Source organism: Sphingomonas sp. SORGH_AS_0870 (genome assembly GCF_031453175.1).
Classification (GTDB): Bacteria; Pseudomonadota; Alphaproteobacteria; order Sphingomonadales; family Sphingomonadaceae; genus Sphingomonas.
In genome coordinates, this window is sequence record NZ_JAVIYW010000002.1 from 1760001 (window position 1) to 1817671 (window position 57671).

Consider the following 57671-nt stretch of genomic DNA (forward strand, 5'->3'; position numbering starts at 1 on the left):
TGGACAAGAACTGTGTAGCATAGGTGGGAGGCTTTGAAGCATTGGCGCCAGCCGATGTGGAGCCATAGGTGAAATACCACCCTGTTGTTGTTTAATGTCTAACCTCGTACCGTGAAACCGGTACAGGGACCCTCTGTGGCGGGTAGTTTGACTGGGGCGGTCGCCTCCTAAAGAGTAACGGAGGCGCGCGAAGGTTGGCTCAGGCCGGTTGGAAACCGGCTGTTAGAGTGCAATGGCATAAGCCAGCCTGACTGCGAGACTGACAAGTCGAGCAGAGACGAAAGTCGGTCATAGTGATCCGGTGGTCCCTCGTGGAAGGGCCATCGCTCAACGGATAAAAGGTACGCCGGGGATAACAGGCTGATAACCCCCAAGAGCTCATATCGACGGGGTTGTTTGGCACCTCGATGTCGGCTCATCACATCCTGGGGCTGGAGCAGGTCCCAAGGGTTTGGCTGTTCGCCAATTAAAGTGGTACGTGAGCTGGGTTCAGAACGTCGCGAGACAGTTTGGTCCCTATCTGCCGTGGGCGTCGAAATTTGAGAGGAGTTGACCCTAGTACGAGAGGACCGGGTTGAACGTACCTCTGGTGTACCTGTCGTCGTGCCAACGGCGCAGCAGGGTAGCTATGTACGGACGGGATAACCGCTGAAAGCATCTAAGCGGGAAGCCTCCCTCAAGATAAGATTTCTCAGGACGGTCGAAGACCACGACCTCGATAGATCGGATGTGGAAGTGCGGTAACGCATGGAGCTAACCGATACTAATTGTCCTATTCGCGCTTGAGAGCTCCACACCCCCACCATCAGCCCTGGGCTAGATGGCAGGGTGCGGTCATTACCAAGCCAGGTGCATCGATTTTATACCCATCACCCCGCCCACAAAGCGGGGTCAGTATTCGCGGACTCTATTGCCTGGTGGCCATAGCGTCGGTGTCCCACCCGATCCCATCCCGAACTCGGCCGTGAAACCCGACTGCGCCAATGGTACTACTGCTCAAGCAGTGGAAGAGTAGGGCGTCGCCAGGCATTATAGTCCGCGTATACACAAAACCCATTCACATTCGTCCCTGCAAAACACCTCCGCGGGGTGGAGCAGCCCGGTAGCTCGTCAGGCTCATAACCTGAAGGCCGCAGGTTCAAATCCTGCCCCCGCAACCATACTTCCCCAACACATCATCCCATACGAAACCGCCACGGCATCGCCGGTGGCGGATTGGCGCGTTCGCGTGTCAGCGACGGCGCGCGCCGCCCCTCGGCGGTAGCACCGCTGGCGGATCCTGGCTCTCCACCAATTCCACCACCTCGAATCTGTGGCTCACCCAGCCCCGCTTGCGTGCCGCTTCCGCCAGCGACGCGTCGTGCGCCATGGCTTCTTTGTGAACCGCGCCGGGTTTGCCGGAGGCCGTTGGATGTGAGTCACGCTGACATATCGACGATGTTCGCGGCAGCATAGTATTGCTCTTCGGCCTCGGCGGGCGGAATGTTGCCGATAGGCTCGAGCAGCCGGCGATGATTGAACCAGTCCACCCATTCCAGCGTGGCGTACTCGACCGCCTCGAAGCTTCGCCACGGCCCGCGGCGGTAGATCACCTCGGCCTTGTAGAGGCCGTTGATGGTTTCCGCCAAAGCGTTGTCATAGCTGTCGCCGACGCTGCCGACTGACGGCTCGATGCCCGCTTCGGCCAGGCGCTCGGTGTACTTGATGGACACGTACTGGCTGCCGCGGTCGGAATGGTGGACGAGGCCGCCACCCCGCATCGGCCGTCGGTCATGTAGCGCCTGCTCGAGCGCATCCAAGACGAAGCCGGCATGTGCGCTCCGACTGGCGCGCCAGCCAACGATCCGGCGGGCGTAGGTGTCGATGACGAACGCCACGTAGACGAACCCCGCCCAGGTCGCGACGTAGGTGAAGTCCGATACCCACAGCATGTTCGGTGCTGGCGCGCGGAACTGCCGGTTCACCCGGTCGAGCGGGCATAGGGCCGTCCTGTCGCCGACAGTGGTGCGCACCGGCTTGCCGCGCATCACGCCGGCCAGACCCATCGCCCGCATCAGGCGGGCAACAGTGCAGCGAGCGACGTCGAACCCTTCGCGTCGCAGTTGCCGCCAGACCTTGCGCACGCCGTAGACGCGGAAGTTCTCCTCGAACACGCGGCGCACCTCCGGTCCGAGCGCATCGTCACGCCGAACCCGAGCCGACCGTCTGGTCGGCTCAATCCTCCTGGCTGCATGAGCATGATAGGTGGACGGGGCGATCGGCAGGACCCGGCAGATCGGCTCGACCCCGTACGCCTTGCGATGCGCGTCGATGAACGACACCATCACTTCACTCGGCGGTCGAGCTCCGCCATCGCAAAATACGCCGACGCCTTACGCAGGATCTCGTTGGCCTGGCGCAGCTCGCGGTTCTCGCGTTCCAGCGCCTTCATCCGGGCGGCAACATCGCTCGGCACCCCGGCGCGGGCGCCACTGTCGATCTCGGCCTTCTTCACCCACTCGTGCAGCGTCTGGCCTGCACATCCGATCTTCGCCGCGATCGATACCACCGCTGCCCAGCGCGACGGGTGATCCTTCTCATGGTCCAGCACCATCCGCACCGCACGCGCGCGCACCTCAGGCGAAAACTTGTTCGTCGTCTTGCTCGTCATAGCCCCTTCCTCTCAGGAGTTGGGGCCTCCGACAAACCCGGCGCGGTTCAGTGTTGGTGCGGCGGCAACTCCGGCGCGGCGAGGTACTGAAGTTCTTCTCATCGTTGCCGCCGTGCCTGGTAGGGATGGAGGCAAGCGCGTCGGCGCACCATTGGGGCCGAGAGCTTTTAGCGCTGGGTCATGATGTCCGACTGATGCCGCCGGCCTATTTGAAGCCATATGTGAAACGCGGGAAGACCGACGCCGCGGATGCCGAGGCGATCTGCGAGGCTGTAACCCGGCCGACGATGAGGTTCGTGGCGGTGAAGAGCGTCGATCAGCAGGCGGTGCTGATGCTCCACAAGACCCGTGATCTGCTGGTGCGACAGCGAACCGCACTGATCAATGCGCTGCGGGCGCACCTGTCGGAGTACGGGATCGTCACCAGCAAGGGGCCCGGCGGTGTCACCGCGCTCATGAAGCTCCTTCACGAGGGGCAGGAGAAGCTGCCAGCATATGCCCGGTCAGCGCTGCATACCATCGGTGCTCAACTGCGATCGCTGGCAAGCGAGGTCGACCGGCTTGATACACTGATCCTCGCCTGGCACCGTGCCGATGACACCAGCTGCCGGCTTGCGGCCATTCCCGGCATCGGTCCGATCACCGCGTCGGCAATCGCCGCGGCTGTACCCGATGCATCGCTATTCCGCTCCGGCCGCCAGTTCGCGGCATGGCTAGGCCTCACACCGCGGCCCTATAGCTCCGGCGGAAAGGAGCGGCTTGGCGGCATCAGCAAGCAGGGCGATGGGTACCTCCGCAAGCTGCTGGTCGTCGGCGCGACCGCAGTGATGCGTATGGCGCGCAAGGATGCCAGCCGACAGCCGTGGCTAGCGCGACTGCTCGAGCGCAAGCCGGTGAAAATCGCGACCGTCGGGCTCGCCAACAAGACAGCGCGCATCGCCTGGGCGGTGATGGCGCGCAAGGAGGTCTACGCAGCGGCTGCCGCGTGACCGCTGTCCTCGCCGACCGCTGAGCGGCCGGCAGGATGGTGTAAGGGCAACTGAGTGGTGATGACAAACCGGTCAGACCGGGGATCGAACAAACCCAGGGGAGCAGAGCGCTTCGAGCGCGATGACGTGATTAGGGATCCGATCCGCGGCCTTCATCAGGGCCAGCAGCCATGCGGTGCTGCACGAACAGGCCGAACACATGGATGCACCAGACCGGTGCTCATCGCCGCACGAAAGCTCTTGCACCGCAGGGGGCGCCCACACATGGCAAGCGCCACGACCGGTTCAGGCGGTGCCACGTCTGCGACCACGCCATAGGTGATGAACTGTAACGGCTCGCTGGCGATGCACTCGGCCTCGCGGCGCGTCTTGCGCCAGCCATGGATGAGGCTGGCCGAGATCCCCAGCCGGCGCGACACGCCGACCACCGTGGCGCCCAGCTCGTCGCACTGCGCCAGCACCGCCGCGCGCTCCTCGTCCGAGTACCGTCGGCGACGCTCAACCCGGGTGATGACCTCCATGCGCCTCATCCGCACTCTCCTTACGGAGTGAGAAAGGACACTCCCGAGAGCCCCCGCCTCGCGTAGCAGGGCCGCGCCAGCAACACGCGTCAGGCCGGACGCTTACGAATGTATCGCCTGAAGTCGAGCACAGCGTTCATGGATAAGGCCATAAAGGACGGGCCGCCGGAGCGTCAGCGCTGGTATCGGTTGAACCGGCAGGCAGCAGAGTATCAGGCGTGGAAGGCGGCGTGATACTTGCGGGTGCGTGAATCCGTTCACGCACCCTGACATTACATCAAACCGGCTCGATTATTGGAAATTTGTGCTGCAACCTTCAATGGCATGGACAATGCAGTCCCGGCCTGGGGTAGGACGAGGAAAGCGATCAGGATCGCCGCGCTGGCCAGGTTCACCGTATCCAAAGCGATTCTCGCACATGCGATAACATCTGGTATATTGTGTTCGGTCAACTTCAATCCAATGCTCGCAACTAATAACGCACTGTGTATAAGCCTCGTCGCGAGTCTGTGCGGTAGCGGTCATTGGAGACACGCATATCGGAAGAGCGAAAAACGTATAAATGGCGAGACGCTGTGCTTTCAGCATGACATTCTCCCGTTGCGCTCGTCGATTCGAGCGAAGCTAATTTATGTTCCAGGTGATTGTCTGAGAAGCTGGTCGACAAATGTTAAAAGTCTAACACATGTGAAATGTCGACACGGTCAGTAGGTGCGTGACGTCATGCTATCTCCCTTAAAAATACAACCATCGGTGCTGAGCTGGCCCCCATTTCGACCGGACGGATTCAAGCCTAAGAAGGAGGCTTGGGGCTATCCCCTAAGCATAGGCTTATGTCCGTGTCCGAGATCATCACCGACGGCGGTCGTCGCCGTCACTGGAGCACGCCTGAGAAGCTGAGGATTGTCGAGGAGACACTCGACGGTCGCGAGAGCATCTCGGTGGTGGCGCGCCGCAACGGCGTGGCGCCGAACCTGCTGTACCGCTGGCGGCGGCTGATGCTGGAGGGCGGGAGCGTCGCGGTGGCTGGCGACGACGACGTGACCAGCAATCGCCAGGTCCGCGAGATGGACAACCGCATCCGCGAACTGGAGCGCCAGCTCGGCCGCAAGACGCTGGAGGTCGAGATCCTGAAGGAGGCGCTGGAACGGTCGCGCCCAAAAAAAGCGAGCTTACTCATGCACTCGCCGCTGCCGGAGACTATCCGGTGAGCCTGGTCGCCAGCACGCTCGGGGTCGGGCGCTCGACGGTGTACGACCGCCTGACCGGCCGCACCCGGACGCGCGGGCCGTACGCCAAGGCCGGGGACGCGGACCTGCTGCCCCGTATCCGCCAGATCGCCGCGCAGCGGCCCACCTACGGCTACCGCCGCATCGCGGCGGTCCTCAATCGACAGCAACGCGCCGAAGGACTGGCGCCGGTCAATCACAAGCGCGTCTACCGCATCATGGCCGCGGACCGCCTGCTGCTGGCGCGGCGCTATACCGAGCGGGCCGACTATGGCCATGACGGCGTCGTGGTGGCGATCCGCTCGAACCTGCGCTGGTGCTCGGACGGCTTCGAGTTCACCTGCTGGAACGGCGAGGTCGTGCGCGGCGCCTTCATCATCGACGCCCATGACCGCGAGATCATCGCCTGGCGCGCGGTTGCCAATGCGGGCATCAGCGGCTCGGACGTGCGCGACATCATGCTGGAAGCCGTGGAAACCCGCTTCGGCGGTATGCGCGCGCCCGTGCCGGTCGAGATGCTGTCCGATAACGGCTCGACCTATACTGCCCGCGAAACACGCACCTTTGCCCGGCAGCTGGGCCTCAAACCCTGCTTCACGCCCGTCCGCAGCCCGCAGTCCAACGGCATCTCGGAGGCCTTCGTTCATACCCTCAAGCGCGATTACGTCCGCGTCTCGCCGCTGCCTGATGCTCCCACCGCGTTGACATCGCTGGCCAGATGGACCGAGGACTACAACGACAACCCCCCCCCCATTCAGGGCTCAAAATGCGTTCACCGCGCGAACATCGCGCACTGGTTTCTGCAACCGCTTGAATCCGTCCGGTGAAACGGGGGCCAGATCAGTGGGCGCGCAATCATACCGGGCGCGAGCAGGTGCTGCCCGATCCGCTATTCGATCCGCGTGTCTGTGCAGAGGCGATCCTGTCGGCGATCGAAAGGCCGGAGCGGGAGATCTGGGTCGGCCGATCGACCATTCAGATGGCGATCGCCCAGTCGCTGGCTCCCGGTTTCGCCGATCGGCAGGCGAGCGGCTTTGCCAAGGACCAGTTGGGTGCCCCGGCCAGCAACAAGCCGGGCAATCTCGACCAGCCGGTAGCCGGTCCTGCGCGGATCGACGGCGACTCGACCGATCGAGCGATCGACAATCGACGCGAGTTCTTCACGTCGCGGCAGCGCGATCTGCTCAAGCTGGGCGTCGGCGGTGGCCTTGCGGGCATCGGTGCGCTGGCCGGGTTCGGCGTGTCCCGCCTCTTCGCCCGCCCGAACCGCTGACCGACAGGAGGACAGGATGACCGATATTGCCACCCAGACCCGCCGTCGCGAGATCGCGACCGAACATCTGCTGTTCAAGACAATGGAATATGTCGAGCGACAGCACCCCGGCCTGCTCGATTTCCTGGAGGAGAGCCTCGACCATCTCGGCGATCCGGCGGACGGCGGGGACAAGGATGATGCGGCGGTGCGCGCGATCGCACGCCGCATGATCGCCGGTGCACGGCGCGAGGGCGGCTGAGCCCGGCCGATGGCGCTTCACTTCGTCGGCTTTCGCGGTGAGGAATATGTCCGCGCCATACGTGTCTTCGGGCCGCCCGACTTCATCCATATCGGGTGGGACCGTTGGGCGCGGCTGGAGGTGATGCAGGACGACGTCGCTGTGTTCGCGACCGGGACGGCGGAGGACGAACCGTCGGCTTACAGCTTTCCCGATATTCGCGAGACGTAACGCGGCGGATATTCCTTAACGGCCATCACCCGACCCGGCCTGATCGCCAGTAGGGGTTACGCACCCGGCACCCGCAGGCGAAAGGTGGCGGGTGTCAGGGCCAGAAGGTCGAGCGACCCGCCATGCGCCTGGGCGATCCGGCGCGCGAGGCTGAGGCCGATGCCGGTGCCATGGGTCTTGGTCGTGGCAAAGGGGCGGAAGATGGCGGTGGCCTGGTCGGGGGGAATGCCTCGCCCATTGTCGGTGACGTCGATGGCGACCAGCCCGTCCTGTCCGCTCACCGACACGGTCACCGCCGCCCTGTCGGCATCCGCGGCTTCGACGGCATTTTGCAGCAGCGCCCAGATCGCCTGGGCAAGCTGGTCGCGATCGACCATTCCGGTCCGGGGCACAGGGATCGCGATCGTCAGGACTGCGTCGGGCCAGCGGCTGGCGAAGAGCCGCGCCAGATCCTCGATCAGCTCATTCAGGCGGACGGGTTGCTTGACCGGCGGGGGCAGGCGGGCCAGCGACCGATAGGTCTCGGCAAAGCGCTGCAACCCCTCGGCATGGCGCGCGAGGGTCGTCAGGATTTCCGGCAGGAGATGGCGCTCGTCGCCCTTCGCCTCGATCGCGGCGAGCCCGCATTCGGCGAGCGAGACGATCGGCACCAGGCCGTTGAGCAGCTCATGGCCCAGCACCTGGATCATCTCGGCCCCGGCACGCGCCTCCGCCGTCCGCTCCTCGCTCTCGATATCGACCAGCGCGACGACGGATCTCGCGCCGAGTTCGACACGGTCGGCGCGCCAGCTTCGCCCGGCATGGCGGAGATGCGTGGCCTCGCGATCGAACAGGGGCGGCGGGGGCGGCAGGATACGGTCATCGGTGTCGAACAGGCGGCGTGCGGCGCGGTTGAGCACGCGGGCACCCCCTCCATCGACCAGCAGCAAGGGGGTAGGGGAGGCGTCGAGCAATGCGCCGTGGACCAGGGCCTGGCGATCCGCCTCGCTCGCGGTCGGCGGTGCGGCCATGGCGGGTCGCCCGGTCGCCAGCAGGCTGCGCAGCGTCAGCCATGCGATGGCGAGCACCGCGCCGGCCATGGCCAGCCACAATCCATGCGCCCATGCCAGACCCGCCCCCGCCCCCGCGATGGCGAGGGACAGCGCCGTCGCGATCGCCGATCGCCCGGCGCTAGAGACCATGCTGCGCCATGCGTCGGTAGAGCGTCCCCCGGCTAATCCCCAGGGCCGAGGCCGCGCGCGAGATATTGTGCCGATGCTCCTTCAACGCAGCCTCGATCATCGATCGTTCGGCATCCTCCAGGCGGAAGGCGGGCGCCGCGTCGGTCGCTACCAACGGCGAAAGGGGGCCGACGGGGCGGAGCGCGGCTGCGTCGATCACCCCGTCATCGGACAGCAGGACCGCGCGCTCGACCACCGCCGCCAGCCCGCGCACCTCGTCGGGCCAGTCGGTCGCGGCCAAGACCGCTTCGGCGGCGGGCGTCAGCCGGACCGAGGCATGACCATAGGCCTCTGCCGCGACCTGGGCGAAATGACGCGCCAGGACCACCGCATCGTCCCGCCGCGCATGAAGCGGCGGCACCGCGATCTCCAGGGTGCAAAGGCGCCGGTGCAGCGCGGGGGTCAGCGATCCCAGCCCGTTCGCCACACTGATACACCGCAATCCGGGCGGCAGCCGGTCGAGCAGCCGCGCTTGGGCCACCGCGTCCAGCCGGTCCGGGTGGCGCAGGAGGACGGTGCCGTGCGCGCCGTCGAGCGATGGCCATTGCTCCGGATCGCGAAGGTCGATCCGCAGCGGCGGGCGGTCCGCCTCGCGCGACGCGGCATGGACCGCCAAGGCTGCCAGGGTGCGGCCCGATCCGGATCGGCCGGTGACGCAGATATTGGCGACGGTCGGCCCGACCCGCCGGATCGTCGCGCGCATGCTTTCCATGGCGACCGAATTGCCCAGCAGCAGGAGGCCGCCACCCGATCGATCCACAGACGGACTTGCGGCGGGACCACGCGCGCCGATCGCGGCCGTGCATTTCGCGAGCAGATCGTCCTTGCGCCACGGTTTCATCAGGAAGTCGCGCGCGCCCGCCTGCATCGCGGCGACCGCGATCCGGATGCCGCTATGCGCGGTGATGACGATGATCCGCGCATCGGGGTCCTCGGCCATGATCCGCGCGATGCAGGACAGGCCTTCCTCGCCGTTCGTCCGACCGGCGGTGAAGTTCATGTCGAGCAGGATCGCGTCATAACGACGCCGCGCGAGCAGCGAATAGGCCGCCTGGGGATCGGCCGCGATGTCCAGCCGGTGCCCGGCCAGCCGAAACAGGATATCGGTCGCCCGCGCCACGACGGGATCGTCCTCGACCAGCAATATCGTCCATGGGCTTGACAGATCGGACGACTGTCCGTCGGCGGACATAATGTTCCGTCCTGCTTGGACCTGTGTCGACGCCGGACAGGAGAAGTCTTTGTTCATAAGGGGTTGGCGTTTCCGGCGCTGGACAGTGACACTCCATCCATGATGACCGATCATCCGGGACGTGCAAGGGGCGGCGCCAGGGCGCGCCCGGCCCGCGAAAGGATCGGCTTTCGAACGGAGAGGCGTCGATGAACAGCTTGGCTCTGACCGCGCTCTACCGGGCGACGACACGCCATATGGGGCACGCCCTGCTCAACATCGGCGGGCTGGCGATCGGGATCGCGGTGTTCCTGATATTGGGGCTCTATGTCCGTTTCGAATGCAGCTTCGAGCGATGGATTCCCGATCATCGGCATATCTATCTCGTCCGGACCGAGCTGCATCTGCCCGGCAGTCCGTTCAATGGCGCCTATCCGATGACGATGGCGGGCATGTTCGAACAGATGCGGCAGGATTTTCCGGCACTGGTCGGTACGCGCATCCGGGGCGGCAGACAGGGGGGCAGCATCGTGCGAGAGGGCGATGCGATCGTCGCCGATGTCGCGCAGGTGGATCCGGGCTTCTTCGATGTCTTCGACCTGCCGATGCTGCGCGGCGACGGGCAGCGGGCGCTGGCGGACCCGTCCGGCGCGCTGCTCAGCCGGACCGAGGCGCGCAGGCTGTTCGGGGATGCCGACCCCATCGGGCAGAGCCTGACCATCGCGGTCGATACGCCCGAAAGCTATCGGGTCGCGGGGATCTTCGAGGATCTGCCCCGGAACAGCGACCTGCAAATCTCGATCCTGATCCCGATGCCGCGCAAGCCGCCGCCCGCGCGGTGGGATTGGTACAAATGGGGCACGGTCGATGCGATGACCTATCTGCGCTTTCCCGATGCCGCGACCGCGCGCGCGTTCGAGGCGCGGATGCCCGCCTTCATCCGGCGCCATGCCGGACAGGATCTGGGCCCCGATCCCGCCAAGGTGATTTCCCTGCCGCTGCTGCCCATCGCGCGCTTCCATCTCGAGCCGCCGGGCGGTGCGGAGGTCGGCGCGCGCAAGCTGACCGTGGTGACGCTGGGGCTGGTCGGCCTGCTGACCCTGCTGATCGCGATCATCAACCATGTGAATCTGGCGACCGCGCAGGCGGGGCTTCGGGCGCGCGAAGTGGCGATGCGCAAGGTGCTGGGGGCGGATCGCGCCCGGTTGATCCGCCAGTTCCTGGGCGAGGCGGTGGCGATGGCGGCGGTCGCGACGCTGGCGGGCATGATCCTGGCCGAGCTGAGCCTGCCGCTGGTCAATGCGGCGGGCGGATTGTCGCTGGCCTTTCCCTATGCGCTGGCCCTGCCAATCCTGGCGGGCATGGCGCTGGCCGTCGGGGTGATGGCGGGCGTCTATCCGGCGATGGTCCTGTCGCGCTTCCCGGCGGCGGCGGTCCTGGCCTCCGCGCATGTGCCGGGGGGCGGGCGAGCGGGGATGCGCGGTCGTGAGGCGCTGGTCGTGATCCAGTTCGGGCTCGCCATCGCCTTCCTGATCGCCACGACGGTTCTGGTCGCGCAGACGCTGCATGTGCGGCGATCCGATCTGGGCTTTCGACGCGAGGGGCTGATGCTCATTCCGTCGCTCGCCGACAAGCGCATCTTTCCGGATCAGGCACGCCCGATCCTGGCGGCCTTTCGCCGCCTGCCCGGTGTCGTCTCGGTCGGGGCCGCTTCCTCGGCGCCGGGGGGCGGATCGGAGAATGTGGACATGCTCGACCTGCCGGGGCGAGCGCCGCTGACGATCGGCAATCTGATCGTCGGGCCCGATTTCTTCCAGACCTATGCCCCCATATTGCTCGCCGGGCGCGTGTTCGACGACGCTCATCGCGCCGACGACGCCAGCGACTGGACCCGGTGGAAGGACGGACGCAACGTCGTCATCAACCGAGCTGCCGCGCGCGCGCTGGGTTTCCGCAGCCCGGCGGAGGCGATCGGCAAGACCGTGGGGCGCAGCAACCCCCGGACGATCATCGGGGTGATCGACCAGTTGCGCTTCGGCTCGCCCCGCGCGCCCGACATGGTCACCTTCTATCAATATCATCGCGACGGGCCGCCGAATGCGATCGCGGCCATCCGCTACACCGGGGACGCGTCGGTCATGCTGGCGCGGGTGCGGGCGACCTGGCGTCGGCTGGCGCCCCAGATACCGCTGGACGCGCGGACCGCCGACCAGCGGCTGGCGGAATTCTATACGAGCGACGATCAGGCGGCCCGCCTGTTCGCGATCGGGGCGGCCATGTCGGTTCTGATCGCCTGTGTCGGCCTATGGGGCCTTGCCTCGTTCGACACCGCGCGGCGGGTGCGGGAGATCGGTATCCGCAAGACCCTGGGGGCGTCGTCGGCGGATATCGTGCGGTTGCTGCTGCTCCGCTTCCTCCGCCCGATCCTGATCGCGAACCTGCTGGCCTGGCCGCTGGCCTATGTCGCGCTGCGCCTGTGGCTGGCGGGGTTCGGCGATCGGATCGCATTGTCGCCGTTCTATTTCGTCGCGCCCAGCCTGGGGGCGGTCGTCATCGCCGTGGCGACGGTGCTGGGGCAGGCCTTGCGCGCCAGCCGGGCGACCCCGGCCTGGGCGTTGCGTCAGGGGTGAGCGGCGGTGGCCCCCGACCTGCGCCGGGAGCTCGAGGATTATTCCGCCGCGACCCGCATCGGTTCTGCGCCTTCCATCGGCTTCAGGCCCAGCTTGGCGAAGAGCGCCGCATCGGCATCGTCGCCCGCATTGCCCGCGGTCAGCAGCTTGTCGCCGGTGAAGATCGAGTTCGCTCCCGCCAGAAAGCAAAGAGCCTGCGTCGCCGCCGACATGCTCTCGCGCCCCGCCGACAGGCGGACCATGCTCATCGGCATGGTGATGCGCGCGACCGCGACCGTCCGGACGAACTCGATGTCATCGATCCGCGCCAGCGGCGTGTCGGCGAGCATGTCGCCCAGCACCGTGCCCTTGACCGGGACCAGTGCATTGACCGGCACGCTTTCCGGGTGGCGCGGCAGGGTGGCGAGCGCATGGACGAAGCCCACCCGGTCGGCCCGCGTCTCGCCCATGCCGACGATGCCGCCGCAGCACACCGAAATGCCCGCCTCGCGCACGTTGGACAGCGTCTCCAGCCGGTCCTCGAAGCAGCGCGTTGTGATGACGTTGGCGTAGTTCTCGGGCGAGGTGTCGATATTGTGGTTGTAATAGTCCAGGCCCGCTGCGGCCAGCCGCTGTGCCTGGGGGGCGTCGAGCATTCCCAGCGTCATGCAGGTCTCCAGCCCCATGGCCTTCACGCCCTCGACCATGGCGACGACCTTGTCCATGTCGCGTTCCTTCGGGCTCCGCCAGGCGGCCCCCATGCAGAAACGCTGCGACCCCGCCGCCTTGGCCTCGGCGGCCGCCGCCAGCACCGCCTGTACGTCCATCAGCTTCTCGGCCTTCACGTCGCTCTCGGCTGAGGCGCTTTGCGAGCAGTATCCGCAATCCTCAGGGCAGCCGCCGGTCTTGATCGAGCACAAGGTGCACAGTTGCACCTCGTCGGCGGCATGATGCGCGCGGTGCACCTCGGCCGCGCGGAACAGCAGCTCGGTGAAGGGCAGGTCGAACAGCGCGGCGATCTCGGCGCGGGTCCAGTCGGTGCGCAAATGCGCCTCGGGGCGAAGCGCGGTGGTCGTCGTCATTACGTCTGGTCCTGTCCTTCGCCCGTCTCGGGCGGCATGTTATGGCCGAGCAGCCTCAGCCCGTCCTCGGCCGCGTCGCAGGGCGCCTGATAGTCTCGCCATGGGGCAAGGTCACCCGGTATGTCCCGGTTTTCTTCGGGCAATCCGGCCTAGCAACCCTGGCACGCCGCGTGATAGGACGCGCTTTCATCTTTGTTAAGATGTCCAATTTAATGACGGTTCGTTATCGATCGGCGGTGGGGGCCGCAAAAATTGCTGTCCATGTTCAAAGCGCTGCGGCTGGTCATGCTGGCCGTCCTGATCGGCCTTGCGCCGGGAATCGCGTCGGCCGCCGGCGTCGATCTCCATCGCTCGGTATGCAGCGCGGCGCTGCCGGACATGGCGGGCGGTGCCGTGATCGCCGCCGCGCCCTATCGCTGTGGTGCCGAGGCCCCGACCGACAGCGACCAGTGGCTGTGGCTGCGGCTGGACCCGTCGCATCTCGGGGGGCTGGCCTCGCCGTGGAGCCTGCTGGTCGACCAGGTGCGGTTCGACCGCATCGCGGTGATGACCGTGACCGACCGGGGCATGACGCGCCGGAGCTGGTCGTCCTCCGACCTGGGAGGCAACTGGGCGCCGGGTGGGCTGCTGAAATTCCCGATGACGGTGCCCGGTCGTGACATTCGGGGCCTGTATCTGGGCTTTCGGCGGATCGACGACCTGTCGCTGATGCGCAAGGTCGTAGCGATGCCGGGTTCGGCGCTGACCACGGGCGAGGTGAAGTGGCTGTTGCTGATCGGGCTCTTCACCGGGACGCTGCTCTCGGCCTTCCTATACAATCTCGTCATCCATACCGGGCGGCGCCTGGCGTTTCAGCGCTGGTATCTGCTCTGGGTTTCCGTCTCGCTCGCTTATGGGCTGGTCTGGACCAATGCGGCGGCCTTTGTGGTGCCGCAGCTGGTCGGCCCGGTGGCGTTCCGACTGGATTATGTGCTGGTCGGCCTGATGGTGGCGGCGTGCAACATGTTCTTCTTCTCGGTGATCGAGGAGGGGATATTGCCGCGCAGCTTCGTCCGGGCGGGACGCGTGCTGGCCGTGGCGGGGGCGGTCATGGGCTTCGTGGCGGCGGCGGACATGTGGTTTCCGGTCATCCTCACCGACCGCTTGCTCAACTATGTCATCGCGGGAACCTCGGCGATCATCGCGCTGTCGTGCGGCATCGCGGTGCGGCGCGGCAGCCGGGTCATCTGGTTCTACATGATCGGCTGGGGGCCGGTCATCTGCCTGTTCCTGCTGCGCCTCGCGCGCAATCTGGGCTTCGCGCCGCAAAATGATCTGGTCGACCTGGCGACCTTCGCCGCTTTGGCCTTCGAGGCGCTGGTCCTGTCGCTGGCGATCGCCGACCGGTTCCGCCTGATCCGCCACCAGCTCGAACTCGCGCGCCAGCGCCGCGAGGTCGACATGGCGGAGACCAAGACGCTGCGGATCGCCGCGCATACCGACTTCCTGACCGCGCTGGGCAACCGCGCCGCGTTCCAGCAGCATGCCAACGACCTCATCAAGGGCCATGTCCCGTTCAGCCTGTTCCTGATCGACGTCGATTATCTGAAGGACGTCAACGACCGGCTGGGCCATGCCAGCGGCGATGCCCTGCTGCTCAGCGTTGGTTCCGCTTTGTCCCAGGCCACCCGGCTGTTGCCCGACGTCCGGGTGGCGCGGATCGGCGGTGACGAATTCGCCATATTGTGCCCCGGATCGGTCGAGGCCGAAACCGCGCTGTCCGAGGCGATCATGACCGTCCAGGGCGACCGCTGGCACCCGACCGACAGCAACTGCACCCTGTCGCTCAGCATCGGCGCGGCGCGTTATCCGGACGATGCCGACGCGCTCGACATGCTGTATCAGAATGCCGATCTGGCGCTCTATACCGCCAAGCGGCTCGGGCGTGCGCGCTATATCCGGTTCGACCCCTTGCAGCGCAGCCTGCGCGACCTGCAGCTGGAATTCACCAGCGATGTCGAGGCCGCGCTCCAGCGGGGCGAGTTCCAACTCTACCTCCAGCCGATCGTCTCGCTGGAGACCACGCGGGTCTGCGGCTATGAAGCGCTGCTCCGCTGGAACCACCCGCGTTACGGCCTGATGGCGCCCGATCGCTTCGCCGATGTGCTGGTGGCGGAACGGATCGGCCTGCTCATCCAGGAACATGTCCTCGAACTCGCGCTGCTCCAGCTGCGCGAGCATGGCGAGCGGATGGGCGTGCTGAGCGTGAACTTCACCTCGGCCCAGCTCTCGGGCCCGCGCTCGGCGCGCAATGTCCTCGACCGGCTTGCGCATCACGGTATCGCGGCGTCGCGGCTGTGCGTCGAGGTGACCGAGGGGGTGATGCTCGACCGGACGGCGGACACGATATTGGCCAATCTCCGCATCCTGCACGATGCGGGCGTGACGATCGCGCTGGACGATTTCGGCACCGGCTATGCCTCGCTGGTGCATCTCCGCCGGTTGCCGGTGGACCGGATCAAGATCGACTGCTCCTTCGTGTCGAGCATCGAGCAGTCCGAGGGGGGGACGATGGCGATCGTCCGGGCGATCGTCGGCATGGGCACCGGCCTGGGCAAGGTCGTTGTCGCCGAAGGGATCGAGAGCGAGGCGCAGGCGCTGTGCCTGCGTGACCTGGGGTGTCAGCTGGGGCAGGGGTTCCTCTATGGCCGCCCCGCACCCGGACTGGTGGCCGATACCCTGCGCGTGGCTACCGGACCGGCCGCGGCCAATGACGTGGTGCAGGTGGTGGCGGTCCACCACTAAGCCCGAATGGCGGGTGGCCTGCCCCCGAGTGGGACAAACCGGCCCTTTCGGCCGCAAATGGCGATGCGGCATTCTGCGTTAACATAGTTTATGGAGGCGGCCGTCGCGCTCGGCCTCGGGCGGACCTGACCCTTTCTCCCGCTTTTCTTGGAACCAGGATCGCCTCTTGGCTGCATGCTCTATGGACGGATCGGACGTGGACGGCGGCACGGCGCTTTCCCGCTTCTGCGCGCTGGCCCGGCAGCTTTTCGCCATGCCCCATGCCTTTGTCCTGCTGGAAGAGGGGGGCGAGTATCGCCTCGTCGCGGGATCGCGGGGCGAGGAGCCGGATGACGATCGCATTCTGCATGACGAGGTGATGCGTCGTCGCGCGGCGAGGGCGGTCGGAGTACAGGAAGACGGCCGCACTACGGCTTTTCGGGCTGCGGCACCGCTGATGCGCGCGGATGGCGGATGCGCGGGGGTGCTGGCGCTCGGCGACCGGGGGCCACGGCGTTGGGACGCGCGGTCGTCGGCGCTGCTCGAACGGCTGGCGGCGGACGCGGCGGCCTTGTGGCAGCGCGAGGCGGAGAGCGCCGCCACCACCGCCCGGCTCCACGATCAGCTGGCCGAGACGCGGCGGGAACTGCACGAACTGGCGGATCATGGCGCGCATGCCCGCATGTTGAGCCGCCAGATGCCCTGGACCGCCGATCCGAACGGCAGCATCCGGGAGGTGGACCCTCGCTGGCTGACCCTGACCGGGCGCACGGCCGAACAGATATTGGGCGAGGGCTGGACCAGCGCGGTTCACCCCGACGACCTGCCCGTCATCGCGGCGGCGTGGCAGCGGGCCCTGTCGACCGGAGCCTCGACGGGGGTCGATGCGCGCGTGCGGATGCAGGACGGGGCCTATCGCTGGTTCAACACCCGCTCCGCCCCGCGTCTGGGGGAGGATGGTTCGATCTATCGCTGGTACGGGACGATCGAGGATATTCATGATCGCGTCATGGCCGAGCAGGCGCTGAGTGAAAGCGCGGCCTTTACCCGCAACGTGCTGGAAAGCACGACCGATTGCGTGGTCGTCATCGATCGCGACTGGCGGATCACCTATCTGAATGCGCGGGCGTCCAAATTCTTTCGCCCGTTCCGCGCGGCGGCGGTCGGCGATGCGGTCTGGGATCGCTTCGCCGAGTTTCGCAAGAGCGACCTGGCCCAGCGTCTGAAGGTGGCGATCGGCACCGGCCAGCCCAAGCGGTTCGAGATGCACCTGTCTGACCCCGATATCTGGCTGCATATCCATGCCTGTCCGGTCGCCGAGGGGCTGGCGATCTTCTTTCGCAACATCACCAAGCGGATACGCGACCGCGAGCGGCTCGTCCGGCTGGCGCATTGCGACTCGCTGACCGGATTGGCAAACCGGACCTTGTTCAACCAGGTGCTGGAAAGCGCCTTTGCCGGGCGGACCGAACGGCCGGTCGATGTCCTCATGCTCGACCTCGATTTGTTCAAGGAGGTCAACGACACGCTGGGCCATCCGGTCGGCGATGCGGTTTTGTGCGCGGTCGCGGAGCGGTTCCGGTCGGTGACGGGTGAGGGGGACGTGCTCGCGCGGCTGGGCGGCGACGAGTTCGCGGTCATCCACTGGCCCGATCCGGCGGGGGGCAGCGCGATCGCACTGGCGCATCGGCTGCTGGCCTGCTTCGCCGCGCCCTTCCCGCTGGAGGATACGGCGATCCGGCTGGCGGCCAGTATCGGCGTGGCGTCCTCGGTCCAGGCGCAAGGCTCGGCGAACGAGCTGTTCAAATCGGCCGATATCGCGCTCTACCGCGCCAAGGAGGGGGGAAGGGGAACGATCCGCGTCTTCGACTGCCCGATGGCGGCGCGCGTGCGCGACCGTCAGGTCATGAAATATGATCTGGAAGCGGCGCTGTCGCGTGACGAATTGCGGCTGGTCTATCAACCGCTGCTCGACCTGAAATCCGGGCGGATCACGGGGGCCGAGGCGCTGCTCCGCTGGCATCATCCGACCCGTGGCGAGGTGCTGCCCGCCGATTTCGTCCCGCTGGCCGAGGAAACCGGCCAGATCGTGGCGATCGGCGACTGGGTCGTGGCGACGGCGTGCCGCGATGCCGTGAACTGGCCCGGCGATGCGACCGTCGCGGTCAATCTGTCGGGTGTGCAGTTGCGCGACGACCTGCTGCCGTCGCGGGTGCTGTCCGCGCTGTCGCGATCGGGGCTGGCGGCGGAGCGGCTGGAGCTGGAAATCACCGAGTCGATCCTGATGAGCGACAGCGACGGCACCATGGAAAAGCTGCATCGCCTGCGCCGACATGGCGTTCGCATCGCACTCGACGATTTCGGGACGGGCTATTCCTCGCTCTCCTATCTGCGTCGTTTCCGTTTCGACAAGCTGAAGCTCGATCGCTGCTTCGTCGATGACATCGGCCGATCGCCCCAGTCGGACTCGATCGTGCGCGCGGCGTGCGAAATGGGACGCGCCTTTGCGATGACGATGACGGCGGAGGGCGTGCAGACGCCCGAACAGCTGGAATGGCTGCGCGCGCATGGCTGGTCGCAGGCACAGGGTTACCTGATCGCCCGCCCCCTGGAGGCGGATGCGTTCCTGCGTCACATGGTGGCGTACAACCGCTAGGCCGGATCGCCGTTACAGGCGTCATGCCTGATCGTCCCGCCCCGAACCGACCCGTTACCGCCCGGCAGCGCAGTGTCGGGCGATGAAGTCGGCATGGGCGGGGATATGGCCGACCGCCGCGCGGGTCACGGTCGCGATCCGATCCAGCCGGGCGCGCAACTCCTCGATCGGGATGCCCGCCGCGATCGGGTCATAGGCACCGGGGTGGAGTCCCTGTCCATCCATCACCGCCAGCCAGCTCGTCTTGGTGAACAGTTCGTCGGCCTCGCGGAACACGCGCCCGGTGCGGTTGTAGATCGCGATCCGCTCGGCCAGCGAGTCCGGGATCGGCATCGCCGCCAGCTGCCGCCAATAGGGGGTGTCGCGCCGCTCGGTCGCGTGGAAATGCAGGATCAGGAAGTCGCGGATGCTCTCGAACTCGGCCGCCATCAACCGGTTGTAACGGCGAATGTCCGCCGCCTCGAACGCGCGGGTGGGCAGCATTTCCAGCAGGCGCGCGATCCCCGCCTGGATCAGATGGATACTGGTCGACTCGAGCGGCTCCATGAACCCGCTCGCCAGCCCCAGCGCCACGCAATTGCCGATCCAGAAACGGTCGCGGCGTCCGGTGCGGAACCGGAGCAGCCGCGGTTCGGCCAGCGGCTCGCCGTCCAGATGCGCGAGCAGCGTCGCGGTCGCCTCGTCGTCGGAGATATGACGGCTGGCATAGACATGGCCGTTGCCGGTCCGGTGCTGAAGCGGGATGCGCCATTGCCATCCCGCACCATGCGCGGTGGAACGGGTGAAGGGGACAGGCGGTCCCGCCGGAGCGGTCGGCACCGCCACCGCGCGGTCGTTGGGCAGCCAATGGCCCCAATCCTCGAACCCCGCGCCCAGCGTCTCCCCGATCAGCAGGCCGCGAAAGCCGGTGCAGTCAATGAACAGATCGGCGGCGATACGGGTGCCGTCGGCCAGCACGACCGCCGCGATACGCTCCGGCCGGGCGTCGCGCGCCACCTCGACCACGCGGCCCTCTTGCCGGACTACGCCCTGCGCTTCGGCATGGCTGCGCAGGAACCGCGCATAGAGCGCCGCGTCGAAGTGAAAGGCATAGCCGATATGCGCCAGCGGAGTATTGCCCGGCTGCGGCCGCATGAACCGTCCCGCCCGGGCCGCCGCCGCGCAGATCGAATAGGCCTCGAGCGGCGCGGCTTCGCCCGCCATCCGCAACCGCTGCCACATCGCCTCGAACGGCACCGCGCCCCGGTCGACGCCGTGCACGCCGAAGGGGTGGAAATAGCGATGGCCGGGACGCAGCCAGTCGACGAACTCGATGCCCAGCTTGAACGTGCCCTGCGTGGCGCGGACGAAGCTGTCCTCGTCGATGCCGAGCAGTGCGTTGAACGCCTGGATCGGGGGGATGGTCGCTTCGCCGACGCCGACGGTGCCGATCTCCTCGGACTCGACCAGCGTGATGGCGGGGCCCTGCGGCCCCAGCACGCGGGCCAGTGCGGCGGCGGCCATCCATCCGGCGGTCCCGCCGCCGATGATCGCGATCCGGGCGATCGGTCCGTCCTGGTCGTCGCGTCGGCTCATGCGTTCATCCGGCATTGCAGGAAGAGATTGCCGGTCAACCGGCCATGGCGCGGGTCCGCCGCCCTATCGGGCAGCGCGGTGATCTGTCCCGAATGAAGCAGCGCCGCGCGGTAGAGGATCAGCCGGTCGGGCCGGGCGGGGATCGCCTCGATCCGAACGAAGGCCGGGTCGTCGCCGGTGCAATAGCCCGGCGGCGGGGCGGGGTCCGTCGCCCGCGCCGCCTGATAGGCGGGCAGGCGCTCGGCATCGATGGTCTCGAACCCCGTCGCGCGGTGGCGGAAAAAGGCGGTGCCGTCCTCATGGTCGGCCGACAGGAAATGCACGGTCGCGAATTGCAGGCGGTCGGCGGTATCGACATGCGGCGCGCGCTGATCCTCGCTCAGATCGGCGGCGGGAGTGGTCACGAGCGAGAAATTGCCGCGGGCGCGGGCCGGACGAACCGGCGCGCCGGTGAAATGCGCGGCGATCAGCGGCAGCATCCCGCGCACCATCGCATCGATATAGGCGACCGGCGCAGGCCCCAGCAGGCCGGGATAGCCGCTGCCCACCGACGCGGCGGGGGCGAAGGCGGAGCGGTTGGCGGCGAAATCGCGCAGCGCCGCCATCTGCCCCGACGCCCGGTCGACGATCAGCACGGGTTCGCGCTCCCGCCCGATCCGCAACAGGGTGAAGGCGGCCTCGGCGCCGAAGAAGGAGAATGCCGGGGGCGGCAAGGTGGCCATGGCGATCGTCCCGCAAAAAATACCGGCATGTCCTTGCGATAAGGACATGCCGGCAGTTGGGGATCAATAGGTCGCGCGCAGCGACAGGCCGAAGCGGCGGTCGTTCAGCTGATATTGCAGCGGCTGGCCGATCGTGCCGATATAGGTGACGTTCATGCGGTTGGTCAGGTTCACCGCATCCGCCGACAGCGCGATATGGCTGTTCACATTGACACTGACCGAGGCGTCGAGCGAGGCATAGGGCTTGGCATATTGCGGCTGGTTGGTGCCCGCGCCGAAGGTCTGGTCGAGATAGCTCGACCGCCAATTATAGGCGAGGCGCGCGGTCAGCGGCCCCTTTTCGTACAGGCCGATCAGGTTGTAATTATGCTTGGACAGCTTCTCCAGCGGCAGCTGGGTCGACATGCCCGATCCGGCGACCGCGAACGGATTGGTCACGTTGGAGTCGACATAGGTATAGTTGGCCTGCACGCCGAACCCGCTGAGCAGCCCCGGCAGGAAGTCGAAGAACTGCTGATAGCCGATCTCGGCGCCCTTGATCGTGCCCTTGCCCGAATTCAGCACCGTGCTGACGTCATAGGCGCGCCCCTGGAAATTCTGGACGACCACGCCGCTGGCCAGGAAGCCGTCGACCTTCTTGTAGAACAGGCCGCCGGTCAGCGAGCCGGTCGGCGCGAAATACCATTCCGCCGTCAGGTCGAAATTGTCCGAAGAAATCGGGTTCAGGCGCGGATTGCCCGAGCTGGCGCTGGGGCGGCCGGTGATCGGGTTGACCTGGTTGGGATTGTTCAGCGTCAGGTTGGTCGACAGCTGGTCGAAGTTCGGCCGCGCCAGCCCCTTGGAATAGGCGAAGCGCATCTGGAACTCGTCGGTCAGCCGGGCGCGGATGTTCACGCTGGGCAGCGCGCGGGTATAGCTTTTCTGGACCGCCAGCGGCGAGGTGGTGCCGTTGGAATTGAACTGCGTCCCGAACGAGGTCAGGTCGGTCTTGACCAGCCGGACGCCCGCGCCGCCGTCGAAGCGCACGCCCCCCGCCGTGAACGCGAAGTCGCCCGCGCCCCAGACCGTATAGGTCTTTTCGGTCTGCGCATTCAGGTCGCCCGGCGTGAACGCATCCTTGGTCTTGGCGCCGAACAGCGCATAGAGCGCCTTGGTCTGCGCCCAGACTCCGTCGCCCGCCGGGAAGGCGGGATAGAGCAGCCCGCCGGTGACGGTGCGTCCGTCGAAGAAATTCTTGGACGGGCCCTGCATCGCCAGCTGCGGATTGCGGCTGAGCGGGATGAGCGCGGTGCCGTCGGGAGCCGAGCAGGACGGGTCGGGGCCGGTCGCGTACAGGCAGACGCCGTTCCAGGTGCCGCGCAGGTTGATCGAATTGTCCGAATAGCGCGCGCCGCCGCGCAGCTTCTGCAGGAAGCCGCCCTCCAGATCATAGTCGATGTCATAGGCTAGCGCGAGCGTGTCGGCGTCGTTCCGCTGCAACGCGTCGGCGATATAGGGGGTGGCGTAATTGGCCGGGTTGGTCAGCAGCGCCTTGTCGCGGACATCCCATTGCGGACGGCTGCCGCGCAGGTCGAAATCGATGGTCGACGGGTGCGGCGATCCGGTGGTCGTATTCTGGCCGGTCGCGGTGAACAGCGTCAGGACATGGCCGTTGCGATCGGCGTTGTAATAGCTCTTCAGATACTGGACGTCGAAATGGACCTTGGCGCGGTCGGTCGCCTGCCAGTCGGCGCCCAGCGTGAAATTCTGGCTTTGGCTCCACAGCTGCTGGTCGAAGCGACCCGACTCGAAATTCTGGCCCTGGAGCGACCCCGATGTGGCGTAGCCGTCCTTGTTGAAGGTGAAATTGGACCCCGGCAGCGGGCTCGACTGGCTGCCGCCATTGACGGTGTAGAAATAGGCGCCACGCCGGTTGAACCAGTATTTGGCGAGCTGATACTGGCCGGTGATCAGCAGATTGTCGGCGGCGCGCCACTGGATCGCGGTCGCGACGCCCAGGCGGCGGCGGTCGCCCAGATCGTCATACACCTGCATGCCCATCGGCGCCTTGGCATTGGCGGGCGCGCCCGCGATCGATCCGGCGGGGATCGGCTGCTGCGGATTGGCGAGGATGCCGTCCTGACGGTAATAGCTGGTCGAATAGACCGCGTTCACCAGGAAGCCGATCTCGCCGATGCCGGTGTCGAACCGGTTGCTGTACAGGCCCGAGGTGGAATAGCCGAACTTGTCCGCACGGTCATAGTAATTGCCGCGAATGGTGCCGCTGATCGTCTGGCCGGGCTTGTCGAAGGGCAGGCGGGTGCGCAGGTTGACCGCAGCGCCCACGCCGCCCTCGATGATATTGGCGGGGGCGTTCTTGTACACGTCGATGCCCGCCAGCAATTCGGGCGGAATCCCCTCTAGGTCGAAGGCGCGACCGCCCGAGGCGGAATAGATGGCGCGGCCGTCGAGGAAATTCTGCACCTGGGTCAAACCGCGCACAGTGATGGCGGGCGAAGTGCGGTGGTCGAAGTCGGTCGCGCCTTCGCCGTAGCGGCGCTGGATCTGGACGCCGGTGATGCGCTGCAACGCCTCGGTCGTGTTGGCGTCGGGCAGCTTGCCGATATCCTGCGCCTGCACCGAGTCGACGATCTGATTGGCGTTGCGCTTGAGCGCCTGCGCCGAACGGAGGGACTCGCGCACGCCGGTGACGACGATGTCCTGGTCGGAGACGCCCTGCGCGACCTGGGTGGCGTTCAGCGCGCCGGTGGGCTTGGTCGGGTCGCGGCCCGCCTCGACGGGCAGGCCGCCGCCCTGCATCGGTGTCGCGTCGCCGGTCTGCGCCTGAGCGCCGCCGCTGAACCCGGCAGTGGCCAAAGCCGCCATGGATGCACCGATCAGCCAGCGCGATTGCAAATCTCGCATATATCCTCCCCCAATGTCCGGCCGCTCTTCGCGGCTCGACTGGGATCATGCCATATCGGTAAATGACTGACAAATAGAAGTTGCGGCCCGTCCCCTGCTCGGATCAAGAACAGGGAAGCAAATCGCTCATTTTTCAGCGGAAAAATTGTGAAAACGGCTGTGTCCCGCGCATAGTGGCGAGCGTCATGAATGTTCCTGCCGGGCATCTGAGAGTGCCGATAAAGCGAAAATGAGCCGTTACAGCGTTTTCATCAGACAAAATAATGTCGTGGGGTCGCCGGGGCGCGACGACGCGATTCGGCGGTGCGGTCGACCCGGTCGGCCGTTCGCGTTCGGCATGGCGTCCGGTCATGCAAATATGCCGGATGGCGATCCGTGAGTGGGGCGCGGGGCTGCTGATGGCGGACCGCGCCGGGCGGCTTTATCCCTGCCAGCCCGGGCGGAGCGCCACGCGCAGGATGCGGTCGTTCGCCGCCAGGAACAACGCGCGGCCGCCCTCGCCAAAGGCGCAGTTGGCGATCGGCGCATCCTGTTCGATCAGTCCGAGCGGCTCGGCCTCCGGTGTCATCAGCATCATGCCGCCGGGCACCGAGCAGACCAGCGTGCCGTCGTGCGCGACCTTCATGCCGTCGGGCAGTCCGGCGCCGCCCGCCGCCAGCATCGACCGCGCATCGAGCAGCACGCGCCGCCCGCGCGCCATGCCCCTGGCGTCCAGATCATAGACCATGATCCGGGGCGCGGCTTCGTCCGAAACCGAGACATAGAGGCGGCGCTCGTCGGGCGACAAGGCGATGCCGTTGGGGCGGGTCAGCTCGCCGTCGATCAGGTCAATCCGGCCATCGGGGCGGCGGCGGTAGACACCGTTGACCGTCTGTTCCTTCAGCGGTGAGGTGTCACCGTCCTTCAAGCCATAGGGCGGATCGGTGAACCAGATCGTCCCGTCGCGCGCGACATGCAGATCGTTGGGGCTGTTGAAGCGCTTGCCCGCATGGCGGTCGGCGAGCACGGTGCGGCGACCGGTGGTCAGGTCGACCCGGTCGATCGAGCGCCCGCCGCTATTGGCGATCAGCAGCGCACCGTCCCTGTCCAGCGCCAACCCATTGGCGCCGGGTTCGCGGACCAGCGTCGGATCGGTGCCCGGTGCGCCCGACGGATCGAGCACGACCGACACCGCGCGGCCGTGCTGCCACCGGCGGACGATATTGGCGGGCGGATCGGAGAACAGGAGATAGCCGCCACGCGGCACCCATAAGGGCCCCTCGGCCCAGCGTATGCCGGTCGCGATCACCTCCGGCTCGGTCCCCGGCGCGATCATCCGGTCGAGCCGCGGCGACAGGCGGCGGAGGCGCGGGGTCGTCTCCGCACCGGCGGGCGCGGCGAGCATGGCGAGACCGGCGGCAAGCACGGAGCGGCGGGAGAGTGTCATGATTTCGGCAGCTTGCGGGAAAAGCGGTCGCCCGGCAAGCGGGCGGACCGGGGCTTCATCGCCGGGCCTTGCCGCGTATGACCGTCACCCGCATCGTCACGCCCCGCTGCGACGGCGCGACCTCCTCGTCACGGGTCATGTCGAGGACGGGGCGACCATCGGCGGCCCAATGGACCCGGCGCAGGCGCGTGTCGCGACCATTGCCGCCCACCCCGTCGCCCCAGCTGTGATAGACGTAGAGCGGATTGCCGTCCTCGTCGGTGGTGAACGCACCGTGGCCGACGCCTTGTTCGTACCGGCGATAGTCGATGACGCCCTTGGGCATCGGCTCGCTATGCTGGAGCGGGGCGTTCCATTTGTGCCAGTTGTCGATCCGCGTCGGGTCCTCCCCGTCGCGCAGCCACGCGCCGCCGACGACATAGGTCGGGCTGACCCCCGAGCTGGAATAGATCAGATGGGTGCGTCCGCCATGATGCAGGGCAAAGGCCCCTTCGGACAGATTCTCCTCGAAAGACCGCGTCGGCGCGACGATCGGGCGCGGGGTGGAGGTGAGGCGGGTGGGATGCGCCGGATCGACCCGCGCGATCCAGGTCAGCGGATCGCCCAGCGGGCCCTGGCCCGGCAGGTAGCGTTGCGACCACGTGTAATAGGCCTTCCCGTCGATCGTGACATAGGACATGTCGAGGCTGATGTTGCGGGCGAATTCGGCGCGACCCAGCGGTGATCCGTCCGCCTTTCGAATGGCGGCGGGCCGCGACCAGTCGGCGGGGTCGGCGGGATCGCCGCCGGGCCGCAACTGCATGATATGCGACGCCACCCGGTCCCAGGCGCCGTCCTTGTTCGACTGGTCGTCGCTGGGGTTGAAGCAGGGCGCGAACAGGATGGACAGCCGCCCGCCAATCTCATGCAGTTCGGGCGCCCAATAGCATCCGGCGATCACGCGTCCCTCGGCGGTACGGTCGCGCCGGGTCAGGCGGTTGAGCAGGTCCACCTCGCGCACCCGCCCGCCATCGTCGTCGGCCAGCGCCGCGATGCTGTCCGCGACCCGGATCGGCAGATGGGCCGATCCGACATTGTCGTTATTCGTATCGTCGGTCGCGATGAACAGATAGCGGACCCGGCCGTCCCGTGCGTAGCGATAGATGACCGGATCGGCGCGGTTATAGGCGAAGATGACCGGATAGACGGGCTGGCGGACGGTCCCCCGCACGACATAATGCCCCGGCCCGCCGCGGGCGACCCGCGCCAGATCGGCGGTGTTCCAGTCGACGCCCCGTGTCGCGGACGATCCGTCCGAATAGGTGAGGCGCGCCCGCGTCTTCGCCAGCTGGGGGATTTGCGCGATCGTGATGCGGCGCGGGTCGACCATGGCTCGCAGGTTGACGATCCGGCCATAGCGATCGGCCAGCGCGGCGGCGGTCCGGCTGTCGAGTGGCAGGGCGGCGGCGTCCTTCGCCATCCCGGCGACCTCGCCCGCCTGCACCGCGCCGACATTGCCCGCCGCGACGATGCGCATCCGGCGTCCGTCATGATCGGGGAAGAAGGGCGTCGCCACCCGCTCGGTCCGTGCCAGATCGGCGACGCCGGCCCAATGCGGCTTGCCCCCATCGTCACGCCAGGCGACCAGATAGCGCCGCGCGGCACTGTCCCAGATCGCACGCGGCGCGACGACACCGCCGGTCGTGCCAAGGTCGATCAGCCCCAGTTCGGTGAAGTCGGCGGGACTGGCGGGATCGCTCTTGAACACCAGCGCGCTCGATCGCTGCGACTTATCCGGCTTTCCCGCCAGATCGACCCGCGTCGCGATGACGCCCAGGCTGCCATCGGCAAAATGGAACAGCGAAGGGGTGACGATCCCACGATGCTCGACCCGGTCGACCCCGACATATTCGCCGATGGGAAAGAGGATGCCGTAATTCCCATTGAGCGGGGTTGCGGCGCCATCGCCGGTGGCAAGCGCCAGATGGACCGAGCGGGCGATGATCGGCTGGTTCGCGTCATGTGCATCGGTTGGGCTACGGCCATAGGCCGACAGGCGCGGCGCGGATCCGGGCAGGAGGGTGACGGTGAAGCGCTTCTCCTGGGTACCGGCCCCGGCCGTGACGCGACGTCCGGTCAGCGTGACGCGAACCGGCCGATCGCCGCGAAGGACCAGGCGATCGCCATCCAGAACCGGTCGGTCGGCGGACCAGCGTATCGCTCCCTCGGGCGAGACGGGCAGGCGGCTGCCTGATGCCATGACCGGCGGCACGATCCAGGGGGCCGCTTGCGCCGTAACGGGCTGGGCGGAGCCGGGGGCGGCCATGACGATCAGCGGCCAGGCGGCGGCGCGAAGCAACGCGCTCATCGCGCCGCACCGCTGGTCGGCGCGGCGGGGCTCCAGCGGGCGACCAGCGCGTCCCGTTCCCTGGCGGTGATCGACAGGACCGAGCCGTGACGCGGCGAGGCGGGCAGGCGGAAATCCTTGGGATAGGTCCATCGGATGGTGCCGCGCAGCGACCGGGTGGCGAGCGGGATGTAACCGACGCCGCCATAATTATCGACCCAGAGGAAATATCGGAACCCGCTGGTGTCGCCCGGATTGGCGACGAAGGCGCTCGGCCCCTCGACCTCGGGCGTCCCCGCCTTGCGGCCGATGCAGCGGTCGATGGTGCGCCACACACCCGAATGGCCGGTGGCGCGCAGCGTGCGGGAACGCTGGCCCATGATGTCCGACGAAGGACAGCCCGACACCTCCGACACCTTGGTGAAGCGGTAATAGTCCGCGCCGTCCTTCAGCACGGTGGAATCGATCATGCCCTTGTCCTTCACCAGAAAGGGCAGGTCGGCGGCCTTGAACCAGGGGCGGGGCGGGGTGAAGTGGCGGAAGTCGCGCGTGGTGGAGATCAGGATCTGCGGCCCGTTGCCGTCACTGGTCCGGTGGCTGGCATCGGTGAACAGGGTCGATGTCCAATAGACGACATAGGCCTGGATCGTCGGGTCGTAGGTCGCCTCGGGCGCCCAGGTCATGCCCGCTTGGGGAAGGTTGACCTTCACATGACGCTGCTCGCTCCAGTGGACGAGGTCGGTCGATTCCCAGATTTCCAGATGATGGCTGCCCTTGTCGGTCGCGCCGCCCCAGCCGCTGCGCCCCACCGACAGGTCGGTCGCCAGCAGGAAGAAGCGGTCGCCCTCCGCCGATCGCAGGATGAACGGATCGCGCAGGCCCATCGTGCCCTTGCTCGACTCCAGGACCGGCCGTGCGCCGTTCAGCTCCCGCCATCGCAGCGCGTTGTTGCCGTCCGAAACCGCGAAGCGCAGCTTCTCGCCCTCCACCGTGTCGGAATGGAAATAGACGAACATATAGGCGCTCATGTCGGCGGGACGCGGCGCGGCGGCCGCCAGGACCGTCAGGTCGAGCGGGACCATGACCGGCGCAGCGCCCGGCGCGGTGACGGTCGCGGTCAGCCGAACCCGGCGGTCGGTCCGGCCGCGATGGACCACGCCCTTACGAACCCGATCGTCGCCCCGGCCCCGGTCGCGGTCCGACAGGATCGCCGGGTCCGATGAGCGCCAGCCTATCGTGACGAGACGGGCCTGCGGGTCGTCGGATGTGGCGGCAAGATCGGCGGCCGTATCGGGCAGGGTGATGCTGCCCCGGATCGGCGCGGTCAGCGCGGGATCGCGACGGATCGCATCGGCCACCCTGTGCGCCAGCGCCGCCGCGTCATCGGCGGGCACTGCCACTGGAGGCGTCGGTGCGGCGGGCATCGCCCATGTCGGAGTGATGGCGACGCTGGCCAACGCCAGCAAAAGCCCTTGTCCGCGCCCCAATCCCGGTATCCTGCCCGACATTCCCGCTCCCCGATGCTGTGATTTCGGGGCAGGATCGATCATTATGTCCTACAAGTAAAGCGCCAAGGTCGCGCTATTTGCCGGGTATGGCCAGTGCGAACGTCGTCGTTGCCACCGGCAACAGCGTCAGGTCGCCGCCATGCGCGCGGGCGATACGGCGGGCCAGGGTCAGGCCGATGCCCGACCCGTCGGGCTTGGTGGTGTGGAAGGGGCGGAAGATCCGCGCGCGCTCCGGCCCCGCTACGCCGCCGCCGCTGTCGGTAATCGCGAAGCGCAGGCTAGGCCCGTCCATCGCGGCGGTCAGCGTCACCTGCGGCGCGACCGCCCCGCCCAGCGCCGCCTCGGCCGCGTTTTGCAGGAGTGCCCAGAGCGCCTGCGTCATCTGATCGCGGTCGCACTGCCCGATCAGTCCGTCCGGCACCGCCATGGAGAGCGCAACCTCGCTTCCGAAGCGCTGCTCGAACAACCGCGCCAGATCGACGGCCAGTTCGGCGACCTTGAACGGATTGCGGACCGGATCGGGCAGCCGGGCCAGCGTGCGATAGGCGCGGGTGAACCGCTCCAGCCCCTCGATCCGTCGGGCAAGGGTGGCGAGGATGCCGTGCAGTCGCGCATCCTGCCGCTCCGCCGCCATCACCGCGCTGTCGGCCAGCGACACGATCGGCGACAGGCCGTTCAGCAGCTCGTGCCCCAATATGTCGATCATCTCGCTATCGGCATGCGCCTCCGCGGTACTGCGCTCCGCCTCGACATCGATCAGCATGGCCAGCGCGCGCTCGGGCCCGGCTTCGACCCGTTCGATCCGCCAGCTTCGCCCTTCATGCCGCAACCGGCTTTCCTGCGGCTCGAACAGCGCGGGCGGCGGCGACGACAGGCGGTCGTCGGTCGCGAACAGCGTCCGGCCGGCGCGGTTGAGCGCCCGTGCCGATCGCCCCTCGATCCGCAGTAGCGGCAAGGGGATCTGGTCGAACAGCGCATGGAGCGGCGGCCCGCGCGGCGCCATGTCGGCGGGCGCGGGGGCGGGGGGCAGGAGGGGCGTCCGCGCGGCGGCCCAGCCGATTGCCCCGATCAGCCAGCCGGTGCCCAGGCCCAGCCCCAGCATCGACCCCAGCATGCCGTTCTGCCACGCCACCACCATCAGCCCGCCGAACAGCGTCAGCATCAGTCCCGACAGGAGGATGGCGACGACCCGCCGGGCGGGCGCCTCAAAGCCCATGGCGCGCCATGCGACGATATAGCGCGCCCCGGCTGAGCCCCAGGGCCTGTGCGGCATGGGTGACGTTGTGATGATGCTCGATCAGCGCCGCCTCGATCATCCCCCGCTCGGTTTCGTCCAGGTCGAAGCTGGAGCGTGGGTTGGCGGCGGCGACGACCGGCGCGGCGGGGGCGAGCAGCGCCGCCTCGATCACGCCGCCATCCCCCAGCAGCAGCGCCCGCTCGATCGCGGCGGACAGGCCGCGCGCTTCGTCGGGCCATGGTGCGGAGATCAGCAGCGCCTCCGCCGCCGGGGTGAAGCGCGGGGCGGGGCGACCATGCCGCTCGGCCGCGATCCGGGCGAAATGGCGCGCAAGTAGGGGAATGTCCGCCCGACGCTGGACGAGCGAGGGGGCGGCGATCTCCACCGTCGTGATCCGCCGCGCCAGCGCCGGGGTGATGCCGCCCGGATCGTCGGCGATCGCGATGAAGCGCGCCGCCATCGGCAGCCGATCGAGCAGCCGCGCCTGCGCGACCTCGTCCAGCCGGTCGGGATGGCGCAACAGCCAGGTCCCGGCCTCTTCACCGGCCAGCCGGTCCCACGCCGTCGTATCGCGCAGGTCCAGCCGCGCCATCGGCCGGTCCGCATCATCGGAGGCGGCGTGGACCGCCTGGGCGATCAGCGTCCGCCCCGCGCCCGACGGGCCGGTGACGACGATCCCCGCCCGGGTCGGCCCGACGCGGCGGATCAGCGCGCGCACCTGCTCGATCGCGGGACTGTCCCCCAACAGCCGGGCGGGCTCGCCGCCGGGGACCTCGCCGCCATAGACATGGGGACGATCGGCGCGCGGGGCGGGGCGGGCGGCGGCGACCTCGATCTTGGCGATCAGCTCGGCATTGCGCCACGGCTTCATGACGAAATCGCGCGCGCCCGCCTGCATCGCGGCGACGGCCAAGCGTATGCCGCTATGCGCGGTGATGACGATGATGCAGGCCGCCGGATCGTCGGCGAGCAGCCGCGCGAGCATGGCAAGCCCCTCCGCGCCATCGGTGCGTCCGGCGGCATAGTTGAGGTCGAGCAGGATTGCGTCGTACCGCCGCGCCGCCAGACGGGAAAAGCCCTCTTCCGGCCCCGATGCGACATCCAGCCGGTGTCCGGCCAGCTCGATCGCGATGCCCAGCGATTCGGCGATGCGCGGATTGTCGTCGATGACCAGGATCGACAGCGCGCTTGACGACGCCCCGCACCGTCCATTTCTGGACAGGTTGTCCGGACGCGAACGGTCGGATTCGGCGGTCGGCGGGGAAAGTGGCGGTTTCATAGGGCTTTAGGTTTTTGGACCGTCCTGGGTGACATTCGTCCCATGATGACCGAACAGATGACAGGCGCAATCACTTCCGCCAGCAGGGATGGGGGAGGCGTTTCGGGGACCCCGCCCGGGGCCGCGATGGACCGCCGGATCGCGCGAAGGCCCGTCCCCTGGTGGCGTCGCCGCGCGGTCGTGATCGCCATGCTGGTGGTGATCGGCGCGGGGCTGGTCTGGCACTTCCTGCCCGCCGCCGGATCGACCGACATCGCCGCCGCCAATGTCGACACGGGCGAGGTCACGCGCGCCGCGTTCGACGATTACCTGCCGGTCCGCGCCACGGTGACGCCGCGCGTCACCACGCTGGTCGGGGTGCTGGCGGGCGGACAGGTCGAGAAGCTGCTGGCGCAGGACGGCGACATGGTCCGCGAGGGACAGCCGCTCGCCACCCTCGCCAATCCGCAGCTCAAGCTCGACGTGCTGACCCGCGAGGCGCAGATCGCCAGCCAGCTGGGCGGCGTGGCGAGCGAGGGGCTGGGGATCGAGCGCAACAAGCTCGACCGGGCGGGGCAGGTGGCGCAGGCCGAATATGACCTCATCAAGGCGCGGCGCGACCTGGGTATCCGGCGTCAGCTTCACGATCAGGGCTTTCTGTCGGATGCGGGCGTCCGCAGCTTCGAGGAGGAGGCTGCCTATCAGGAAAAGCGCCTCGCCCAGCTCAAGTCCGGCCGCGCGACCGAGGCGCGGATCACCGCGACCCAATCCGCGCGGCTGTCCGACACGCAGACGCGGCTGTCGGGCAATCTGGCGGCGGTGCGCGCCGGGCTGGAGGCGCTGACCATCCGCGCGCCGACGGGCGGACGGCTGACCAATTTCACGATCCAGCCGGGCCAGACGCTCAAGCCCGGCGATCCGGCGGGCCAGGTCGATAGCGAGGGGTCGTGGAAGCTCGTCGCGCAGGTCGACGAATATTATCTGGGCCGTGTCGCGGTGGGGCAGAAGGCGACGACCTCGGACGGCGTCGGGCTGACCGTGTCGAAGGTGCTGCCCGCGGTGAAGGACGGGCGGTTCCAAGTCGAACTGACCTTCGACCGCGCGCCCGCCGGGCTCAATCGCGGGCAGACGATCGACATCCGCATCACGCTGGGCGCCGCGAGCCGCGCGCTGGTCGCCCCGGTCGGCGGCTGGCTGGAGGCGGGCGGCAGCTCGGCCTTCGTCCTCGATCCCGATGGCGCGCATGCCCGCCGCCGTACCGTTCGCATCGGCCGCCGCAATCCCGAACAGGTGGAGATCCTGTCCGGCCTGAACCCCGGCGAGCGCATCGTCACCAGCAACACATCGTCCGTGAAGGGCGACATACTGAACATCCGATAAGGGGGACCGACACATGATCCGACTGGAAGGCATTCAGCGCCGCTATGTCTCCGACGAGGTGGAGACGACCGCGCTGCACGATATCGACCTGCATGTCGCGGCGGGCGAGTTCCTGGCCATCATGGGCCCCTCGGGCTGCGGCAAGTCGACCTTGCTCAACACGTTGGGCACGGTCGACCGGCCGACGGGCGGGCGATATCTGTTCGGCGAGCGAGACCTGGCGGCGATGGACGAAAAGGAACTGGCGAAGTTCCGCGCCGAGACGCTGGGCTTCGTCTTCCAGAGCTTCAACCTGATCGACGAGCTGACCATCGAGGAGAATGTCGCGCTGGGCCTCGCCTATCGCAGCGATGCGGGGGATCGTCGCGGCCGGGTGGCGGCGGCGATGGACAAGGTCGGCATCGCCCACCGCGCGCGCCACTTCCCGCACCAGCTGTCGGGCGGCCAGCAGCAGCGCGCCGCCATCGCCCGCGCCATCGTCGGCGATCCCAAGCTGATCCTGGCGGACGAGCCGACCGGAAACCTCGACACCGCCAATGGCGAGCAGGTGATGAACATCCTGACCGGCCTGAACGATGCGGGCGCGACCATCGTCATGGTCACCCATTCGCCCAGCCATGCCGACCTCGCCAAGCGCCGCATCGACATGCTCGACGGCCGCATCGTCGCCAGCGCCATGCGAGCGATCTGAAAAGGATTTGTGATGAAGACCATGATCCCCGCCATCGCCCTGCTGTCGCTCGCCGCCGTTGGCGCCGCCGCGCAGGACAATGCCCAGACCTCGCGCAGCTTCGATGTGCGCGGGTTCGACCGGATCGACCTTGGCGGCTGCGACGTCGCAACCGTCACATTGGGGGCTGCCTATGCGGTGACGGTACAGGGCCGGGCGGCGAATATCGACAATGTCCGTGTCGAGACGATCGGGTCGACGCTGCGGATCGGTCGCCGCAACAACAGCTGCAACGGCCATGATCGCCGTGTCGCGATCGCCATCACCATGCCGTCGCTGGCCGCCGTCAGCCTCAGCGGTGCGACCGAGCTGACCCTGCCAGCGCTCGACGCCCGCCTGTTCGAGGCGCGCGCCAGCGGAGCGAGCGTGCTGCGCATCGCCGCCTGGCGCGGCGGATCGGCTAGGTTCGACCTCTCCGGGGCCAGCGACGCGACCGTCCGCGCGGTTCACGGCGACGCACTGACCCTGGACCTGTCGGGGGCCAGCGAGTTCCAGGCCGAGGGCGATGTCGGCCGTCTGACGATCGGCGGCAGCGGGGCGAGCAGTGCCCACACCCGCACGCTTTCCGCGCCCGACATGGCGCTCTCCGCCAGCGGCACCGCGAGCATCCAGGTCGGCGACGCCGAGCAGGCCCGGATCGATGCCAGCGGCATGGCTAAGGTCACCGTCGCGGGCCATCCGCGCTGCACGGTGGGCAAGAGCGGGCTCGCCCGCGTCACCTGCGGCTGAACGCCGGGATTATCGGGGGGCTGTCATCATGAACCGCTACGCGCTTCTCTCGCTCTATCGCTCGCTTGTGCGCCACAAGCTTTACGCCGCGCTCAACATCGGGGGGCTGGCGGTGGGCATCGCCGTGTTCCTGGTGCTGGGCCTCTATGTCCGGTTCGAGACGGGGTATGAGAAATGGCTGCCTGGTCATGACAAGCTGTATCTTGTCGAGGAATACTGGGACATGCCGGGCAGTTCCGCCAACGGTTATTCGACCGGTACGATGGGCGGCCTGATTGACCAGCTTCGTGAGGATTTTCCCGGTACCATTGGCACCCGTATTCAGGAGATGGATGCCAATGTCGTGCGCGGTGGGGCTGCCACCAGCGAGCCATTTGGTTACGCCGACCCCAATTTCCTCGACATCGTGCGTCTGCCAATGGTCACGGGGGACGCGGCCCATGCGTTGCAAGCACCGGACAGCATCCTGATTAACGAAAGTATCGCCAAACGATATTTTCCGGGCGGAAACCCCGTCGGGCAGACGATGACGCTCACGGCATTGGGCAAGACCTCTAATTATCGCGTGGCAGGTATCTTCCGCGACCTGCCGCCGAATACCGAACTGCGCTTTTCCATTCTGGCAAGGACACCAAGTCCCCATCCTGACAAGATGTGGTTTCATTGGGGAAGCGAGCGGGTCTGGACGATCCTGCGCTTCGATACCGCGCAGGATGCCGCGTGGCTGCAGAGTAAAATGCGCGCCTTTGTGGATCGTCGTGCGACAGAGCAGGGACCCGCCGCCAGAATGCTGAGCCTGCCAATTGTGCCGCTGACCAATATCCACTTGCAAACTGCGCCCGCCCGCAAGTTGACGGTTGCGACACTCGGTATCGTCGGTGTGCTGACCATGCTGATCGCGATCGTGAATTATGTGAACCTCGCCACCGCCCGCGCCGGGCTCCGTGCACGGGAAGTCGCGATGCGTAAGGTTTTGGGTGCAGACCGCCTGGCATTGATCAGGCAGTTCCTGGGGGAAGCGATACTGGTCGCGCTACTGGCGGCGTTGGGAGGCCTGATCCTGGCTGAACTGGGCCTTCCCCTCATCAATGCGGCGGGCGGATTGAAGCTGGCGATCGACTATAGGCAGATCGTTCCGGCACTGGTTGTGTTCGCTGTGATCGTGGGGGCTGCGGCTGGGCTGTATCCGGCAGTCCTGCTGTCCGGCTTCCCGGCGGCGGCTGTACTGGCCTCGGCCCGTTCGCCCGGTGGCGGACGGACAGGGACGCGCGTTCGCGAGACGCTAGTGGTGTTTCAGTTCGCACTTGCCATCGCCTTCATGATCGGAACGGCGGTGCTCGTTGCCCAGACCCAACATGTTCGTAAGACCGATGTCGGTTTCCGTCGTGACGGTTTGGTGATCGTCAGTTCGACCAGCGACTCCGCCGTGGACAAGGCGCAGAGGACGGCCTTTCTGGCAAGGGCTGCCGCACTGCCTGGTATAGTATCGGTCACGACTTCGGATGCCACGCCGGGATCGAGCAGTTTCAACAATGACAGCTATGCCTTGCCCGGCAAGCCAGAACCCGGACCTAGTCTGCAGGCAATCATCGCCGGACCGAATTTTTTCCCGACCTTTGGGCTGCGGGTGATCGCGGGACGGCTTCCTGACGATGCGCATCGTGCAGACGATACCCGCAATTTCGACAATGTCGGCGGGACGCCGGTGATCAATGTCGTCGTCAACCGCCGGGGCGTTCAGGACCTAGGTTTCGAAAGCCCGGAAGCGGCGCTGGGCAAGACGGTGGGTAGGTCGAACCCGCGCACGATCATCGGCGTTGTCGAGAATGCCCGGTTCTTTTCGCCGCGCGATCCCGTCAATGCGACAATGTATTATTATCGGTCGAGCTATTCGACGAGTCCTCGTACGACCTTGCGAGTCAACGGCGATCCACGCACGACGATCGCTATGCTGCGCACGCTATGGCGGCAGATCGCTCCCCAGGTGCCGTTTGACGCGCGCACTGCCAGCCAGAGTATGGAAGACTATTATACCGCCGACGACCGCACGACCCGTCTGTTCGGCATCGGCGCGGGCCTCGCCGTCCTCATCGGCTGCGTCGGCCTCTGGGGCCTGGCCTCGTTCAACACCCAGCGGCGGGTGAAGGAGATCGGGATCCGCAAGACGCTTGGCGCATCGTCGGCGGCGATCGTGAAGCTGCTGGTCGGGCAGTTCCTGCGGCCCGTCATCATGGCCAATCTCCTCGCCTGGCCGCTCGCCTATGTCGCGATGCGGACATGGCTGGCGGGGTTCGAGGATCGGATCAGCCTATCGCCGCTCTATTTCCTCGCCGCCACCGCCCTGGCGCTGACCATCGCGGTGCTGACCGTGCTGGGGCAGTCGCTGCGGGCCAGCCGGGCGGCACCGGCCTGGGCGTTGCGTCATGACTAAGCGGTGGCTTCTGGCTGGGGCGGCGCTGGCCCTGGCCGTGCCCGCGTCGGGCGAAACCCTGCGCGATGCCATTGCCGCGGCATGGGACGGCAATCCCCAACTCGCCGCCGCGCGCGCCCGGCAGGAGGCGCTGGCCGAGACGCCCAACCAGGCGCGCGCGACCGGGCGGCTGACCGCGGCGGCGACGGGCGGCGCGGGTTATGACCGGCTGGGCTATGACGACACGGGCAGGCGTTCGGGCGCGTCGAGCGGGACCGGCGCGGTGACGGCGACCTTGCCGATCTGGACCGGCGGGCGGGTGCGCGCGGCGGTGCGTGCGGCGGACGGCGATGTCGCGGCGGGGGGCGAGGCGCTGCGCGATGTCGAGGCCGACGTGCTCGAGCGTGTCGTCGGCGCCTATGCCGACCTGCTCTATACGCAACAGGCGGTGGAGATCGCGCGGGTCGGGATCGAACGGCTCGACCGGCAGGTGGCGGAGGCCCGCTCGCGCTATGGTCTGGGGCAGGCGACGCGCACCGACATCGCCCAGCTGGAGGCGCAGCGGGCCAGCGTCGTCTCCAACCTGGTCGATGCCGAAGGGGCGGCGGCGACGGCGGCGGCGAGCTATCGCGCGGTCGTGGGGCGCGACGCGGGGGCGCTCGACGCGACGATCGCGCCGCCGACGGCCTTGCCCCGTACCCTGGCCGATGCGCGCGGCGCGGCGGAGGCGGCCAATCCGCTGCTGCTGGCGCAACGACAGCGGGTGGAGGCGGCGTCGGCGCGGGTCGATCAGGCCCGCGCCGAACGCGCGCCCGCGCTCGACCTGACCGGAAATTACGGGCGTGGGGTGCAGGTGGCGGGCGGCCGCTGGACCGGCTTCGACAGCGCCGCGAGCGCGGGGCTGGGCTTGCGGGTGCCGCTGCTGACCGGGGGGCTGGTCGCCTCGCATGTCCGGCAGGCGGAGGCGGTGCGGCGGGCGGAGCGTTTCGATGTCGAGACGGCGGCGCGCAATGCGGTGCGGAGCGCGGATACCGCCTGGGCCTCGCTGACCGCGTCCGAGGGGCGGCTGAAGGCCAGTGTCGAGGGGCTGGCCGCCGCCGACCTCGCGCTGAAGGGCGTGCGTGCCGAATATGGGTTCGGGCTCCGTTCGACCATCGACATTCTGGTCGCCGACCAGAGCTATCGATCGGCGCAGCTGGCGGTGGCGCGGGCGAAGGTCGATGTGCTGACGGCGCAGGCCGCGCTGCTGCGCGCGACCGGGCGGATGGGGCGGGGCGCGTTCGACTGAGCGCGGACCCGCCTCAACTCGCTTCGCGGTCGCCTTCGCTGGGGCCCGATACCGCCATCGACAGGGTGCGGCGGAGCAGCGAGGGCGAGCAGGGCTTGCCGCACACCGCCGAGCCCGGATAGCGATTTTGCAGCGCCTGCTCGTCGGCATGACCCGAATGAAAGATCAACGGCACGCCCGCCTCGCGCAGCCGTTCGGCCGCCGGAAAAACCTCGCCGTCGCGCAGCCTGACGTCGAGGATCGCGCAGGCCAGGTCGGGACGATCGCCGTCGAGATGCGCCAGCACCTCCTCGACGCTGACATAAGGGCCGTCGACCTCATAGCCGCCGTCTTCGATGATATTCTGGATGTCCAGGGCGACGAAAAATTCGTCTTCGACCAGCAAAATCGTTTTAGTCATGCGCGAGGACCGTTTCGGGTAGAGCCAAGTTAAGAATGAAACGCCCATCGGCGTAATTCCGCTCCAGCCGCGCACCCAATTGTCGTGAGGAAGTCTGGACGAGAAGTGTCCCGAAACCGTGCGCCGCGCCGCCATCGGTGGGGGAGCCACCGGTTTCGACCCATTCGATGGATAGCGTGCCCCCGGCCAGCGTCCAATGGATGGACAACTCGCCCAGTCGGTGCGCCAGCGCGCCATATTTGACCGAGTTGGTCGCCCATTCGTGCAGGATCAGCGCCAGCGGCGACAGGCAGCGGCGGTCGACCAGCAGGCGCGGGCCGTCGATGGCGATCTTCGACTGGCCGCTATAGGGCGCGATCGTCGCCTCCACCAAGGCGCGCAGCTCGATCGCCTGCTGCTCGCCCGCGGGCGAGGCCAGCGAATGCGCGCGGCCCAGCGTGGCGATGCGCTCGCGGACATCGTCGGCCAGCTCGGTGACGTCCTCATGCGAACGCGCCGCCGCCGACACGATCCCCGAGATGATCGCGAACAGGTTCTTCACCCGGTGGTTCATCTCGCGCAGCATCAGCTCGCGCGTCTCGGCGATGGCATATTCGGCGGTCACGTCGATCGACACGCCGACCATGCGGTGCGGCGGACTGGTGGTGACGCGGCGGCCGAAGCCCTTGATCCAGCGTTGGGTGCCGTCGATGTCGAGGCGGAAGGTCATCTCGAAATCGCCGTTCCCGGCCATCGCCTCGGCCATGCCCAGTTCGACCCCGGCGCGATCCTCAGGCACGATCCGCTCCAGCCAGCGGCCCATCCGGGCCCCGTCATCCTCCGCGCCCAGGCCGAACAGCGCGCGGCCGGTGTCGTCCAGAAAGGTCTCGCCGGTGTCGCCGCGATATTCCCAGACGCCGATGCCGCCCGCCTTGATCGCCAGGTCCAGCCGTTCGCGCTCGGCGGCCAGCGCGCGTTCCATGCCGAGCGCCTCGGTGATGTCGGTCAGGACCAGCGTCGCCCCCTCGATCCCGTCCGACTGGGTGCGATAGGGCAGGATGCGCAGCGACAGCGTCCGCGCGCCGTCGCGGGTCGTGACGCGCTGCTGCGACGGCGATCCGCCCGCCGCGACCGATGCCGCGCCGTCGAGATAGTCGGTGTTGCTCAGCCGGGTCGACACATCGGCCAGCAGGCGCCCCCGGTCGCTGGGTTGCAGCGGGAAGATCGAGCGCGCCGCCTCGGTATAGCTGCGCACGCGCAGATGCCGGTCGAGCACCACCACCGCCAGGTCGGTCGATTCGAAGAAATTGCGCAGGTCGGAATTGGCGATGGTCAGCTGGTCGACCTTGGTCTTCAGCTCGTCATTGACGGTCGACAATTCCTCGTTGGTCGACTGAAGCTCCTCGTTCATCGACATCATTTCTTCGTTGGAGCTTTTCAACTCCTCGTTCGCCGTCTCCAGTTCCTCGACCGTCGAGCGCAGGCGATGGCGGGTCAGGCGAAGTTCGTCCTCCAGCGCCTCGATATGATCGTCGCCGGGTTCCAGATCGGCCAGGTCGCTCGCCTCGACCGGGCTGAACGGCTCGGTATCGCGGAACAGGAACAGCAGCGATCCGTCGGTCAGCGGATCGCAGATCACCTCGACCTTCTGGACGCCATATTCGGTCGTCACCGCGACGTCGCGCGCGGCGATCCGCTTGCGGGCGTCGCGCGCCTGGCGGAGCATCGGGCCGATCACCTCGCGTAGGCCGGTACGCGCCAGCGTCACTGCGCTCGATCCGCCTGCGCGGGTGACGGGGAAGTTGAAATAGCGGCTGAGCTTGCCGAACGCGGCCAGGATGCCGCCGTCCTGATCGACCACCATGCTGGGCGGGGCATAGCGATCGACGATGCGGCGGGCCGCCAGGCTCTCCTCGCCCATCGGCGCGCCATGGTCCCGCTCGCCACGCTCGCCGCGCCGCCGGATGCTGCGGCTCGTCCCGCCGGGCAGGTCGATCGGATAGGAGGGGGAGCCCGGCGAGCGCTCGAACAGGCGCGCATGGCCGTCGATCGCGGGGAAGAGATGGTCGAACCGCCCGACGCTCTCGGACGGACCCAGGAACAGATAGCCGCCCGGCCGCAGCGCATAATGCAGGAGCGGCAACACCGATTGCTGCAACCGATCGTCGAAATAGATCAGCAGGTTGCGGCACGACACCAGGTCGATCCGCGAAAAGGGCGGGTCCTTGACCAGGCTGTGGTTCGAGAAGCGGATCATGTCGCGGATCTGCGCGCTGATCGTGAACCGCTCGGCATGCGGCATCGTGTAGCGTTCGCGCAGCGCCGCCGGAATGTCGGCCAGCGCGGCGGCGGGATAGCTGCCCTCGCGCGCGATCTGGAGCATCTGCTCGTCGATGTCGGTCGCGAAGATCTGCACCGCCAGCGGCTGTCCGCTCTCGCGCGCGGCCTCGGCGAAGAGCATCGCGATGCTATAGGCTTCCTCGCCGCTGGAGCAGCCGGGAATCCAGATGCGGATATCCTCGTCCGGGTCGCGCGCGCGGGTCAGCGGCAGGATCGCCTTGGCCTTCAGCGTGTCGAACAGCTCGGCATCGCGGAAGAAGCGGGTGACGTTGATCAGCAGGTCGCGGAACAGCGCCTCGCACTCGTCGGCATCCTTCTTGACCCGCGCCAGATAGGCCGAGCCCGTCGCGATGCCCAGGACGTGCATCCGCCGCTCGACCCGACGGACCAGCGTGGTGCGCTTATAGCCCGAAAAATCGTGGCCGATGGCGTTGCGCAGGACGCGGCAGAGATCGTCGATATGATCGGCGACGACCTCGGCCTCTTCCTCCTTGGGATCGCCGGAACGACGCGCGAAAAAGGCGTGGAGACAATCCAGTATCTCGCCTGCGGGCTTTACGAAATCGACCAGGCCGGTACCGACCGCCGAAAGCGGCATGCCGTCATAGCGGGCGCTTTCGGGTTTCTGGACGACGCTGACCCCGCCATTTTCCTTGATCGCGCGCAGCCCGGTCGTGCCGTCCGCGCCGGTGCCCGACAGGATGACGCAGGCGGCATTGGCCTGCTGGTCGCTGGCCAGCGATAGGAAGAAATCGTCGATCGGACGGCGCAGCCCGCGCGGCTGGATGAAGTCAGTCAGCTCCAGCACGCCGCCGCGTATCGCCAGCCCCCGGCCGGGCGGAATGATATAGACGTGATCGGGCTCGATCCGCTCCAACCCCTCGCACTGACGCACCGCCAGATTGGTGTGCCGGTCGAGCAGTTGCGCCAGCATGCTCTCATGATTGGGGTCGAGATGCTGGACGACGACAAAGGCCATGCCGGTCGGCGCGCGCGCCGGGGTCAGCATCTCGCGAAGCGCCTCCAGCCCGCCCGCCGAGGCGCCGATGCCGACCACCGGCACGCTCAGGCTGTCATGATCCGGCATGTCGTGATCCCCGGCGGCGGGCTGCCCCGCACTCACGGAAAGGGCGCTCGGTCGAGGTCCGAAAGCGTCAGCTTGGCCTGGGCGATGGTCGCTGCGGTATTGGCGATCGCGGTCAGCGATCCCTCCAGGACCATGCCGCTTTCCGCCAGGATCGGGGTCAGCCGTCCCAGCGTGCGTCCCAGCTCGGCGTCATAGGCGGACAGCCGGTCGGGATGCGAACGGCTGATGTCGAATTGCGAGGCGAAGATATAGGGCATGTCGCCGCTCAGTTGGCGCAGCTTCGACATGTACAGAAGGTTGACGAAGGGCGAGCCGTCCTTGCGGAAGTTGATCAGCGTCGTGCGGACATTGACCTGACGATCATTCGCCAGAAATTCGCGGATCCGGTCGCGCGCCTCGCGATTGTCGGCATGGCGTTGCAGCATCCGGCAATTCTCGCCGACCACCTCTTCGCTGGTATAGCCGGTCAGTTCGCGAAATCCGTGATTGATGAAGATCAACGGATTGTCGTCGCGCGCATCGGCCAGTGCCAGGGCAACCGGGGACTGGTCCAGATACGCGGCCAGTTGGGTCGGAATGTCGAGATTGTGCAGCAAAACTGGCTCCCTGACGCGCATTCGCATGGCGCCTGCTCCATCGCAAGGGCTGTGAACGCGGCCGGCCCCGAAAAAAGACACATGGATAAAGATTCCGGATCGGAAATCCGTTCCCGATCCGAAACGACATCATCCCGTCGTCTTGGCGGGGGATGCGGGGGGCGTGCCGACCGACGTTTCGCCCAGCCAGGATCGACGGAACCGGACTTGCGCGGGCGTCAGGGGCCGGCCGAGCGTCTCGTCGGGCACGATCTGCATCGTGGGATCGGCGCCGAGCGTCAGCAGGGCGCGCCGCTCGGCGCCGCGCTGGCGATAGACGATGGGCAGGCGGTCGCCCGGCGCATGGGCCGCGAGCAGGGCGGTCCACGCCCCGGCATCGGCCAGCGGCTTGCCGTCGAGGCTGACGATCCGGTCGCCCTTGTCGAGCCCGGCGTCATAGAGCGGCGTGCCCGGCGCGGTGGCGCTGGCCAGGGTCAGGCCGTCTTCCCCCGCGACCGGCGTCGCGCCCGCCCAGGCGGCGTCGGCATGGGCCGGGCGCAGGGTCAATCCGGCCTGCGCTAGAAGCGGCGCGAAGTCGGGCAGCCCGCTGGCCGTCACGCTGCGCGCGAAGAAGCGGTCGGCAAAGCCCTGGTCGCCGGTCACCTGCGCCAGCGCCTGGCGGAGATCGTCAGGGCGATAGGGACGCTCGTTCCGGCCGTGGTTCCGCCAGAGCTGGCGCATGTAATCGTCCAGCGTCAGCCGCGGAAACGCCTGGCGCAGCTCCAGGTCGAGCGCGAGCGCGATGACCGCGCCGTAAGGGTAATAGGAAACGAAGATATTGGGATTGGTCGGGTCGATCGACTGCGCCGCGTCGACGAAGGGCGCGCGCAGGCTCATCTCCTGCGGTCCACCATAGCGGCGCGCGGGGGTGTTGAGCAGGCCGTTCAGCGTTCCCGACAATTGCCGGATATAATCCGCCAGCGGCATCTCGCCCGCGCGCAGCACCGCCAGCGGGCCATAATATTGGGTGAAGCCCTCCGCCAGCCAGAGCGACGGCGTGGCGTTGGCGCGGGTGAAGTCGAACGGCTCCAGTTCGGCGGGGCGGATACGCTCGACATTCCAGGCGTGGAAGAATTCGTGACTGAGCGTCTGGATCTGCTGGAAATTCGCGGCCGCCAGTGAGCGGGGCATGCTGATGACGGTCGAGTTGCGATGCTCCATCCCGTCGCCGCTGATGTGCGGCATATAGTCGGCCAGGAAGGTATAGGTGCCATAGTCGAAGGGCGGCGGCGCGCCGAAGATCGCGATCTGCTGGGCGACGACCTTCTTGGCCATCGCGGCGAAGCGGTCGACATCGGCGGCGCTGCCGTCGTGATGCACGGTCAGCCGGATGGTATAGCGCTTGGCCCCGTCCGCCACCGTCCAGCTGCGGACGTCATGCGCGGACAGCTCGACCGGGCTGTCCATGAAATATTGCAGGTCGCGCGCGGTGAAGACGGCCGGATCGTCGGTCGGGGCGAGCTGGGTCGCGATCTTCCAGTCGGGCCGGGGGTGGAAACGGACGCGGATCGGGCGGTCGTCCTGTCCGGTCGCCCAGAGGAAGGTCGCAGGGATGTTCAGCCGGGCATGGGTCGGATCGATCTGCGCATAGGTGCCGTCGCCGCGATCGCCGAACAGCGTGTAGCGGACGGTGACCGTCCCGTCATGCCCCGCGACCGTCCAGCCATAGGGATCGGTGCGCGTCACGCTCAGCGGGCGGCCCGCGCCGTCGGTGGCGGATACCGCATAGACGTTCTTGGCGAATTCGTGGAGCGCGTAGCGGCCGGGCGAGGACCGCGCCATCTGGAAGCGGACGGGGGCGCTGTCCAGACCGCGATAGGTGACGCTGACCTGCGCCTCGTGATGCTCGGGGTGGGGGAAGGCGATGTCATAGTCGACCGGCGCGCGCGTCGTGGTCGTCGCAGCCGTGTCGCGCGCCCGGGCCGTGGCGGGTGCCAGTCCGCCCAGCGCCAGCGCGATCGTCGCGGCCATCGTTACGTTGCGCATATATCCCCCTGCAAAGCGTCGAGAAACCCGATCTAGGCGCTACGGGGCGACGGGGTCCATCGCTTTTCCGAACCGGCATGGCGAGCGAGGGGCAGGGCAGGGGCGGGCGGCATATCCCGTCCGGGGCAGGCATCATGTCCGCCCGCATCGTTCGTCCATTTCCAGGGGAAATGTCGGATTGTCGGTTAAAGTGGCTCAACTAACATAATTGAAAAGCGGAGATTTTCCGTTTGAGCCATTTTTGCTCGTTCCCGCATGAGTGGCTCAAATTCTGATTTGCGGACAGGTAAATTGGCTCAACTGCAGTTCGCTAAGGGCGGCAGATGACTTTAATCACGCCCAATTTTTCTGAAAATCAAGCTTTGCGGCAACTCGGGTCTGGACGGTGCGCGACGATAGTCTCAATCACGTCTCTATTCCAAAGCCCCGGCATGGCTTCGGTTAAGCGCTCATCCTCCAGCCAATAATACGCGTCGGCGGGGATCATGTTCAGGGCGAGAGCGAGCTCCGGCAGTGTTACAAATTTCTGGGCGCGCGCCTCGACGTCAGCGACGCGGTAGAATTTCGGGTTCACGCCCCTGCTTGACAAGCCATCTAGGACCCGCACGGCACTCCCCGCGACATTGAGCAAACTCAACGCATCGTTCTGGATGATCTCAGGGGAGAAGGTGATTTCGAAGCTATCGCGATCGAATTGGAGGCCCTTCAACACATCGATATCTCGTGCGGAGATCACTATGCAATCTGCGACGCGCCGGTTCGCGCTGACCTCGAAGCACATATCTCCGTCGAGGAGCATCTTGATGACGGGCCCCCACGGCTTCGGTCGCCCACTCACGTGCTTCATGGCATGAATTAGAGTGACCGGGTCGGCGATCGTCTCCGCGGCTGAGGCACTCTTCGCGACCACTTCTTCGAACCTCATGAAGAAATTCTCGACGTCCTCTGGGTAGAAATGCGGACCGCTGTTCCGGATCGCTGGAGCCGACGCTGGTATGACGTCGAGCGCTGCGAGCTGTTCGACGCCATGGAGTGTGATGCCGAGTTCGTGTGCCAGAGACGATGCCGTCACCCGCTTGGTCCACATGTCGCTGAATGTGACGAGTTCACCACGATCGAACGCTGGGAGTTCGCGTGGGCCGTGCGCCCGCCGGTGCTGCGTGAAGTGTCCTTGCTCCCATGCCCACATCAAAACTTCAGTCGAGAGCCGCGCGATCTCGGTGGCGGGTCGGATCCCGACAGGCTTCAGGGAATTCGCGAGCTTGAGGGCATCGCGCCGGGATAGCGCGCCATTGGCTGCTTTCCCTGGATGAAATGCTGCCTGATATTGAGCCTTTTTCCTGTCTCCTGAACTCGCGGCGTCGCTGATCGCCAGCCATGCTGCTCGGATCTTGCTCCGCTGGGCGGGAGTGACGGCGAACTCCGCTATCTCGCCAAACCCTTCCGGCCAATCGATCACCGCCGTGCACGCGCGCCACAGTCCGTGCAGTCGCTCGCGTGGCTCGTTGATCGGCCGATCCTTGGCGTCGGGGTCTATGGCGTCCGCGAGGCGCACCACGGCCTTGAACATCCTGCTGCGGTCTGCCTCGCGGACTGCCGCTCGAAGGGCTTCCGCTGCGGCGGCGCGGGTCGAAGCGATCGGATCGACGAAGGCTCGCAGAACGTCGAGCGCTGGGTGCATGTCGGGCGGAACAGGAAAGGATTCGAGATCGGCGAGTGGATCGCCGCACCTATCGCATTCGTGGAGGTGCGATGCAGTGCGGGTCCAGTGCTGGATGACGCCGTCTGTTTCACACCAGCATCTATTCTGAAGCATGTCCCAGTGCTCGAGGCAGAACGGAATGGCGCGCAGCTCCCAAGTGGCGCGGTGGAAGGCGTAGGCGCGATCGCTGGGGCCGGATCGCTTGGCCGCATCGGCGCGGAATGCGGCGGGCGAGAAGCTACGGATCCGGGTCTCCAGCGCCTGCTCGTGGACGCCGAGACCGAAGAACGAGCGGTGGTCGCGTCCGAGGTCTTCGTATCTGCGCAGGAGAACATCCTGGTCTGCGACCCGCATGGCGTGCGCCAGCTGAGCGGTCTCGATATCTGGGCTCTCGGCGACTAGGACCTGATTTCGGTGGAGGAGGCCCATATGACGGAGGAGGCCCCAGCTGTTGGGAAGGTCGTTGATCGCGCAGGCGCGGTAGCTCAGGCTGCGAAGCGATTCCGTGGGCTTCGCGGTCACACCTGTGCGCAGCTGGCGCCAGTACTCGCGTGTGGATGGTGTGGCAGCGCGACCGCGACAAGCACATGCGGCATGTAGACGTCGTTCCCGCGGCCCGCCGGCAGCTTCACGGCGAACTCGTCGATGAGGATCTCCGGTGCGAGGTCCATCGTGGCATCCGTGTTCCCGCGCATCTTGTCCAGCAGGTTGGTGATCGTCGAGTTGGAGGGACGGGCGATACCGGCGGCGGTGCAGCGACGCTCGACCTCGTTGAGGACGTCGACGCGGCGTGACGATGGCCCGAGGTCGGTGATCGCCTCCCGCATGATCTCGACCGATCTCTGATCGATTCGCCGTACGGAGGGAAGGCGGTTCCCCGCACGCGCGCCCGGGAGCGATGCGGCCGACCGGCTCTCGCGCCAGATGCGCGCGATGTTCATGAAGGTCGACAGCGCGACGCCCATTCGCTTGGCGTAATCCTTGCGAACCTTCTCAGTGGGACGCCACAGCTTCACATACTCGTCTAGGATGGCGACGCGGCGGCGGATCTCGGGCCAGCGGGCCGGATCGACGCCGGTCAGATCAATCTCTTTTTCCATATGTCACTCCATTTCGAAGTTCTTCCCAAGGGGAGGGCCAGGCCCGCGGCGGGCAGGGTCGCCGTCTGCGCCGACGTGTTTGTCGGTGCCGACGTGTGGATTTCAGGTGGGAAGCGAGGCCATTGATCCGTTGGCGGATCGATTGTCGGGACCGGTCGATCGTGCGCGCGTGCGCGCGCTCGCGCCCGCGCATGTGGGCGCGGTCACGCGCGCGCGTGTCACGCGGATATGATGTCGTCCCACCGCGTTGCATGACGATGCCGCGCAGGACGGATGTTGGTGGACAGGGGAGGGGCGACCGCGTCGGCACGGAGCCGCTGGTCACGCCGGACGGACGCTATCCTGATCGTGCGCGGCCGGCTATGGCGTCGATCGGATCCCGCCATCAAGGAGGAGCGCCGTCAGGTCGGCGCTGGCCGCATCGGGCGATGCCGCGCTGAAGGTGGCGCGGGGCCGGGTTCAGGCGGCCAAGGTCGCGCTGAGCGAACGCGGGCCGGTGTGGTGGACGGATAGCGCGCCGGATGAGAATCGCAAGTTGGCTCGGAACTCGTCCTATGCGGATTGGTATGCTGAGGCTTCTTGGAGTCGATCCTGAAAGCCTTTTATCTGCATGCCTTCCTGTTGGATGCACGCTTTTCGTCCGGGTGCTAACAGCTGATTGATGGGGCAGGCCGGCGATATCATGCTGCTTGGAAAGATCAGAATGGCATGTATAGCAAGTGATGCTGGCGAATTCCTCGGTTTGGGCCGAGATGGACTTACTTGATACCGATCGATGGATGGCAGACCGGCATTTTTATATTTCCGCATCTGCAAGTGTTGAGTGGCTTGTCGCATCGACTGGCCAATCCTAAAGCCGCAGCAAGGCGACGAAGCGGGCGGTCGCTCTCCTCCGATATGGTGGAGAATGGCCTCGTCCGCATCGCGGTGGAATGCTACGATTGTCGCGGAGGGGGGCGAGTTTGGGGTTCGAGAAGCTAAATTATTACGAGTTCTTTGCGGGCGTCGGGATGGCAAGGGCCGGTCTCGGCGGTGATTGGCAATGCCTATTCGCCAACGACAGTGACAAGCTCAAATGCAAATCCTACTCCAAAAACTGGGCTGGCGATCACTTCGATCCACGCGATGTTGCCGAAGTTCGGGGCGGCGACCTGGCTGGACTTGCAGATCTCGCCTGGGCTTCTTTCCCTTGCCAGGATCTTTCTCAGGCAGGAGCGAAAGCCGGCCTTGGGGAAGCTGGCGGCGTGGCCGCAACCCGTTCCGGTGCGGTTTGGCCCTTCCTTCAGATCATCCGCGGATTGGCCGAGGACGGGCGTCACCCGGTTCTTCTCGCACTTGAGAACGTGGTCGGCCTTCTAAGCGCCAATGGCGGCAGCGACTTCCGCTCGCTCTGCGAAGCGCTGGGCGACATGGGTTATCGGTTCGGTGCCGTGGTCGCGGACGCTGCTCACTTCGTGCCGCAATCGCGACCGCGGGTGTTCATCATCGCGGTGCGAAGAGAGGTTCCGATCCCTGCCGGGCTACAGGCGGACATGCCGCAAGGTCCGTGGCATTCCCAGACGCTGCTTCGCGCTCGTGCCGGTCTCTCCCCGGCCGTAGCGTCGAACTGGATTTGGTGGGCTCCCGGTGCGCCGCCGGCGTCGAAGAAATTCGAGCTGGAAGGCATCATCGACCTGACCGATCGCGTCGCGTGGAATTCGAACGAGGCGACCGACCGCCTCATCGGCATGATGAGCCAGTCCCACCTCAACCGGCTCGAGGCAGCGAAGACGGCCGGCCGCCCGATGATCGGCAGCCTATATCTACGCATGCGCCCAACCGGCGAGAACGGGAACACCCAGCGTGCCGAGATCGCATTCGGTTCGACGCTCGGGTGTCTGCGCACTCCGAAGGGTGGCGCATCCCGCCCCCGGATCATCGTGGTGGAGGGCGAACGAGTCCGAACGCGCCTTCTCACCGTCGACGAGGCAGCCCAGTTGATGGGACTCGACGAGGATTTCATCCTCCCCGAGACCTACAATGAATGCTTCCGGCTTATCGGCGACGGCGTCGTTCCGGCGGTGGTGCGGTTCCTCGCGGACCGGCTGCTCGAACCGCTGGCGCATCATGCAAAGGCATTCGTCTCTGGCGCGATGGACCGGAAAGCCTCGGCGTGATTCAGGACGTGCAACGGTTGCAGATGCCGCCAACGACGTTGCACGAATGGGAGCGAGTCCTGGCCCGGGGGCTGCTGCGCGCCGACGGTGGTAACAGTGACGCCATCCGGTCCTTCGAGATCACGCCCGAAACGCTCGCCATGCACTGCGGGCTGGACGAGGAGCATGCCGACGCAGCGGAGGCCGCCTTCAGGCAGGCCCTTCGTGCAGATCCTCATCTGCACTGGTGCCTACAGCACGGCACCTTCAAGGTTCCCGGCAACGACCAGCCCAACTGCATCGCGATGCTCGCGCTCAGCCTTCTGGTGGATAGCCTGCTGGACGGCGTCTACGAGGACAAGGGTCAATACCGGGCGAAGCTGTCGGAATGGCTGGGCGAGACCCGTTCCTTCATGGATCTTCGCGGCATCGCGGCGATGTGGATGGAACTGGTGACCTGGCTCGACGGGCGGGTTGCCGCAGGCGCGCCGTTCCGACGTCTCGTCCTTCCGACCATCCCGCGCAGCTGGACTCACATCGGCTACACCCGATACCTGTCTTTTCCGACAAAGCGGGACATTCGCCTCCTCACGAAGCAGATCGGGCGGACGCCCAACGCCGGCATTGACCCCGCCGCGCTCGTCACACAGCTCGATCCCGTTGTCAGAAGCTCCGTCGCATCTCACGGGCTAAGGGCTGCCTTCGACGACTTCAGGACGGCTCTCAGGTCGGGGGCGGCCTCGGTCGATCACCGATTCTGGCGCCTGGTCATACGCGCACGGGAACAGGCGGGGCATGCCTCGCCTGTGCCGGGAAGCCTCGTCATGGAACTCGACGAGGATGGGGTCCGACGGTTCCGCGTCGGCGGTGGAACGGATGCAAGGGCGACGCCGGAGTTCCTTGGCAGTGCCGTCGGGTCACCAGCAGTTGCCGACAGCTCGAACCTTGGCCCATCGATCCGCCGTGGCATTCTCTTCTTCCGCTCCAGTGGTCTCGCCAGCTGGACGGCGACGGGTGAGCCATCGCCCGGCAACGGCCCTTTCCATCTAGGGATCGCACAACGGCACGCCCGTCTCGCCAGCGGAGCGATCGCGAATTTCGTGGCGTCCGGAACCTGGCTCGTCACCGATCAGCCCATTCCGGCTGGCACGGTGACGGACGTGCTCCGGCGCATCGGCATCACGAATGCCAAGCAGACCGTCAGGAGGATCGGCCTCGTCGACGGCATCCATGTCGGCTCGGCTTGGCTCGGCCAGCCTCGGTATCTGCCCTATCTCGACGGAGCCTCAGGCGAGGTCGAGATAACTCCGCTGGATGGGGGTTCGGCCGGAAGGCTCACCTGGGCCAATGGAGACCTGCGGTCGGCTCACCCCGTCGATGGGGAATTCTCGATCACCGATTCTGCCGCACATTGGGCGCGGCGCGCCTCGTTCGTTTCGCTGGCGGATATCCACGCCGATCTCGACGGTGCCAGTTATTCGATCCCGACGCAGACGGAATGGAAGCTGGTTTCGGCACAGCGCGTGGATCGTGCGGAGGCGATCGAGCCGACCTGGGATTCTGCACCATGCGTCGCGCAGGATGCGATCGAGGCGCTCTATGCGTGCTCGCGGTCGGGGATCACCGAAGGCGAGGCCATACAGATCATCGGTAGGGCGGTCGGGCGTCGCAGCTGGGACATGCTCAGGGCTCTGCAGGAGACGTCGTTCTTCGACGCGCGGCCGCGCCCTCGCTGGCGGGGCCGCACCTTCACCCTGGGTCGACCCAGGCTCAGCAAGGTCCGCTTCGGTGCCGAGGCCGGTCTGCTGGTGTCCGGCGCGATGCCCGCACGGCTCGAGGCTGACTTCCGAAGGACGGTAGGGCTGCAGGGTGGCATCCCCTTCCGCAGGTTGGCACGCGATTGCTACGCACCGCCTTTACTCGGTGCGATTGGGGTCGCAGCGGAATCGCTTTCTGCCGCGCTCGGCTGGCCGCTGACGGATGCACCCGCGCAGCCGGACGGGACTGCTGCGACCCGGTTGATCGAGACTGGAGTCAGTGGCGATGGATATCAGCCGTCATCATTCTGGGACTGGTCGCTCGGCCGGTTCCGCGTCGGTGCCGGGACCGGTTCGGACACCCGCGTTTCGCTCGTCCGGCTCGTCCATCCGGGCGGCCGGGATCACGACGTCTATCGCGTCAGGGGGCGAGCGGAGAGGTCGTTCCATTCCCGCCATGCCGCCATACTCGACGCGCACTCGCAGGCGGGGCGCCCCCTTTTCCAGTTCACTGCGGAAGGCTTGACCCGACTTGCAGCCGAGGGCGCTCTGCCACTCGAGATCATGGCCGCGATGCGCGTCAGAACGCTGTCCCACCCTGAGTGTGGAGAAGATGGCTGGCGCTATGTTGCGAGCAGACAGGATGCCATCTGGCTGTCCAGCCTATTGCCGGGGCTGATCGACGGCATGGAAAAAATCGGGGGGAGCCAGGCTTTGAACGCATATCGGCGCGGGCGAGGATCTCGCCGCCCCCTGTGGAGCGATGGGGGGATCGCCGCATGAAGGCGGACGTGGAGATCGATCGCGGCCTGCAGGCCGTCACGGATACGAAGCTGTTCGCCGGCCGCTTCGTTCGCAAGCAGGGTCAATACGGCACCGTCGCGGTGTTCGGATACCTGAATGCCGATGGGGTGGATGCGATCGCCGATCCGAAGCGGATTTTCCCGCGCGACGGCGTCGTCGAGACCCAGGGCCTGGGACAGCACGCCAATCTCAATCCGGGCGACTGGATCGAGTTCGACATCGTCAAGAACACGCGCTTCCGCGCGCCGGAATGGAAGGTGCATCACCTCCGGCGTCTGCCGCGGTTCGCGGTCTTGCCTGAAACCACGCTGCCGGCATACCGGGTGCTTCTGACCGGCGAAGGATGGGCCGGCGACGCTCGGCCCGGCCTCTGGGCCTTCCGCCTCAGCGGCGACATGGTGATCGTCGCCGAGATGGAGCTTGGCAAGGACCGAAGGCTTCGGGTCTCCCGCAGTTCGGCCCGCGAGGTGAAGTGCTACCGGTTCAGCGATGACGGCGTGGTGCGGCTCGGAGGCGGCGCGAAGGCCGATGATGTCTTCCTCGCACCGGCAGACGGGGAGATGTCGTCCTTCGACTGGTCGGACGAAGCGGATCACATTGCGCGCGTGGTGCGGTCTCTGGCGGGAAAGAGCGACACGAGGCTTGCCGACATCATCTCTTGGCTGGAGCTTCACAAGGATCACGAGACCGGGCGTGTTTCCGCCGCATCTGGTGAAAAGGAGCCCGCACTGGAGGCGCTCAGGTCCGGTGCGCTGGCAAGCCGCCTCCGCGCCGACCGAGAGTTGATGGAGGTCTATCTCGCTGCCGCCTTGCAGGACGACGCCGTCAAGGATGCCGTCGCCGCCTACGCCCGCGAAGGGCATGGTGCCGAATATGATCGGCTGCGGCAGGAGCTGGCAGAGGAGATCGCCGCCGAGAAGGCGAAGAGGCTGGACGAGCTGTCAATCGAGATGGACGCAGCCCGTGCTGCGGCGGTCGATCGTATCGATGAGGGCGTCCGCATACACGAGCAGGACGCCCGGCAGGCCGAACACGAACGGATCGAAGCCGCGCGCCGCGAGACCTCGACACAGATCGAATTGCTGGAGAAGAGTGTCGAGGAGCGGCGCGAGCAGCTCGAGATCGAGCTCGCCGACGAGAGTGGGAAGCTATGCGAGGCAAAGGCGGCAGTCGGTGCCGTCCAGGCGGAGCGGGACGGTGCCGAGGCGGAACTGGCGGCGGCACGCGATCGGGTTTCGGAGACGAAGAGGGAGATCGACAGGCTCCTCGCGATTGCAGATAGGCTCGGTCCGGTCGATCGGTCGCCCAGCGGTCCGCAGTCTGGTCCGAGGGTGGGCGGCATCACGCGGGTCTTTCCCGTCCATCCGAAGGTCGATGCGGCCGTGAAGGGGGATCTGATCGCGCGCCAGGTCATGCTTTCCGACAATGGCAAGGATTCTCTCCGCAGTCTCTTGGTCATGCTGCTTGCCGGAGAGGTGCCGATCATCACGGGCATCGAGACGACGGATCTTCTGCGCGTAGCGGAATCAATCGTCTGCCCTGGCCGGTTTGTCTCGATCGAGGCGGATCCGACGCTCATCTCGCTGGATGACCTCTGGGCCCGACCTGGTTCGGGTGTTCCGACCATGCTGGCGGCTGCCGCCGAGGCCGCTCGGGATGGAGGCGCGGTCCTCGTCGTGATCCGGGGCATCGAGCGATCAGGTGCCCGCTTCTGGCTGCCGGCCCTGAGCGATGCGCTTCGGAGTGGTGGTCTGCCGAGAGGCCTGCTGGTCTGTTGCACGGTTCAGGACGAGGAGCATGACGAGATCGTCGCTCTCCCGGACGATGTTCCGTGGCTCCGCGTCGCCGACAGCTTCACGCCGGGCGCGTCTTCTGTCGGTCCGTCGCTTCTGACGCACCCCCGAATCGATCTGGAGACACTCGATCCCGGGCCGGTCTTAACGGATCTTTCCACGGCGAATTCGATCGTCCTGGAAGTTGGCGAGGCACCCAGCCTGGATCTCGCAATGCGCGCGGCGCGCATGTTCGCGGGGGCTCGCCTCCTTCTCGGCACTGACGATGCCGCAAAGCGGATCGTCCTCAACATCGCGAAGCCGCTGGCGGCGCAATCCAGCAAATAGCAGATATCAGGGGTAACGATGCTCGATCCGATCGGCGGCTTCAACCGCATCAGAGACTTCTTCATCTCATATGTCGAGACGAGCTTCCGCATCTCCGATCGGAAGATCGCGGCGGAGCGGCGGCGCCTGCTTGAAACCACGAATGTCTTCGCGACCGCGTCGTTCGTCGAGCCGGTCCTGCGCTACCGGACTCATGATCTTCGGATAGACGAGATGGTCGGTGTCGCCGGCGGCCCCTTGGACGCGCTGCCGCGTCACGTCCAGGTCGCCTTTGCCGAGCTGGTGCTGTCTGGACTTTTCGAAGGCGACGATGCGACCGGCGAGGTCCAGCGCGTCGGTCGCTATGCGCCCTACAAGCATCAGATCGAGATGCTCCAGCGGGGCATCCAGTCGGGGCATCCGGGCATCGTCACTTCCGGCACCGGTTCGGGCAAGACCGAGAGCTTCATGTTGCCGATCATGGCGGCTCTTTCCCGCGAGGCTACCGGCTGGGCCAAGCCTGACGCTGGCTATCTCGACGCGCCGTGGTGGACCTCGCCGAAGGGCAAGTGGAGCCCGCAACGCGATGGGGAGAACCGCCCGGCCGCCCTGCGGGCTTTGGTTCTCTACCCCATGAACGCCCTTGTCGAGGATCAGATGGTCCGTCTGCGGCGCACCCTCGATTCCGACGAGGCGCGCGCGGTGATGGACGAAAGGTTCGAGGGGAATCGCCTCTTCTTCGGCCAATACACCTCATCGACGCCCGTGACGGGGTACGAGGATCACCCGCGCATCGCCGGAGGCGATGTGGAGAAGAAACGGCGCCAGCGGCGCCAGCGAGAGCTGCGCGTGGCGATGAGGAGGGCGAACCAGGAGCAGATCGACGCGCGCGCCCACGACGCCGCCGAGTTGAAGAAGACACAGGAGGAAGGCACGTCGCCGCCGGATCCGACGCGCTTCATCTTTCCGTCGCTTGACGGTGGGGAGATGCTTTCGCGCTGGGACATGCAGGAGACGCCGCCCGACCTGCTGGTCACGAACGCCTCCATGCTCGGTGCCATGCTATCGCGAGAGGTCGAGGAGCCAATCTTCGAGAAGACGCGGGAATGGCTGCACGACAACGACGACGCCTATTTCTACCTGGTATTCGATGAGCTCCATCTCATCCGTGGATCCGCCGGCACCGAGGTGTCGTTCCTCATAAAGTCGCTCATCCAGCGCCTCGGCCTCGATGATCCGGCGCATCGGCACAAGCTGCGCATCCTGGCTTCGTCGGCGTCGTTGCCGATGGATGGCGAGCCTGGCGTCCAATCGCGTAAATACCTGCGCGACCTCTTCGCGCCGTTCGGCACGAGCGCGAAGGCGGGCGACACGGGCTCTATCACCGAGGAGTTCTGGTCCGACTGCGTCGTGAAGGGGGAGGCTGACATACCGGCGTGGAAGGGCGGGTCGATCGACCCCGCTCCCTTCGTCAGGCTGGTCGAGGCTGCGCAGACCGGCGGACGGGATTTCATCGCCAAGATCGTCAAGACCGAAAGGCTCGAACAGGCGATCGCCGATGTCGCTGTGGCCCTGAACGTGACGTCGGTGGGCGATGCACAGATCCTCGGCGTCGCAGAGGCGGCCGCGGCAGTCCTGACTCACGCCTGCAGATCCGGCGATGGCGTCCGCGCCACGAGCATCGCCGACCTTGGAAAGCGCCTGTTCGGCGCGGCCACGGACGCGGACATCGCCGTCCAGGGGCTGATGCTCGCCCGCGCCCTGCCGGAAAGCGGTCAATGGAAGGGCCGCGTGTCGCAGGGCACGCCCTCCTTCCGGGTTCATGCCTTCGTCCGCAATGTGGAGGGCCTCTTCGGCGCTCCGGCTGTCGTCGACGACAGGATCACGTTCAGCGACCTCAGCGTCGAGCGCGGCCTGTCTCATGGGCAGCCTGATCCAGGCGAGGTCCGTGGTCGGCGCCTGTTCGAGATGCTCTACTGCGAGGCATGCGGCGATCTGCTGCTCGGCGGTCAGCGTGGCAAGCGCTTTGGTTCCAGTCGGTCGACCGAACTGCTGCCGTCGACGGCCGAGCTGGAAAACCTGCCGGAGCGCGCCGCGGCCGAGTATTACGACCGCATGTCGTTCGATCAGTTCGCCGTGTTCTGGCCGAGCCGCGCGACCCCCCATCAGGATGGCAGAGGATGGGACGGATGGGAGGCCGCCCATCTCGATCCCGAATCTGGCGTCGTCACGGCCGGCGACGCCATTCCAGACGGTCGGATCGGCGGGCGGCTATATGTCCAGTCGATGACGGCATCGCCGAACGGACATCGCACGGCTCAGCCGTTCTGCTGTCCGAACTGCGGCACCGACTATTCGAACCGATTGGCAAACTCGCGCTCGCGATCCCCGATCCGCGCATTCCGGACCGGCGTCAGTAAGGCGTCGCAGTTGGTCGCGACGGAGCTGTTCGAGCTGCTTCACGCCGTAGGCGCAGAAGCCAAGAGCATCGTCTTCTCCGACAGCAGGCAGGATGCCGCCAACCAGTCGCTTGAGATCGAGCGGCTCCATCTTCGAGATCTTCGCCGCGAAATCCTTGTCACCGTGGCGAGGGATTACATTGAGCGGGCGGTCGCCGCGAAGGTCGATCCGACGGTCGCCATGGCCGAGGCGCAGAAGCTGCTGGCTGCCAACGATACAGAGGGTTTCCAGAAGGCCATCTTGGCGATTTCAACGCAGGCCAATGACAAGGCAGTTTCCGTCGAGTCGCGTAAGGTCCAGGTCAGCAGGCTTTTCGACTACACCAACGGCAGCGAAGGGGTCGGGGCGCTGATCTCGGAATACGTCAATCTCGGGATTCACCCGTTCGACGAGGTTGGGCGCAAGCAATACAAGGGCCGCGACTGGTTCGAGGCCTTCGACAAGTCGGGCGCGTCGATAAGCTATGCCAACTGGCTTGGTGAGACCGAACAGAAGGATCTCGGCGTCAAGATCGAGGAGGAGCTGATGCACCTCGTCGACGACGTGATCTTCGCTAACACGTTCTTCGCCCTGGAGGAGACCGGGCTCGCATATCCCTCGATCAGTCGGGATTCCGGCCCGGAGATCGACAGGTGGGACGCATGGCTTCGCGTCTTCGCAAGCGCCACGCGCGTGCAGGAGAACAAGTTCTACGACCGGAACAGGAGCACCGATTGGGACCAGCCGGGCAAGGTCAGGCCGACAAGTCGCGTCTGGAAGTTCGCGAATGCGCTCGACGGTGACACCACCGACAATCTGAGGGACGTGCTGGCGGCGCTGGAGAAGCATGGCCACCCGAATGGCCTCGTTCGTGTCGGAAAGGTGTTTCTCCGCATTTCGGAGGCTGGCGATGCGTTCTGGCGTTGCGGCTCCTGCGAACGAGTGCATCTGCATCGCGGCGTTGGTCAGTGCACACGCTGCTACAAGCCCTTGCCGCAGGAACGTAGCGGTGTCGTCGAGCAGCTATGGGAAGAAAATTTCCTCGGGCGCCGGATCGTTCGGGGCAAGGAGGATGGCGTTGCGCGCTTCCGCCTCCGGTGC

Annotated in this window: 35 protein-coding genes, 1 tRNA gene, 2 rRNA genes, 1 pseudogene and 1 other annotated feature (2 of these 40 cut by a window edge); of the genes and pseudogenes, 20 read left to right on the plus strand and 19 right to left on the minus strand. The window is 66.7% G+C overall.

The genetic code is table 11. The annotated features are described in order from the left end of the window. From QE363_RS08665 to QE363_RS08675, 3 genes are all read left to right on the plus strand, one after another. A 23S ribosomal RNA gene (locus tag QE363_RS08665) occupies nt 1-787 on the plus strand (it extends 2005 nt beyond the left edge of the window). A gap of 126 nt (nt 788-913) precedes the next feature. After that, nucleotides 914-1028: ribosomal RNA gene (gene rrf, locus QE363_RS08670) — 5S ribosomal RNA — on the plus strand. A 55-nt stretch (nt 1029-1083) separates the two neighbouring features. Then, a tRNA-Met gene (locus tag QE363_RS08675) sits at nt 1084-1160 on the plus strand. 258 nt (nt 1161-1418) lie between these two features. Here QE363_RS08675 and QE363_RS08680 read toward each other — a convergent pair. Further along, nucleotides 1419-2650, minus strand: a protein-coding gene (locus QE363_RS08680) for an IS3 family transposase (RefSeq protein ID WP_309690612.1) whose coding sequence is annotated in 2 segments (ribosomal slippage) — nt 1419-2359 and nt 2359-2650 — 1233 coding nt in all. Because the reading frame shifts where the segments join, the coding sequence is not laid out codon by codon here. Beyond that, nucleotides 2250-2366 (minus strand) — a sequence feature (AL1L pseudoknot). It overlaps the preceding gene by 117 nt. A 50-nt stretch (nt 2651-2700) precedes the next feature. On the opposite strand from QE363_RS08680, the gene QE363_RS08685 reads away from it, so the two are divergent. Further along, complete coding sequence (locus QE363_RS08685; RefSeq protein WP_309694396.1) at nt 2701-3639, plus strand: IS110 family transposase; 939 nt, start codon at nt 2701-2703, stop codon at nt 3637-3639. A gap of 155 nt (nt 3640-3794) precedes the next feature. On the opposite strand, the gene QE363_RS08690 is transcribed toward QE363_RS08685, so the two are convergent. After that, nucleotides 3795-4160, minus strand: a complete 366-nt coding sequence (locus QE363_RS08690; RefSeq protein WP_309694399.1) for a transposase — start codon at nt 4158-4160, stop codon at nt 3795-3797. A gap of 833 nt (nt 4161-4993) precedes the next feature. Between QE363_RS08690 and QE363_RS08695 the strand changes: the two are divergent. From QE363_RS08695 to QE363_RS08710, 4 genes and pseudogenes are all read left to right on the plus strand, one after another. Then, nucleotides 4994-6203 (plus strand): annotated as a pseudogene (locus tag QE363_RS08695) (IS3 family transposase). Nucleotides 6204-6212: 9 nt separating this feature from the next. Then, on the plus strand, nt 6213-6662 hold the full coding sequence (locus tag QE363_RS08700; protein WP_309694402.1) for a hypothetical protein: 450 nt from the start codon (nt 6213-6215) through the stop codon (nt 6660-6662). Between the two features lie 16 nt (nt 6663-6678). Continuing rightward, nucleotides 6679-6903, plus strand: a complete 225-nt coding sequence (locus tag QE363_RS08705) for a hypothetical protein (RefSeq protein ID WP_309694405.1) — start codon at nt 6679-6681, stop codon at nt 6901-6903. A gap of 9 nt (nt 6904-6912) precedes the next feature. Next, on the plus strand, nt 6913-7113 hold the full coding sequence (locus QE363_RS08710; protein WP_309694407.1) for a hypothetical protein: 201 nt from the start codon (nt 6913-6915) through the stop codon (nt 7111-7113). Nucleotides 7114-7169: 56 nt separating this feature from the next. Here the strand turns inward: QE363_RS08710 and QE363_RS08715 are convergent, their stop codons facing one another. Next, complete coding sequence (locus QE363_RS08715; RefSeq protein WP_309694410.1) at nt 7170-8294, minus strand: ATP-binding protein; 1125 nt, start codon at nt 8292-8294, stop codon at nt 7170-7172. Beyond that, a complete protein-coding gene (locus tag QE363_RS08720) occupies nt 8284-9525 on the minus strand; it encodes a response regulator (RefSeq protein ID WP_309694412.1) in 1242 nt (413 codons plus the stop codon). The genes QE363_RS08715 and QE363_RS08720 overlap by 11 nt, the downstream gene beginning before the upstream one ends. Before the next feature lie 188 nt (nt 9526-9713). On the opposite strand from QE363_RS08720, the gene QE363_RS08725 reads away from it, so the two are divergent. After that, nucleotides 9714-12134, plus strand: coding sequence for an ABC transporter permease (locus QE363_RS08725; protein WP_309694414.1), 2421 nt, complete (start codon nt 9714-9716; stop codon nt 12132-12134). 38 nt (nt 12135-12172) lie between these two features. Here the strand turns inward: QE363_RS08725 and bioB are convergent, their stop codons facing one another. Then, a complete protein-coding gene (bioB, locus tag QE363_RS08730; RefSeq protein WP_309694418.1) occupies nt 12173-13195 on the minus strand; it encodes a biotin synthase BioB in 1023 nt (340 codons plus the stop codon). A gap of 261 nt (nt 13196-13456) precedes the next feature. Between bioB and QE363_RS08735 the strand changes: the two genes are divergently transcribed. Together QE363_RS08735 and QE363_RS08740 are read left to right on the plus strand one after the other, a co-directional pair. Further along, entirely contained in the window at nt 13457-15979 is a 2523-nt protein-coding gene (locus QE363_RS08735) for an EAL domain-containing protein (RefSeq protein ID WP_309694421.1), read from the plus strand. Between the two features lie 181 nt (nt 15980-16160). Then, nucleotides 16161-18614, plus strand: coding sequence for an EAL domain-containing protein (locus QE363_RS08740; RefSeq protein WP_309694424.1), 2454 nt, complete (start codon nt 16161-16163; stop codon nt 18612-18614). Nucleotides 18615-18668: 54 nt separating this feature from the next. Here the strand turns inward: QE363_RS08740 and QE363_RS08745 are convergent, their stop codons facing one another. From QE363_RS08745 to QE363_RS08780, 8 genes are all read right to left on the minus strand, one after another. Beyond that, the gene (locus QE363_RS08745) at nt 18669-20189 is read right to left on the minus strand and encodes a tryptophan 7-halogenase (protein ID WP_309694426.1); all 1521 of its coding nucleotides are present in this window, start codon (nt 20187-20189) and stop codon (nt 18669-18671) included. Beyond that, the gene (locus tag QE363_RS08750; RefSeq protein ID WP_309694430.1) at nt 20186-20911 is read right to left on the minus strand and encodes a DUF6445 family protein; all 726 of its coding nucleotides are present in this window, start codon (nt 20909-20911) and stop codon (nt 20186-20188) included. The genes QE363_RS08745 and QE363_RS08750 overlap by 4 nt, the downstream gene beginning before the upstream one ends. Before the next feature lie 63 nt (nt 20912-20974). Further along, nucleotides 20975-23776 carry a TonB-dependent receptor gene (locus QE363_RS08755; RefSeq protein WP_309694432.1) on the minus strand — a complete coding sequence of 934 codons (2802 nt, stop codon included), beginning with the start codon at nt 23774-23776 and terminating at the stop codon, nt 20975-20977. A 460-nt stretch (nt 23777-24236) separates the two neighbouring features. Next, nucleotides 24237-25241, minus strand: coding sequence for an SMP-30/gluconolactonase/LRE family protein (locus tag QE363_RS08760; RefSeq protein ID WP_309694434.1), 1005 nt, complete (start codon nt 25239-25241; stop codon nt 24237-24239). A 55-nt stretch (nt 25242-25296) separates the two neighbouring features. Further along, nucleotides 25297-27588: a family 43 glycosylhydrolase gene (locus QE363_RS08765; protein WP_309694435.1), complete on the minus strand. Its 2292-nt coding sequence runs from the start codon at nt 27586-27588 to the stop codon at nt 25297-25299. Beyond that, nucleotides 27585-29024 carry a glycoside hydrolase family 43 protein gene (locus QE363_RS08770; RefSeq protein WP_309694437.1) on the minus strand — a complete coding sequence of 480 codons (1440 nt, stop codon included), beginning with the start codon at nt 29022-29024 and terminating at the stop codon, nt 27585-27587. The genes QE363_RS08765 and QE363_RS08770 overlap by 4 nt, the downstream gene beginning before the upstream one ends. 124 nt (nt 29025-29148) lie before the next feature. Beyond that, nucleotides 29149-30291 carry a HAMP domain-containing sensor histidine kinase gene (locus tag QE363_RS08775; RefSeq protein WP_309694439.1) on the minus strand — a complete coding sequence of 381 codons (1143 nt, stop codon included), beginning with the start codon at nt 30289-30291 and terminating at the stop codon, nt 29149-29151. Then, nucleotides 30281-31591 carry a response regulator gene (locus QE363_RS08780; RefSeq protein WP_309694441.1) on the minus strand — a complete coding sequence of 437 codons (1311 nt, stop codon included), beginning with the start codon at nt 31589-31591 and terminating at the stop codon, nt 30281-30283. Before QE363_RS08780 ends, QE363_RS08775 begins: the two co-directional genes overlap by 11 nt. Before the next feature lie 126 nt (nt 31592-31717). On the opposite strand from QE363_RS08780, the gene QE363_RS08785 reads away from it, so the two are divergent. From QE363_RS08785 to QE363_RS08805, 5 genes are read left to right on the plus strand one after another with little or no spacing between them, the layout of a single operon-like run. Then, complete coding sequence (locus QE363_RS08785) at nt 31718-32950, plus strand: efflux RND transporter periplasmic adaptor subunit (protein WP_309694444.1); 1233 nt, start codon at nt 31718-31720, stop codon at nt 32948-32950. A gap of 13 nt (nt 32951-32963) precedes the next feature. Next, nucleotides 32964-33641 carry an ABC transporter ATP-binding protein gene (locus tag QE363_RS08790; RefSeq protein WP_309694447.1) on the plus strand — a complete coding sequence of 226 codons (678 nt, stop codon included), beginning with the start codon at nt 32964-32966 and terminating at the stop codon, nt 33639-33641. 12 nt (nt 33642-33653) lie between these two features. Further along, on the plus strand, nt 33654-34409 hold the full coding sequence (locus tag QE363_RS08795; protein ID WP_309694450.1) for a GIN domain-containing protein: 756 nt from the start codon (nt 33654-33656) through the stop codon (nt 34407-34409). 28 nt (nt 34410-34437) lie between these two features. Then, entirely contained in the window at nt 34438-36840 is a 2403-nt protein-coding gene (locus tag QE363_RS08800) for an FtsX-like permease family protein (RefSeq protein ID WP_309694453.1), read from the plus strand. Further along, the gene (locus tag QE363_RS08805; protein WP_309694456.1) at nt 36833-38107 is read left to right on the plus strand and encodes a TolC family outer membrane protein; all 1275 of its coding nucleotides are present in this window, start codon (nt 36833-36835) and stop codon (nt 38105-38107) included. The genes QE363_RS08800 and QE363_RS08805 overlap by 8 nt, the downstream gene beginning before the upstream one ends. 13 nt (nt 38108-38120) lie before the next feature. On the opposite strand, the gene QE363_RS08810 is transcribed toward QE363_RS08805, so the two are convergent. From QE363_RS08810 to QE363_RS08835, 6 genes are all read right to left on the minus strand, one after another. Beyond that, nucleotides 38121-38507, minus strand: a complete 387-nt coding sequence (locus tag QE363_RS08810; protein WP_307097973.1) for a response regulator — start codon at nt 38505-38507, stop codon at nt 38121-38123. Further along, a complete protein-coding gene (locus QE363_RS08815) occupies nt 38500-41949 on the minus strand; it encodes a CheR family methyltransferase (RefSeq protein ID WP_309694461.1) in 3450 nt (1149 codons plus the stop codon). Before QE363_RS08815 ends, QE363_RS08810 begins: the two co-directional genes overlap by 8 nt. Next, the gene (locus tag QE363_RS08820; protein ID WP_309694463.1) at nt 41946-42536 is read right to left on the minus strand and encodes a PAS domain-containing protein; all 591 of its coding nucleotides are present in this window, start codon (nt 42534-42536) and stop codon (nt 41946-41948) included. Before QE363_RS08820 ends, QE363_RS08815 begins: the two co-directional genes overlap by 4 nt. Before the next feature lie 102 nt (nt 42537-42638). Continuing rightward, nucleotides 42639-44534: a M61 family peptidase gene (locus QE363_RS08825; protein ID WP_309694466.1), complete on the minus strand. Its 1896-nt coding sequence runs from the start codon at nt 44532-44534 to the stop codon at nt 42639-42641. Between the two features lie 355 nt (nt 44535-44889). Continuing rightward, nucleotides 44890-46758, minus strand: a complete 1869-nt coding sequence (locus QE363_RS08830; RefSeq protein ID WP_309694469.1) for a hypothetical protein — start codon at nt 46756-46758, stop codon at nt 44890-44892. Continuing rightward, nucleotides 46755-47336 carry a hypothetical protein gene (locus QE363_RS08835; protein WP_309694471.1) on the minus strand — a complete coding sequence of 194 codons (582 nt, stop codon included), beginning with the start codon at nt 47334-47336 and terminating at the stop codon, nt 46755-46757. Before QE363_RS08835 ends, QE363_RS08830 begins: the two co-directional genes overlap by 4 nt. Nucleotides 47337-48298: 962 nt before the next feature. Here QE363_RS08835 and QE363_RS08840 point away from each other — a divergent pair. The 4 genes in view from QE363_RS08840 to QE363_RS08855 are tightly spaced (at most 18 nt apart) and all read left to right on the plus strand, a layout consistent with a single transcriptional unit that may run on beyond the window. Continuing rightward, on the plus strand, nt 48299-49492 hold the full coding sequence (locus tag QE363_RS08840) for a DNA cytosine methyltransferase (RefSeq protein ID WP_309694474.1): 1194 nt from the start codon (nt 48299-48301) through the stop codon (nt 49490-49492). Then, nucleotides 49489-52011 carry a hypothetical protein gene (locus tag QE363_RS08845; protein WP_309694476.1) on the plus strand — a complete coding sequence of 841 codons (2523 nt, stop codon included), beginning with the start codon at nt 49489-49491 and terminating at the stop codon, nt 52009-52011. The genes QE363_RS08840 and QE363_RS08845 overlap by 4 nt, the downstream gene beginning before the upstream one ends. Then, nucleotides 52008-54152 carry a hypothetical protein gene (locus QE363_RS08850; RefSeq protein WP_309694478.1) on the plus strand — a complete coding sequence of 715 codons (2145 nt, stop codon included), beginning with the start codon at nt 52008-52010 and terminating at the stop codon, nt 54150-54152. Before QE363_RS08845 ends, QE363_RS08850 begins: the two co-directional genes overlap by 4 nt. A gap of 18 nt (nt 54153-54170) precedes the next feature. Further along, nucleotides 54171-57671 carry the 5' portion of a DEAD/DEAH box helicase gene (locus tag QE363_RS08855; protein ID WP_309694482.1) on the plus strand. 2331 nt of this gene lie beyond the right edge of the window, so 3501 of the gene's 5832 nt are visible here — the first part of the coding sequence; it begins with the start codon at nt 54171-54173; the stop codon falls past the right edge of the window.

What these genes read in the sequence shown, in the direction of transcription:
- QE363_RS08690 (WP_309694399.1), bottom strand. Translation starts at nt 4,160, where the DNA reads ATGGAGGTCATCACCCGGGTTGAGCGTCGCCGACGGTACTCGGACGAG.
- QE363_RS08705 (WP_309694405.1), top strand. Translation starts at nt 6,679, where the DNA reads ATGACCGATATTGCCACCCAGACCCGCCGTCGCGAGATCGCGACCGAA.
- QE363_RS08710 (WP_309694407.1), top strand. Translation starts at nt 6,913, where the DNA reads ATGGCGCTTCACTTCGTCGGCTTTCGCGGTGAGGAATATGTCCGCGCC.
- QE363_RS08715 (WP_309694410.1), bottom strand. Translation starts at nt 8,294, where the DNA reads ATGGTCTCTAGCGCCGGGCGATCGGCGATCGCGACGGCGCTGTCCCTC.
- QE363_RS08720 (WP_309694412.1), bottom strand. Translation starts at nt 9,525, where the DNA reads ATGTCCGCCGACGGACAGTCGTCCGATCTGTCAAGCCCATGGACGATA.
- QE363_RS08725 (WP_309694414.1), top strand. Translation starts at nt 9,714, where the DNA reads ATGAACAGCTTGGCTCTGACCGCGCTCTACCGGGCGACGACACGCCAT.
- bioB (WP_309694418.1), bottom strand. Translation starts at nt 13,195, where the DNA reads ATGACGACGACCACCGCGCTTCGCCCCGAGGCGCATTTGCGCACCGAC.
- QE363_RS08735 (WP_309694421.1), top strand. Translation starts at nt 13,457, where the DNA reads ATGTTCAAAGCGCTGCGGCTGGTCATGCTGGCCGTCCTGATCGGCCTT.
- QE363_RS08740 (WP_309694424.1), top strand. Translation starts at nt 16,161, where the DNA reads ATGGACGGATCGGACGTGGACGGCGGCACGGCGCTTTCCCGCTTCTGC.
- QE363_RS08745 (WP_309694426.1), bottom strand. Translation starts at nt 20,189, where the DNA reads ATGAGCCGACGCGACGACCAGGACGGACCGATCGCCCGGATCGCGATC.
- QE363_RS08750 (WP_309694430.1), bottom strand. Translation starts at nt 20,911, where the DNA reads ATGGCCACCTTGCCGCCCCCGGCATTCTCCTTCTTCGGCGCCGAGGCC.
- QE363_RS08755 (WP_309694432.1), bottom strand. Translation starts at nt 23,776, where the DNA reads ATGGCGGCTTTGGCCACTGCCGGGTTCAGCGGCGGCGCTCAGGCGCAG.
- QE363_RS08760 (WP_309694434.1), bottom strand. Translation starts at nt 25,241, where the DNA reads ATGACACTCTCCCGCCGCTCCGTGCTTGCCGCCGGTCTCGCCATGCTC.
- QE363_RS08765 (WP_309694435.1), bottom strand. Translation starts at nt 27,588, where the DNA reads ATGAGCGCGTTGCTTCGCGCCGCCGCCTGGCCGCTGATCGTCATGGCC.
- QE363_RS08775 (WP_309694439.1), bottom strand. Translation starts at nt 30,291, where the DNA reads ATGGGCTTTGAGGCGCCCGCCCGGCGGGTCGTCGCCATCCTCCTGTCG.
- QE363_RS08780 (WP_309694441.1), bottom strand. Translation starts at nt 31,591, where the DNA reads ATGAAACCGCCACTTTCCCCGCCGACCGCCGAATCCGACCGTTCGCGT.
- QE363_RS08785 (WP_309694444.1), top strand. Translation starts at nt 31,718, where the DNA reads ATGGACCGCCGGATCGCGCGAAGGCCCGTCCCCTGGTGGCGTCGCCGC.
- QE363_RS08790 (WP_309694447.1), top strand. Translation starts at nt 32,964, where the DNA reads ATGATCCGACTGGAAGGCATTCAGCGCCGCTATGTCTCCGACGAGGTG.
- QE363_RS08795 (WP_309694450.1), top strand. Translation starts at nt 33,654, where the DNA reads ATGAAGACCATGATCCCCGCCATCGCCCTGCTGTCGCTCGCCGCCGTT.
- QE363_RS08800 (WP_309694453.1), top strand. Translation starts at nt 34,438, where the DNA reads ATGAACCGCTACGCGCTTCTCTCGCTCTATCGCTCGCTTGTGCGCCAC.
- QE363_RS08805 (WP_309694456.1), top strand. Translation starts at nt 36,833, where the DNA reads ATGACTAAGCGGTGGCTTCTGGCTGGGGCGGCGCTGGCCCTGGCCGTG.
- QE363_RS08810 (WP_307097973.1), bottom strand. Translation starts at nt 38,507, where the DNA reads ATGACTAAAACGATTTTGCTGGTCGAAGACGAATTTTTCGTCGCCCTG.
- QE363_RS08820 (WP_309694463.1), bottom strand. Translation starts at nt 42,536, where the DNA reads ATGCGAATGCGCGTCAGGGAGCCAGTTTTGCTGCACAATCTCGACATT.
- QE363_RS08825 (WP_309694466.1), bottom strand. Translation starts at nt 44,534, where the DNA reads ATGCGCAACGTAACGATGGCCGCGACGATCGCGCTGGCGCTGGGCGGA.
- QE363_RS08835 (WP_309694471.1), bottom strand. Translation starts at nt 47,336, where the DNA reads ATGGAAAAAGAGATTGATCTGACCGGCGTCGATCCGGCCCGCTGGCCC.
- QE363_RS08850 (WP_309694478.1), top strand. Translation starts at nt 52,008, where the DNA reads ATGAAGGCGGACGTGGAGATCGATCGCGGCCTGCAGGCCGTCACGGAT.